At 64.0% G+C, this 57,671-nt stretch carries 47 protein-coding genes and 2 tRNA genes (1 of these 49 running past the window's edge); 24 read left to right on the top strand and 25 right to left on the bottom strand.

What is annotated here, in order from left to right; translation table 11 throughout:
* Positions 1-1,571: the 3' portion of a SulP family inorganic anion transporter gene (locus LG367_RS16945; protein ID WP_226470446.1), read on the top strand. Its footprint begins 118 nt before the window's first position; the window shows 1,571 of its 1,689 coding nt (coding positions 119-1,689); the start codon falls outside the window, past its left edge; its stop codon occupies positions 1,569-1,571.
* A gap of 28 nt (positions 1,572-1,599) precedes the next feature.
* Here the strand turns inward: LG367_RS16945 and LG367_RS16940 are convergent, their stop codons facing one another.
* Positions 1,600-3,183 carry an MFS transporter gene (locus tag LG367_RS16940; RefSeq protein ID WP_226470445.1) on the bottom strand — a complete coding sequence of 528 codons (1,584 nt, stop codon included), beginning with the start codon at positions 3,181-3,183 and terminating at the stop codon, positions 1,600-1,602.
* Between the two features lie 107 nt (positions 3,184-3,290).
* Here LG367_RS16940 and LG367_RS16935 point away from each other — a divergent pair, with 107 nt between their 5' ends.
* From LG367_RS16935 to LG367_RS16915, 5 genes are all read left to right on the top strand, one after another.
* On the top strand, positions 3,291-4,154 hold the full coding sequence (locus LG367_RS16935) for a LysR family transcriptional regulator (RefSeq protein WP_226470444.1): 864 nt from the start codon (positions 3,291-3,293) through the stop codon (positions 4,152-4,154).
* A complete protein-coding gene (thiD, locus tag LG367_RS16930; RefSeq protein ID WP_226470443.1) occupies positions 4,151-4,966 on the top strand; it encodes a bifunctional hydroxymethylpyrimidine kinase/phosphomethylpyrimidine kinase in 816 nt (271 codons plus the stop codon). Before LG367_RS16935 ends, thiD begins: the two co-directional genes overlap by 4 nt.
* A 5-nt stretch (positions 4,967-4,971) precedes the next feature.
* On the top strand, positions 4,972-5,823 hold the full coding sequence (locus tag LG367_RS16925) for an alpha/beta hydrolase family protein (RefSeq protein WP_226470442.1): 852 nt from the start codon (positions 4,972-4,974) through the stop codon (positions 5,821-5,823).
* A gap of 68 nt (positions 5,824-5,891) precedes the next feature.
* Positions 5,892-7,199 (top strand): nucleotide sugar dehydrogenase, encoded by a 1,308-nt coding sequence (locus LG367_RS16920; protein ID WP_319004032.1) that lies wholly within the window; start codon positions 5,892-5,894, stop codon positions 7,197-7,199.
* 219 nt (positions 7,200-7,418) lie between these two features.
* A complete protein-coding gene (locus LG367_RS16915) occupies positions 7,419-8,426 on the top strand; it encodes an NAD-dependent epimerase (RefSeq protein WP_226470441.1) in 1,008 nt (335 codons plus the stop codon).
* A gap of 104 nt (positions 8,427-8,530) precedes the next feature.
* Here the strand turns inward: LG367_RS16915 and LG367_RS16910 are convergent.
* From LG367_RS16910 to lexA, 8 genes are all read right to left on the bottom strand, one after another.
* Positions 8,531-8,607: transfer RNA gene (locus LG367_RS16910), tRNA-Arg, on the bottom strand.
* A 178-nt stretch (positions 8,608-8,785) separates the two neighbouring features.
* Positions 8,786-8,878, bottom strand: a tRNA-Ser gene (locus LG367_RS16905).
* A 62-nt stretch (positions 8,879-8,940) separates the two neighbouring features.
* Entirely contained in the window at positions 8,941-9,144 is a 204-nt protein-coding gene (gene csrA / locus LG367_RS16900) for a carbon storage regulator CsrA (RefSeq protein WP_226470440.1), read from the bottom strand.
* 147 nt (positions 9,145-9,291) lie between these two features.
* Positions 9,292-11,922 carry an alanine--tRNA ligase gene (alaS, locus tag LG367_RS16895; RefSeq protein ID WP_264179969.1) on the bottom strand — a complete coding sequence of 877 codons (2,631 nt, stop codon included), beginning with the start codon at positions 11,920-11,922 and terminating at the stop codon, positions 9,292-9,294.
* A gap of 277 nt (positions 11,923-12,199) precedes the next feature.
* Positions 12,200-12,694: a regulatory protein RecX gene (locus LG367_RS16890; protein ID WP_226470479.1), complete on the bottom strand. Its 495-nt coding sequence runs from the start codon at positions 12,692-12,694 to the stop codon at positions 12,200-12,202.
* 88 nt (positions 12,695-12,782) lie between these two features.
* On the bottom strand, positions 12,783-13,124 hold the full coding sequence (locus tag LG367_RS16885; protein WP_226470439.1) for a hypothetical protein: 342 nt from the start codon (positions 13,122-13,124) through the stop codon (positions 12,783-12,785).
* 93 nt (positions 13,125-13,217) lie between these two features.
* Entirely contained in the window at positions 13,218-14,252 is a 1,035-nt protein-coding gene (recA, locus tag LG367_RS16880; RefSeq protein WP_226470438.1) for a recombinase RecA, read from the bottom strand.
* A gap of 190 nt (positions 14,253-14,442) precedes the next feature.
* Positions 14,443-15,135, bottom strand: coding sequence for a transcriptional repressor LexA (lexA, locus tag LG367_RS16875; protein ID WP_226470437.1), 693 nt, complete (start codon positions 15,133-15,135; stop codon positions 14,443-14,445).
* Positions 15,136-15,225: 90 nt separating this feature from the next.
* On the opposite strand from lexA, the gene LG367_RS16870 reads away from it, so the two are divergent.
* A complete protein-coding gene (locus LG367_RS16870) occupies positions 15,226-16,173 on the top strand; it encodes a bifunctional helix-turn-helix transcriptional regulator/GNAT family N-acetyltransferase (protein ID WP_226470436.1) in 948 nt (315 codons plus the stop codon).
* On the opposite strand, the gene LG367_RS16865 is transcribed toward LG367_RS16870, so the two are convergent.
* Both LG367_RS16865 and LG367_RS16860 read right to left on the bottom strand, forming a co-directional pair.
* On the bottom strand, positions 16,170-16,667 hold the full coding sequence (locus LG367_RS16865; protein ID WP_226470435.1) for a CinA family protein: 498 nt from the start codon (positions 16,665-16,667) through the stop codon (positions 16,170-16,172). The genes LG367_RS16870 and LG367_RS16865 overlap by 4 nt on opposite strands.
* A 145-nt stretch (positions 16,668-16,812) precedes the next feature.
* Positions 16,813-19,248, bottom strand: coding sequence for a TonB-dependent receptor (locus LG367_RS16860; RefSeq protein ID WP_226470478.1), 2,436 nt, complete (start codon positions 19,246-19,248; stop codon positions 16,813-16,815).
* A 482-nt stretch (positions 19,249-19,730) separates the two neighbouring features.
* Between LG367_RS16860 and mutS the strand changes: the two genes are divergently transcribed.
* The 4 genes from mutS (at position 19,731) to katG (ending at position 26,515) form a co-directional block, all read left to right on the top strand.
* Positions 19,731-22,334 carry a DNA mismatch repair protein MutS gene (gene mutS, locus LG367_RS16855; RefSeq protein ID WP_226470477.1) on the top strand — a complete coding sequence of 868 codons (2,604 nt, stop codon included), beginning with the start codon at positions 19,731-19,733 and terminating at the stop codon, positions 22,332-22,334.
* Between the two features lie 58 nt (positions 22,335-22,392).
* Positions 22,393-23,091, top strand: a complete 699-nt coding sequence (locus tag LG367_RS16850) for a hypothetical protein (RefSeq protein WP_226470434.1) — start codon at positions 22,393-22,395, stop codon at positions 23,089-23,091.
* A gap of 142 nt (positions 23,092-23,233) precedes the next feature.
* On the top strand, positions 23,234-23,854 hold the full coding sequence (locus LG367_RS16845; protein ID WP_226470433.1) for a DUF937 domain-containing protein: 621 nt from the start codon (positions 23,234-23,236) through the stop codon (positions 23,852-23,854).
* Positions 23,855-24,337: 483 nt separating this feature from the next.
* Positions 24,338-26,515 (top strand): catalase/peroxidase HPI, encoded by a 2,178-nt coding sequence (gene katG, locus LG367_RS16840; RefSeq protein ID WP_226470432.1) that lies wholly within the window; start codon positions 24,338-24,340, stop codon positions 26,513-26,515.
* A gap of 64 nt (positions 26,516-26,579) precedes the next feature.
* Here katG and LG367_RS16835 read toward each other — a convergent pair whose 3' ends face one another.
* Together LG367_RS16835 and LG367_RS16830 are read right to left on the bottom strand one after the other, a co-directional pair.
* Complete coding sequence (locus LG367_RS16835) at positions 26,580-28,010, bottom strand: DHA2 family efflux MFS transporter permease subunit (protein WP_226470431.1); 1,431 nt, start codon at positions 28,008-28,010, stop codon at positions 26,580-26,582.
* Positions 28,011-28,025: 15 nt separating this feature from the next.
* Entirely contained in the window at positions 28,026-28,430 is a 405-nt protein-coding gene (locus tag LG367_RS16830; RefSeq protein ID WP_425490999.1) for an RNA-binding S4 domain-containing protein, read from the bottom strand.
* A gap of 447 nt (positions 28,431-28,877) precedes the next feature.
* On the opposite strand from LG367_RS16830, the gene LG367_RS16825 reads away from it, so the two are divergent.
* Positions 28,878-30,350, top strand: coding sequence for an MATE family efflux transporter (locus LG367_RS16825; RefSeq protein ID WP_226470430.1), 1,473 nt, complete (start codon positions 28,878-28,880; stop codon positions 30,348-30,350).
* A gap of 100 nt (positions 30,351-30,450) precedes the next feature.
* Complete coding sequence (locus LG367_RS16820; protein WP_226470429.1) at positions 30,451-30,825, top strand: GFA family protein; 375 nt, start codon at positions 30,451-30,453, stop codon at positions 30,823-30,825.
* Positions 30,826-31,021: 196 nt separating this feature from the next.
* Here the strand turns inward: LG367_RS16820 and LG367_RS16815 are convergent, their stop codons facing one another.
* Genes LG367_RS16815 through LG367_RS16805 form a run of 3 tightly spaced genes read right to left on the bottom strand, consistent with a single transcriptional unit; the run spans position 31,022 to position 34,676 of the window.
* Positions 31,022-31,747 carry a DUF6988 family protein gene (locus LG367_RS16815; RefSeq protein ID WP_226470428.1) on the bottom strand — a complete coding sequence of 242 codons (726 nt, stop codon included), beginning with the start codon at positions 31,745-31,747 and terminating at the stop codon, positions 31,022-31,024.
* A 59-nt stretch (positions 31,748-31,806) separates the two neighbouring features.
* A complete protein-coding gene (locus LG367_RS16810) occupies positions 31,807-34,260 on the bottom strand; it encodes a zeta toxin family protein (protein ID WP_226470427.1) in 2,454 nt (817 codons plus the stop codon).
* Positions 34,257-34,676 (bottom strand): hypothetical protein, encoded by a 420-nt coding sequence (locus LG367_RS16805; RefSeq protein WP_226470426.1) that lies wholly within the window; start codon positions 34,674-34,676, stop codon positions 34,257-34,259. The genes LG367_RS16810 and LG367_RS16805 overlap by 4 nt, the downstream gene beginning before the upstream one ends.
* 973 nt (positions 34,677-35,649) lie before the next feature.
* On the opposite strand from LG367_RS16805, the gene LG367_RS16800 reads away from it, so the two are divergent.
* Positions 35,650-36,693, top strand: a complete 1,044-nt coding sequence (locus tag LG367_RS16800) for an IS1595 family transposase (protein ID WP_226470425.1) — start codon at positions 35,650-35,652, stop codon at positions 36,691-36,693.
* 608 nt (positions 36,694-37,301) lie between these two features.
* On the opposite strand, the gene rplS is transcribed toward LG367_RS16800, so the two are convergent.
* The 7 genes from rplS to ffh form a co-directional block, all read right to left on the bottom strand.
* Positions 37,302-37,712 carry a 50S ribosomal protein L19 gene (gene rplS / locus LG367_RS16795; RefSeq protein ID WP_226470424.1) on the bottom strand — a complete coding sequence of 137 codons (411 nt, stop codon included), beginning with the start codon at positions 37,710-37,712 and terminating at the stop codon, positions 37,302-37,304.
* A 215-nt stretch (positions 37,713-37,927) separates the two neighbouring features.
* Complete coding sequence (gene trmD, locus LG367_RS16790) at positions 37,928-38,671, bottom strand: tRNA (guanosine(37)-N1)-methyltransferase TrmD (RefSeq protein WP_226470423.1); 744 nt, start codon at positions 38,669-38,671, stop codon at positions 37,928-37,930.
* A 79-nt stretch (positions 38,672-38,750) separates the two neighbouring features.
* Positions 38,751-39,245, bottom strand: a complete 495-nt coding sequence (gene rimM / locus LG367_RS16785) for a ribosome maturation factor RimM (protein ID WP_226470475.1) — start codon at positions 39,243-39,245, stop codon at positions 38,751-38,753.
* Positions 39,246-39,317: 72 nt separating this feature from the next.
* Positions 39,318-39,581: a 30S ribosomal protein S16 gene (rpsP, locus tag LG367_RS16780; protein WP_226470422.1), complete on the bottom strand. Its 264-nt coding sequence runs from the start codon at positions 39,579-39,581 to the stop codon at positions 39,318-39,320.
* Between the two features lie 101 nt (positions 39,582-39,682).
* Complete coding sequence (locus LG367_RS16775; RefSeq protein WP_226470421.1) at positions 39,683-40,480, bottom strand: aminotransferase class IV family protein; 798 nt, start codon at positions 40,478-40,480, stop codon at positions 39,683-39,685.
* Positions 40,481-40,597: 117 nt separating this feature from the next.
* The gene (locus tag LG367_RS16770) at positions 40,598-41,674 is read right to left on the bottom strand and encodes an NAD(P)H-dependent flavin oxidoreductase (protein WP_226470420.1); all 1,077 of its coding nucleotides are present in this window, start codon (positions 41,672-41,674) and stop codon (positions 40,598-40,600) included.
* A gap of 16 nt (positions 41,675-41,690) precedes the next feature.
* The gene (gene ffh / locus LG367_RS16765) at positions 41,691-43,055 is read right to left on the bottom strand and encodes a signal recognition particle protein (protein ID WP_226470419.1); all 1,365 of its coding nucleotides are present in this window, start codon (positions 43,053-43,055) and stop codon (positions 41,691-41,693) included.
* 127 nt (positions 43,056-43,182) lie between these two features.
* Between ffh and LG367_RS16760 the strand changes: the two genes are divergently transcribed.
* From LG367_RS16760 to LG367_RS16720, 9 genes are all read left to right on the top strand, one after another.
* Positions 43,183-43,587, top strand: a complete 405-nt coding sequence (locus tag LG367_RS16760) for a ketosteroid isomerase-related protein (RefSeq protein ID WP_226470418.1) — start codon at positions 43,183-43,185, stop codon at positions 43,585-43,587.
* 5 nt (positions 43,588-43,592) lie between these two features.
* Positions 43,593-44,207 carry a GNAT family N-acetyltransferase gene (locus LG367_RS16755; protein WP_226470417.1) on the top strand — a complete coding sequence of 205 codons (615 nt, stop codon included), beginning with the start codon at positions 43,593-43,595 and terminating at the stop codon, positions 44,205-44,207.
* On the top strand, positions 44,204-45,085 hold the full coding sequence (locus LG367_RS16750) for a carbon-nitrogen hydrolase family protein (RefSeq protein ID WP_226470416.1): 882 nt from the start codon (positions 44,204-44,206) through the stop codon (positions 45,083-45,085). Before LG367_RS16755 ends, LG367_RS16750 begins: the two co-directional genes overlap by 4 nt.
* A 109-nt stretch (positions 45,086-45,194) precedes the next feature.
* Complete coding sequence (locus LG367_RS16745) at positions 45,195-45,983, top strand: cytochrome C assembly family protein (RefSeq protein WP_226470415.1); 789 nt, start codon at positions 45,195-45,197, stop codon at positions 45,981-45,983.
* 105 nt (positions 45,984-46,088) lie between these two features.
* Entirely contained in the window at positions 46,089-47,567 is a 1,479-nt protein-coding gene (locus LG367_RS16740; protein ID WP_226470414.1) for an MBL fold metallo-hydrolase, read from the top strand.
* Between the two features lie 110 nt (positions 47,568-47,677).
* A complete protein-coding gene (locus LG367_RS16735; RefSeq protein WP_226470413.1) occupies positions 47,678-48,145 on the top strand; it encodes a MarR family winged helix-turn-helix transcriptional regulator in 468 nt (155 codons plus the stop codon).
* Between the two features lie 18 nt (positions 48,146-48,163).
* The gene (locus LG367_RS16730) at positions 48,164-49,651 is read left to right on the top strand and encodes an efflux transporter outer membrane subunit (protein WP_226470412.1); all 1,488 of its coding nucleotides are present in this window, start codon (positions 48,164-48,166) and stop codon (positions 49,649-49,651) included.
* Positions 49,648-50,862: an HlyD/EmrA/EmrK family protein gene (locus tag LG367_RS16725; protein ID WP_226470411.1), complete on the top strand. Its 1,215-nt coding sequence runs from the start codon at positions 49,648-49,650 to the stop codon at positions 50,860-50,862. The genes LG367_RS16730 and LG367_RS16725 overlap by 4 nt, the downstream gene beginning before the upstream one ends.
* Positions 50,863-50,922: 60 nt before the next feature.
* Positions 50,923-52,485 (top strand): DHA2 family efflux MFS transporter permease subunit, encoded by a 1,563-nt coding sequence (locus LG367_RS16720; protein ID WP_226470410.1) that lies wholly within the window; start codon positions 50,923-50,925, stop codon positions 52,483-52,485.
* A gap of 49 nt (positions 52,486-52,534) precedes the next feature.
* On the opposite strand, the gene LG367_RS16715 is transcribed toward LG367_RS16720, so the two are convergent.
* Entirely contained in the window at positions 52,535-54,949 is a 2,415-nt protein-coding gene (locus LG367_RS16715) for a Tle-like phospholipase domain-containing protein (protein WP_226470409.1), read from the bottom strand.
* A 102-nt stretch (positions 54,950-55,051) separates the two neighbouring features.
* Here LG367_RS16715 and LG367_RS16710 point away from each other — a divergent pair, with 102 nt between their 5' ends.
* On the top strand, positions 55,052-55,945 hold the full coding sequence (locus tag LG367_RS16710) for an ankyrin repeat domain-containing protein (RefSeq protein WP_226470408.1): 894 nt from the start codon (positions 55,052-55,054) through the stop codon (positions 55,943-55,945).
* Positions 55,946-55,966: 21 nt separating this feature from the next.
* Here the strand turns inward: LG367_RS16710 and radA are convergent, their stop codons facing one another.
* A complete protein-coding gene (radA, locus tag LG367_RS16705; protein ID WP_226470407.1) occupies positions 55,967-57,364 on the bottom strand; it encodes a DNA repair protein RadA in 1,398 nt (465 codons plus the stop codon).
* Between the last annotated feature and the right edge of the window lie 307 nt (positions 57,365-57,671).

The following is a 57,671-nucleotide window of genomic DNA, read 5'->3' as shown; positions in this document are numbered from 1 at the left end:
CCGTCGCGATCGTCGCCCTGCCGCTGGCGATGGCATTGGCGATCGCCAGCGGCACGACACCGGAGAAAGGGTTGTACACGGCGATCGTCGCCGGCTTCCTGATTTCCGCGCTCGGCGGATCGCGCGTGCAGATCGGCGGACCGACCGCAGCCTTCATTCCAGTCGTGTTCTCCGTCATCCAGAACTTCGGCTTCGGCGGCCTGATCCTGTGCACGCTGCTGGCGGGCCTGATGCTGATCGGCGCCGGACTGCTGCGCCTGGGCGCGCTGATGAAATACATGCCGCAGCCGGTGATCACCGGCTTCACCGCGGGCATCGCGGTGAGCATCTTCTCCAGCCAGATCAAGGATGCGCTCGGGCTGCGCATGGGCGGCGTGCCCGCGGAGTTCCTGCCACGCTGGACCGCCTACTTCCAGCACCTGCACACCGTGCAACCGGCAGCCGTGGCGCTGACCGTGATCGGATTGGTGCTGATCCTCGCGTTGCGGCGCTGGCGTCCCAACTGGCCCGGCTTCCTGCTCGCGCTGCTGGTCTGCACGCTGGTCACGACCGGGTTCGTGCTGCCCGCGGAAACCATCGGCAGCCGTTTCGGAGCACTGCCGTCCACCCTGCCCGTCTTCGACTTCCCGCACATCCCGTTCGAGCGCACGCGCGAGCTGTTGCCGGCTTCCTTCACGATCGCCTTCCTCGCCGGCGTCGAATCGCTGCTGTCGGCGGTGGTCGCCGACGGCATGACCGGCGGACACCATCGCTCCAACGCGGAACTGATCGCGCAGGGCGTGGCCAACTGCGGATCGGCGCTGTTCGGTGGCCTGCCCGCGACCGGGGCCATCGCGCGCACCGCCACCAACGTGCGCGCCGGCGGCCGTTCGCCGGTGTCGGGCATCCTGCACGCGGTGTTCCTGCTGGTGTTCATGCTGTTGCTGGCGCCACTGATGCGCTACATCCCGCTGGCCGGGCTCGCGGCGATCCTGTTGGTCGTCGCCTGGAACATCAGCGAAGTCGAAGCCTTCCGCCACACCATGTCCGCACCCAAAGGCGATCGCCTGGTATTGCTGCTGACCTTCTTCCTCACCGTGCTGGTCGATCTCACCGTGGCGATCGAAGCTGGACTCGTGGTGGCCGCTTTCGTTTTCATGTTCCGCATGGCCGAAGCGGTGGAAGTGAATGCCGGCACACGCCTACTGGACGAGAACGGTAGCGATGATGCCGAGACCGACCAGCGCGCGCTGCTGCCCAAGGGTGTCGAGGTCTTCCAGATCAACGGCCCACTGTTCTTCGGTGCCGCCAACCGGCTCGACAATCTGCTCGACCAGTTCATGTCGCCGCCGCGCGTCTTCATCCTGCGCATGCGGCTGGTGCCGATCATCGACGCCAGCGGCGTGCATGCGCTGAAGACGCTGGCGGAGCGATGCCATCGTCGCGGCATCGTGCTGATCATCTCCGGCCTGCAGGCGCAGCCGAAGCGCGTGATCGCCGGCATGCATCTCGACGAGCGTGAAGGCGAACTGCAATTCGCGCGGGACTATCCGCATGCGTTGCAATTGGCGGAATCCATCGTCGAGGCCTAGCCCGGCGGCGAGTCACGCGCCCATGGTGTCATCCACCGCTTTCCGAAGCACAGACAGCGGCCCGCGAATTGCAGGACGACACTTCGACGACTTGCCTGCGCGAAAAAATCACGGCACTGAGCGCGGCGATCACCCAGACGCCGATGCCGCCGTAGAGCATCACATTGCCGAACCCGTCGGTGAGCGCGGCACGGACGATGTCGCCGGAAGCATCCAGCGTCGCCAATCGCGGAAATTCCTGTCGCACGGCCGCAAGGTCTCCGCCCGCGAGCTGTTCGGTGATGGCACGCAATTGCGTCACATCGAACGCTGCACCAAATGCCCCTCGTAGGGAGGCATGTATGCCCGCCACCAGGATCGCGCCCATCACGGCGATGTTGATCGCAAGCGTGATCAACCTGGCGCTGATGTCCATGCCGGATGCCATGCCTGCACGGTTCGCCGGCACCGAGCCCGTAGTCATGTTGGTCGCGGGCGTGGTGGTCAGCCCCAGGCCGATGCCCGCCACGAGCGCGCCCGGCAGCACGGCCAGCCCGCTGTTCTGACCGAAGCCGCTGCCGAACTTCATCAACAGGAAACCCAGGCCGATCGCGAACAACCCTGCGGGAATCACGACACGCGCCTGGTACCGCATCAGCAGGTATTGCGCGATCGGCGGCATCACCAGATACGGCAGCGTGTACGCGAGCAGCAGCAGGCCGGTCGTGGTGTTGTCGTAACCGAGCGCCGCGGAGAAATACAGCGGCAGATAGATCATGAAAGGCCAGTAGCTGAAATTCATGCCCACGCAGCCGAGGATCGCGCCGGAGAAATCGCGAATCTTGAACACCGAGAAATCGAACATCGGATGCGGGTGGAATTTCTCCACCAGCACGAAGGCGACCAAGCTCACCAGCGTCACGGCGGCGACGCCGAGGATGATCGGACTGGAGAAACCGAGATCCGCGCCTTGCGTGATGGCGTAAGTGAGGCCGAGCACCGCCACGGTCAGCGTCAGGATGCCGAGCAGATCCAGCTTCCTGGCGTGCGGATCACGCGACTCTTGCACGGCCGCATAGGTCAGCGCGACGCCAAGCATCGCCAGCGGCACGTGCACCAGGAAGATCCAGCGCCAGTCGAGCACGGCGAGCACCGCGCCACCGATCGCCGGACCGAAGCCGAGGCCAATGCCGGAGACGACACCCCAGACCGCGAACGCACGGCCGCGCGCCCTCCCTTCCGGAAACTGGTGCGACAGCACGGCAATCGAACAGATCAAGATCGCGCCGCCGGCCATGCCCTGCAGGAAGCGGCCGATGATCAGCCAGTGCGTATCCGGCGCCAGCCCGCACAGCAGCGAGGTGAGGCCGAACGCGACGGTGCTCACGACGAACACGCGCCTGCGGCCGAAACGGTCGGCCAGCGTGCCGGTGGCCATCAGCACCGTGGTGCAGGCGATGGTGTAGGCATTCATGATCCACTGCAGCGCCTTGAAGTCGGCGCCGAGGACCTTCTCCAGCTCCGGCAGGATGATCGGCACGCTGGAGATCTCCAGACCGAACATCAGCCCGGCCAGGCAGATGGCGATCAGGGCGACGGTGTTGGACGAACGGGAATGCGCTACGGCGGACATCGGTTGGCGGCCAGTGAGGAACCCGAGCCATTCTCGGCACCGCCATCACATGAATCAAACGAATTAATTTCATTGTATTGAGTAATAATATTAATTAATCTGCCGCCATGAACTTCGATCCCACGCTGCTGCGTACCTTCGTCGCCGTCCAGGAATCCAAGGGATTCACCAAGGCGGCGGCGCGGCTACATCTCACGCAATCGGCGGTCAGCCACCAGATCCGGCGCCTGGAGGAACAGGTGGGCCGCCCGCTGCTCCACCGCACCACCCGCCGCCTGGCCCTGACCGAGGACGGCGAGGAATTCCTGCGCCACGCCGAGCAGATCCTGCATTCCTTCGACGCCCTCGCCCAGCGCTTCCGCACCTCGCCGATCTCCGGCTCCGTGCGCTTCGGCGTGCCGGAAAGCTACATGGGCGAACGCCTGCCGCAGGTGCTGTGCCAGTTCCGCCGCGCCTTCCCCGATGTGCGTCTGGAAGCGAGCGTCGCGGTGAATCTCGATCTGCATCGCATGGTGCTCGCGGGAGAACTCGATCTCGCGGTCGTTCCCGTGGTGGCCGGCACGATGGAGGGCATCGTGCTGCAGCGCGCGCCGTTGCATTGGGTCGCCACCGAGAACTTCGAATTGCCGCGCGAAGCCTCACTGCCCATCGCCTTCTCCGCGCCGCCCTGCATCTGCCGCATGCTGACCCTGGAAGCCTTGAACGCCACTCCGCTGCATTGGCATTCCGTGTTCACCTCGCCCAGCCTGGCCGATCTGCGCGCGGCGGCGCTGACCGGCCTCGCCATCGCGGCACTTTCGCCGCAGAACATGCAGCCCGGAATGAAAATCCTCGACGGGACATACGGCCTGCCGCCGTTGCCCGACCTCGACACATTCCTGATCTACGGCGAGGACGAACCGACGCCCGCCGTGCGCGAATTCGGGCGATTGATCCAACAGGAAGCGGCTGCCCTCAAAATGCGCGCATGACCGACCACCGACCGCCTTCCGTCCTGACCATCGCCGGTGCCGATTCCGGCGGCGGTGCCGGCATCCAGGCCGATCTCAAGACCTTCGCCGCGCATCGCATTCACGGGCTGTCGGCGATCGCCGCGCTGACCGCCCAGCACACGCGCGCCGTCACCGACGTGCATGTGCCGCCGATCGCCTTCCTGCGCGCGCAGATCGACGCCTGTTTCGATGATTTCGACATCCGCGCGGTCAAGCTGGGCATGCTGGCGACGGCGGAAGTGATCCACGCCGTCGCCGATGCGCTGCAGGCCTATCAGCCGCGGGCACAACATCATCTGCACGTCGTGCTCGATCCGGTGATGGTCGCCACCTCCGGCGCCAAGCTGCTCGCCGACGATGCGCTCGAAGCGATGCGGCAACGCCTGCTGCCGCTGGCGAGCATCGTCACGCCTAACATCCCCGAAGCGGAGCTGCTACTCGGCACCGCGATCACGAACGGCGAGGCGGCCGAATGCGCCACGTCCAGCCTGCGCGCGCTTGGCGCCCGCGCGGTGCTGCTCAAGGGCGGGCATCTCGACGAAGGCGCTTCCGTCATCGACCGCTACGACGACGGCGCCACGCGCGCGGCCTTCACGCATGCGCGCATGCGCATCGACGGCCACGGCACGGGCTGTACGCTAGCCTCCGCGATCGCGGCGAACCTGGGGCTCGGCTTGTCCCTCCCCGAAGCTTGCGCGCGTGCCACCGACTACGTGCACGGCGCACTGCTCGGCGGCTACAAGCCGGGACGCAGCGATATCGTCGTCCTCGATCATTTCCATAAGCTTTGAATCGCATGAACGACACCGCCACGCCCGAAGTCCTCGAACTGCCGCAGCAGGCGGAAGACGGCCACCGCTTCGCGCTGCTCGCGCGCATTCCGGCCAATCCGCAACGCAGCCTGCTCTGGCTGCCGGCGCTGGGCATCGCGGCGAAGCACTACATTCCGTTCGCCGAAGCGCTGGCGCGACGCGGCGTGGCCGTGTTCGTGCACGAATGGCGTGGTCTCGGCACCAGCAGCCTACGCGCGGGCCACGATTGCAACTGGGATTATCGCGACGTGCTCTACGGCGACCTTCCGCTCAGCGAAGCGGCGGTCGTGCAGACGCTCGGCACGACGCCGCGGATCATCGGCGGCCACAGCCTGGGCGGGCAGTTCGCCTGCATGCGCCTGGGCCTCGCGCCGCGCTACGCGCACACGCTGTGGCTGACCGCCAGCGCCGCGCCCTACTGGCGCGCCTATCCGATGCCGTATCGCCTGGGTCTGCCGCTGGCCTACCGCGCCGCGCCCTGGTACGCGGACCGGCACGGCTATCTGCCCGGCTACAAGTTCCGCTTCGCCGGCAACGAGGCGCGCGGCCTGATCCGCGACTGGGCGAGCACGGGATTGAGCGGCCGTTACGCCTTCCCCAACATCGCCGATGATCTGGAAGCCGCGATGGCGGCACGCGACGATGTCAGCGCCCGCGCCATCGTGATGGCCGACGATTGGCTGGCACCGGAGCCGCCGGTGCGTTTCCTGCTGTCGAAGCTGCCGCGCGCGCAGTTTGAACTGCACAAGCTCGGCGCCACCGAACTCGGCACGCGCGCCGATCATTTCGCCTGGATGAAGGCGCCAGAAGCGGTCGCCGCGTGGCTGTCCGCCTGAAGCTCCACGCTCCCATGACGGCCGGGAGGTGCCGGCCCGGATGCGATTTCGCGTAACCTTGAACGATCATGCCTGCCTCACTGCCCGTGCCCGCACCACTGCCCGCACAAGATGACATCCGCATCGCCGTGATCGGCCTCGGCTACGTCGGGCTTCCGCTCGCCGTCGCGTTCGGACGCAAATACGACACGCTCGGCTTCGACATCGACGCAGCCCGCATCGCCGAACTGCGCGAACACCGCGACCACACACTGGAAACCTCGGCGGAAGAATTGAAATCCGCCGCCAGACTGTCGCTCACCGACGACGCGACCGCGCTCACCGGCTGCAACGTCTTCATCGTCACCGTGCCCTCGCCGATCGACGAATACAAACGTCCCGACCTGCGCCCGCTGGAAGCCGCCAGCCGCAGCGCCGGTCGCGCGCTCGCGCGCGGCGACGTGGTGATCTACGAATCGACGGTGTATCCGGGCGCCACCGAAGAGATCTGCGTGCCGATCCTGGAACGCGAATCCGGCCTGAAGTTGAACTCGGATTTCTTCGTCGGCTACAGCCCCGAACGCATCAATCCCGGTGACAAGCGGCATCGGCTCGAAACCATCCTCAAGGTTACCTCCGGCTCGACGCCGGAAGCGGCCGACTTCGTCGATGCGCTGTACGCCGGCATCATCGAGGCCGGCACGCACAAGACCTCCAGCATCCGCGTCGCCGAAGCGGCGAAGGTGATCGAGAACACCCAGCGCGACGTCAACATCGCCCTGATCAACGAGCTGTCATTGATCTTCCAGCGCCTGGGCATCGACACGCACGAAGTGCTGGAAGCCGCCGGCACCAAGTGGAACTTCCTGCCGTTCCGCCCCGGCCTGGTCGGTGGCCATTGCATCGGCGTCGATCCCTACTACCTCACCCACAAGGCGCAGCAGATCGGCTACCAGCCCGAGATGATCCTGGCCGGACGCCGCATCAACGACAGCATGGGCCTGCATGTGGCCGAGCGCACGATCAAGCTGATGCAGCAGCGCGGCATCCAGACCGCCGGCGCGCGGGTACTGGTGCTGGGTCTTGCCTTCAAGGAAAACTGCACCGATCTGCGCAACACGCGCGTGATCGACATCGTCGACGAGTTGAAGAGCTACAGCGTCGACGTCGATGTGCATGATCCCTGGGTTGCGCCGGCACAGGCGCAGGCCGAGTACGGCCTGACGCTGGCCGACCGGCCGCAGACCGGCCGCTACGACGCCGTGGTCCTCGCCGTGGCGCACGACCAATTCATCGCGCTGGGCGCCGACGGCATCCGTGCCTTCGCCAAACCCGGCGCGGTGCTGTTCGACGTCAAGCACGCGCTGCCGCATGGCAGTGCCGATGCCTGTTTGTAGGTAACCTGTTTGTAGGCACGAGGACACTTTCGACGCAGGTTCTGCCCTCCGTCGTCACCCCAGCGCAAGCTGGGACCCATTTTGATCTTCATTACGAATGGCAACAGCAACATAGGCCCCGGCTTGCGCCGGGGTGACTGGTTTTTCTCGCATCAAGCCGAAGTCGATCTCCGACCCCGCAGGCTTACAATTCACACCAGCCTCCCCTCACCCATCGCCATGCGCATCCTGGTCACCGGCGCCGCCGGATTCATCGGTTCCAAGCTCAGCGAATGCCTGCTCGCGCGGGGCGACGAGGTATTGGGTTACGACAATCTCAACAGCTACTACGATCCGCAGCTCAAGCAGGCGCGCCTGGCGCGGCTGCAGCCGCACGCCGGTTTCCGTTTCGTGCAGGCGGCGCTGGAAGATCGCGCGGCGCTGGACCAGGCATTCGCCGACTTCCGCCCGCAACGCGTGGTCAATCTCGCCGCGCAGGCCGGCGTGCGCTACTCGCTGGAGAACCCGCGCGCCTACGTCGACAGCAACATCGTCGGCTTCCTCAACATCCTCGAAGCCTGCCGCTACGGCGGCGTCGAGCATCTGGTCTACGCCTCGTCGAGTTCCGTGTACGGCGCGAACCGCAAGCTGCCGTTCTCGGTGGAGGACAGCGTCGATCATCCGGTGAGCATGTACGCGGCCACCAAGAAGGCCAACGAACTGATGGCGCATACGTACAGCCATCTGTTCAACCTGCCGACCACGGGCCTGCGCTTCTTCACCGTTTATGGTCCGTGGGGACGGCCGGACATGGCGCTGTTCCTGTTCACGCGCAACATCCTGGCCGGGAAACCCATCGACGTTTTCAACCACGGCCGGCACACGCGCGACTTCACCTATATCGACGACATCGTCGAAGGCGTGATCCGCACGCTCGACCACGTGCCCGGCCCCGATCCGGACTACGACCCGAAGGCACCGACGCCGGCCAGTTCCAGCGCACCCTATCGCGTCTACAACATCGGCAACCATCAGCCGGTCGAACTGCTGCGCTACATCGAAGTACTGGAAGCCTGCCTGGGCCGCAAGGCGGAAAAGCAATTACTGCCGCTGCAGCCGGGCGACGTGCCCGACACCTATGCCGATGTCGAGGCGCTGCGGCGCGACACCGGCTATTCGCCGTCGACACCGATCGAGGTGGGCGTGGAGCGTTTCGTCGCCTGGTATCGCGACTTCTACAAGGTCTGATTCGTAAATCCGATATTGCGGATCAGAGCCGCAAAACAAAAAACCCGGCCGAGGCCGGGTTTTTCGTGGAAGGTCCCGCATGAGCGTGGACTGATCCTTAGTATTGGCGCGCCCGGAGAGATTCGAACTCCCGACCCCCAAGTTCGTAGCCTGGTGCTCTATCCAGCTGAGCTACGGGCGCATGGTTTGAAACGGTGTGAAGCAGAAGCGGAATTGTGCCGAACCAACGGCGCATTCGTCAATCTGTCGTTTTTGTGTCGAGGTGTCCGATGCCTTGGAGTGCATGGGACGCCTTGTGCGAAATCCGGATTACTCCGGTTTCGCGGCGAGCATCCCGGAACCTGGGTAGCTCGCCTAAGTGGCGGAGACTGAGGGATTCGAACCCTCGATGGAGCTTTTGACCCCATACTCCCTTAGCAGGGGAGCCCCTTCGGCCTCTCGGGCAAGTCTCCGGGTGTGCGGTACGCATGCCAGGAGCATGCGTCCGTGAAAACGCGTGCGGAAGGATACCGGTTCAGTCGGAGTGCGGCAAACCCTGGTGCGGGGTGCGCTCTTCGCCGCGCTGGATGCGCTCGTAGATCTCTTCACGGTGCACGGCCACGTCTTTCGGCGCAGTGATGCCGATACGGACCTGATTACCTTTTACGCCGAGCACCGTCACGGTGACCGTATCGCCGATCATCAGGGTCTCACCGACGCGGCGAGTCAAAATCAACATTGCTTGGAATCTCCATGGGTCGGCGAGAAACGTTCCCGCCAGACGGCTTTCGGACACGGGCAGCCGAAAAACGCTTGCAACAAACAGAAGATGTTACCGGTTGCTGACGGACCACAGCAAGCAAAAACCCGCCATTACGACCAAGGTTCAGGCGCGGTTCGCCCGAACCCAGTCCGGTACCTCGGCCAGTGCCTTGTTCAGGTCCTGTCCATCGGGTCCGCCACCTTGCGCAAGATCGGGTCGACCACCGCCCTTTCCGCCGATGCGCTTCGCGATGTGCGACAGCAGATCGCCCGCCTTGAACCGGCCCAGCGCGGCACCACTCACGCCCGCCACCAGGGCGACTTTGCCGTCTTCGGCACCGGCGAGCACGATCACGGCATCGCCAAGCTGCTGTTTCAAACGATCGACAGCATCGCGCAAAGCCTTGGCATCAAAGCCTTCCAGCCGAACGGCCAAAACCTTGATGCCTTCGACATCAACCGCCTCGGACGCGAGGTCGGCGGCGGCGCCGCTGGCCGCCTTGGCCTTGAGTGATTCCAATTCGCGTTCGAGTTTTTTCTGCTTGTCCAGCAAGGCGCGCAGCTTGTCGTTGACCTCGCCGGCGGTCCCGCCCAGAAGACGCGCGGCCTCGCCGAGCTGACGCTCCACGGTGGCGACGTACTCGAGTGCATCTTGTCCGGTCAGTGCCTCGACGCGGCGCACGCCGGCGGACACGCCGCCTTCGGACACCAGCTTCAACAGTCCGATCTGGCCGGTGCTGGCGACATGCGTGCCGCCGCAAAGTTCGACCGAGTCGCCCATCTTCACCACGCGTACACGCTCGCCGTACTTCTCGCCGAACAATGCCATCGCGCCGTAGTCCAGCGCTTCCTGCATGGCCATCTGGCGGATCTCGGCGGGATGGTCGGCGCGCACTTCGATATTGATGAGGCGCTCGATTTCCGCCAGTTCTTCATGCGTGACCGGCTGGAAGTGCGAGAAGTCGAAACGCAGGCGATCCGGCGCGACCAGCGAACCCTTCTGCTGGACATGCGTGCCGAGCACGCCGCGCAACGCGGCATGCAGCAGGTGCGTACCGGAATGGTTCAACACGGTGGCGCCGCGTCGGGCGGCATCGACCGAGGCGACGAGACGATCACCACGCTTCAGACTGCCTGCTTCGAGCCGGCCGACATGACCGTGATACTGGCCCGCGTACTTCTGTGTATCTGTGACGCGGAAGCGCACGCCCTGCTCGTCCAGTTCGCCGGTGTCGCCGACCTGACCGCCGGATTCGGCGTAGAACGGCGTGCGGTCGAGGAAAACCACGGCCTCTTCGCCGGCTTCGATCGCGTCGACCGGACGACCGTCGCGCAGCAGCGCGACGACTTCGAGACCGCCGACGGTGAGTGCGTCGTAGCCGAGGAATTCGGTTGGCTTGAGCTGCGCGACTAGATCGGCCGGCAGACCGGTGCCGGAGGAGAACTTGCCGGCTGCGCGCGCGGTTTCGCGCTGCTGCGCCATCGCGGCGTCGAAGCCGGCCGTGTCCACAGTCAGGCCGCGTTCGCGGGCGATGTCGGCGGTGAGGTCGAGCGGGAAGCCGTAGGTGTCGTAGAGACGGAACGCGTCAACGCCGGGGATCGTGTCGCCGCTACGCTTGGCGACTTCGTCGAAGATGCGCATGCCCGAGTCGAGTGTTTCGGCGAAGCGTTCTTCTTCGGCTTTCAGTGCGCGCTCGACCAGTTCGCGCTTGGCGCTCAATTCCGGATAGGCCTCGCCCATCAGCCCGTCGAGCGTGGCGACCAGCTTGTGGAAGAACGGCTCGCGCATGCCGAGCATCCAGCCGTGGCGCAATGCGCGGCGGATGATCCGGCGCAGCACGTAGCCACGGCCCTCGTTGGACGGCAGCACGCCGTCGACGATGAGGAACGAGCAGGCGCGGATATGATCGGCGATCACACGCAGCGATTTGTTCTCCAGGTCCTGCGTGCCGGTGAGTTCGGCCGCATGCTTGATCAATGCCTGGAACAGGTCGATCTCGTAGTTGCTGTGCACGTGCTGCAGCACCGCGGCCAGGCGCTCCAGGCCCATGCCGGTGTCGACGCACGGCGCCGGCAGCGGCACCAGGGTGCCGTCGGGCTGGCGGTCGAACTGCATGAAGACCAGATTCCAGATCTCGATGTAGCGGTCGCCGTCCTCGTCCGGCGAGCCGGGCGGACCGCCGGCGATGTGCGGGCCGTGGTCGTAGAAGATTTCCGTGCACGGACCACAGGGGCCGGTGTCGGCCATTTGCCAGAAGTTGTCGGAGGCGTACGGCGCGCCCTTGTTGTCGCCGATGCGGACGATGCGGTCGGCGGGCAGGCCGATCATGGTGTGCCAGAGGTCGTAGGCTTCGTCGTCGTTGTGGTAGACGGTGACGAGCAGGCGCTCCTTCGGCAGCTTCCAGATTTCGGTCAGCAGCTCCCAGGCCCAGGCGATGGCGTCCTTCTTGAAGTAGTCACCGAAGGACCAGTTGCCGAGCATCTCGAAGAAGGTGTGGTGGCGCGCGGTGTAGCCGACCGAATCGAGGTCGTTGTGCTTGCCGCCCGCGCGCAGGCAGCGCTGCACGTCGGCCGCACGCACGTAGCTGCGCTTCTCCGCACCGAGGAAGACGTCCTTGAACTGGACCATGCCGGAGTTGGTGAACAGCAGGGTCGGATCGTTGCCCGGCACCAGTGGTGCCGACGGGACGATGGTGTGGCCCTTCGTGCTGAAGAAATCGAGAAAATCCCGGCGGATGTCGGAGGTGGTCTTCATTAATGCGTGGATTCAGAGGAGCAGGCGCGGCCCCGCCCGCGATACCGACTAGATGTGGCCGCGGGGCGAAGGGACAACCCGGATTCAATAGGGTGAGGGCGCACATGCTAGCAGACGCCATAAAGGTCGAAAGCGCATCGTCAACGCGCCTGAGGTGCTGTGCGCCGGAACGCCCGGCCAAGCCGAACCGCGCTGACGGCGCGGGGAGGAGACAGGGGTATCCGCAGCTAGGAAAGGCTCGCCAGGGACGGCTGCTGGAACACTGCCGCAAAGACCCCTACTCCTCGATCTCCCCGCGAACCGCCCCTCGAATCTGCTCAGCCGCGAACCCCCGCCTTGCCAGAAAATCCGCGGCCTTGCGCCGCACGGCGGGGTCATCGACGGCGGCCGGGCCATAGCGGCGGCGGACGAGGTCGCGCGCTGTATCAGCCCAGCCGCCGTCGAGGTCTCCCAAGACGTGGCGAATCATTTCCTGGTCCAGCCCGTGGGTGGCCAGTTCCGCCCGAATCCGTATCGGCCCGTAGCCGGCACCGGCACGGGTACGGACCAACATCTCCGCGAAGCGGAGGTCGTCCTGCCAGCCATCCTTGGCCAGTCTGTCGATCGCCGCGGCGGCTTCACTCGCATCGATGCCTTGTGAAGCCAGCTTGCGGGTCAACTCCTTTCTTGAATGCTCGCGGCGGACCAGCATCCCCAAAGCACGTTGGGCCGGCGACCGCTCGGGCGGCCGCCGTGAAGTCCGATCGAACTCCGATTTCCGGTTCTTCACCATCACGTTCTTCACCGTCACGCCGAGTTTCCGCCCTGCTGATTTGTCACGAACCGATTTGTTACGAATCGTTCTGTTATGTGCTGATTTGTTACGTACCGACAAACCCCAGGGCAACCAATCCGAGGAAAAGCGAGCCGATGAAGGCGATACGCGACCTCCAGAGGATGGCCCACCATGTGGCCTTGGGATCACCGGCGCGGCGCAAAGCCGCGATGTACGGCCGGTAATCCATCGCCCCCTTCGACCAGAGCAGGACAGTGAACAGAAGACCGAGAATCGCGTACGGCGCGGGCAGCTTCAGTCCTACACAACCGAGCGCGAGACCGAATGTCGAGACGCCGACAATCTGGTTCGTGCGAACGATGTAGACCTCCACTTCCTCCCTTGCCGTTTCGCGAAGCCGGGCCAGCGTTTTCCCTTCGATACTCATCGACATCTCCTTGTCGTCCAACCACTGAACTGTTCAATGCCGGAAGCGTGCTGTCCAAAGCGTGCCCTGCTCCGACCGGAAGACGAAAGCCGATCAGGCTTCGTCTTCTTCCTCGACGGCTTCCCGCGGAGCTTCCTGCGGCACGAACTTCGCGCGCAGCTCGGCTTCCAGCCGGGCGGTGACCGCCGGATTCTCCTTGAGGTACTGACGTGCGTTTTCCTTGCCCTGCCCGATGCGCTCGTCACCGTAGCTGTACCAAGCGCCGGACTTCTCGACGAGCTTGGCGTCGACGCCCATGTCGATGAGCTCGCCTTCGCGGCTGATGCCTTCGCCGTAGAGAATCTCGGTGACGACCTGCTTGAACGGAGGCGCCATCTTGTTCTTGACGACCTTGATGCGGGTCTGGTTGCCGATGATTTCCTCGCCCTTCTTGATCGAACCGATGCGGCGGATGTCCAGGCGTACCGAAGCGTAGAACTTCAGGGCATTGCCGCCGGTGGTGGTTTCCGGGCTCTGGCCGGGCATCATGATGCCGATCTTCATGCGCAGCTGGTTGATGAAGATCACCAGGCAGTTGCTGCGCTTGATGTTGCCGGTGAGCTTGCGCAGGGCCTGGCTCATCAGACGCGCCTGCAGACCGGGCAGCTGGTCGCCCATCTCGCCTTCGATTTCCGCCTTCGGCGTGAGCGCGGCGACCGAGTCGACGACCACCATGTCGACCGCGTTGGAACGTACCAGCATGTCGGCGATTTCAAGCGCCTGCTCGCCGGTGTCGGGCTGCGAGACCAGCAGGTCGTCGACATTGACGCCGAGCTTCTGCGCGTAGGTGGGATCGAGCGCGTGTTCGGCGTCGATGAAGGCGGCGGTGCCACCGGCGCGCTGGCACTGGGCGATGGCCTGCAGCGTCAGCGTGGTCTTGCCGGAGGATTCCGGCCCGTAGATCTCGACGACGCGTCCCTTGGGCAGGCCGCCGATGCCCAGCGCGATGTCGAGCATCAGCGAACCGGTGCCGATGACCTCGGCGGCTTCGGCGACGCGGTCGCCCATGCGCATCACCGAGCCCTTGCCGAACTGCTTCTCGATCTGGGTCAGTGCGGCGGAAAGTGCGCGCTTCTTGTTCTCGTCCATTGTGGCGGTCCTCGTCATGTGTTTGGAATGTGGGATGCAGTGTGGTGGGCGCGTATCGCAAAGGCTGCGACTGTCGCGCTCCTTGCCAAAATTAGTGATGTCGATGGGAACGCGACATCGGAAGCCGGAGCCCGCGAGTGTCGGAAAATCCCGTTCCACGCCGTCGGCGATCGCAAGCCAAGCGCAGAACTCACCGGTTCGGCCTCACCAGCCCGCAGTACAGGCCTTCGATGGCGAAATCCTGTCCGGGCTGGACTTCGATCGGGGAATAGTCGGGATTGCGCGGCAGCAGGCGGATCTTTTGTTGACCAGCGGGGTCCTTGCCGATCTTCAGCAGCTTGACCGTGACTTCGTCGTCGATGCGCGCAATCACGACTTGGCCCGAGCGGGCGTCGCGGGTGCGATGCACGCCGATCAGGTCGCCGTCGAAGATGCCTTCGTCGCGCATCGAGTCGCCCTTCACCTTGAGCAGGTAGTCCGGTGCCGGCGAGAAGAAGGTGCGGTCCAGCAGCACCATCTGCTCGGAGCCGAGATCATGCTCATTAGGAGCATGGGCACCGATCGGCATGCCGGCCGCGACCTGTCCGAGCACCGGCAGTTGCAGCACATCCTCGTTCGCGGCCGGCGCCAGCGGCGGGCCCTGCTGCTGCAGGCTCTGCTGCGGCGCCTCGGGCATGCGCACGACGCGGATGCCGCGGGCGCGGCCCGGCATGCGCTCGATCGCGCCGGCCGCCTCGAGCGCCTCGAGGTGGTGCTGCGCCGCGCGCACGCCCTTGAACCCGAAGGCCTTGGCGATCTCGGTCTGCGACGGCGGCAGGCCATCGGCTTCGATGCGTTCGGCGATCAGGTCGAGGATCGCCTGCTGGGTGTCGGTGAGATTCATGGTTAGTAGTAATACTACTAACTCTCGACGCTAGCAAGCCTGCCTTGGTCGCTTTATATTTGACTAAGTCAACTAATTGGCGGTTCGACGATGACATCGCAACCGATGGATTCCCAGGTCGACGAAGTACGCGCCTTCAACCGTTTCTACACCCGCAGGATCGGCGTGCTGCAGGAGCACCTGCTGGACAGCCCCTACCCGCTCACGCATGCGCGCGTGCTGTTCGAACTCGCTCACCGGCAGCCGGTGACCGCGCGTGACATCGGCGACACCCTGGGCCTGGATGCCGGCTATCTCAGCCGCATCGTGCAGGGATTCGTCGCCGATGGGCTGATCGAACGCACGCAGTCGACGCGCGATGCCCGCAGTTTCGATCTGAAGCTCACGCCCGCGGGCGAAGCCGCGTTCGCGCAGCTCGACCACCATTCCCGCGAGACGACCGCATCGATGCTGTCGGAGTTGTCCGAACCCGCCCGCCGCTGTCTCTCACGCGCGTTGCGTGATACGCAGCGCGTGCTGTCGCCGCGATCCGAAGCGCCCCGCCTCGTCATCCGCACGCATGGCATCGGCGACATCGGCTGGGCGATCGAACGGCATGGCCGTCTCTATGCTGAGGAGTACGGCTGGAACGCCGAGTTCGAAGCGCTGGTCGCCACCTTGTTCGCGCGCTTCGCCAGTCAATATGACCCGGCGGCGGAACGTTGCTGGATCGCCGAACTGGATGGCGAGCGCGTCGGCTGCGTATTCGTGGTGCGCAACGAGAACGATCCCGCGGTCGCGCAACTGCGTTGCCTGCTGGTCGACCCGCTGGCGCGCGGGCATGGCGTCGGACGGCGCCTGGTCGAGGAATGCATCGACTTCGCACGCACCGTGGGCTATCGGAAGATGTTGCTATGGACGAACGACCTGTTGACAGCGGCACGCCGGATTTACGAAAGCCACGGCTTCGTGCTCGTCGAGGAGAATCGGCACCACAGCTTCGGCCATGACCTGGTCGGCCAGGTGTGGACGAAGGATCTCGTCCGGCCGGAACCTTAGGCGACCAGCGTCTCCAGCCCGCGCAACGCCGCCGCGACCGACTGCCGCCGCACTTCCTCGCGATCGCCGTCGAAGCGGAATACTTCCGCGCGCGCATAGCCGCCACGGCGCTTCCAGCCGATCCAGACCATACCGACCGGCTTGTCGGCGCTGCCACCGCCAGGCCCGGCGATGCCGGTGACCGCCACCGCGACGCTGGCGCCGGAATTCACCAGCGCGCCGGACACCATCTCCACCACCGTCTCGCGGCTGACGGCACCGAAGCTCTCCAGCGTCTGCGGCCGCACGCCGAGCAGGGCCTGCTTGGCCTCGTAGCTGTAGGCGACCATGCCGCAGTCGAACCAGTCGGACGATCCGGCGATGTCGGTGGCGGTCTTGGCGATCCAGCCGCCGGTGCAGCTTTCCGCGGCGACCAGGCGATCGTGCGCGGCACGCAGGCGCGAGCCGAGTGCCTCGGCCATGACGCGCAGTTCGGAATCGGTGGGGATGGACATCGGCGTTTCGTTGCGTGGGGAAGCGCGCGTTGTAGCCGATCTCGGCGCGAAAGTCTGCGTTCAAGCTGCACGAAAGGAAAACGGCCCGGCGCTTGCATGCCGGGCCGTCGTTCCATTCGACGATCGAATCGACGCTCGATTGCGATCAGTACTGCACGCGCAACGTCACGCCATACGTCCTGGGCGCGCCCAGGAAGGTGTTCCACGAACCGATTTGCAGGGGCGCGTCGAAGGCGACCTGCTTGTAGGTCTTATCACCCAGGTTCTGTCCCCACAGTTCCACCATCCAGCGCTGGTTCTTGGCACCGATGCCAAGCCGGGCGTTAACGAGGGCGTAGCCGCTCTGGATCTTCTCCGGGTCCAGATCGGAGCCGGTGTTGTGCTCGGACATGTACTTCGCGCCGACGTTGAAGCGTCCGATCAGATCACCGCCGAAATCCCACTGGTAAGTGGCCGACGCCGAGGCCGACCACAGCGGCGCGAAGCTGATGTGGCTGCCCGGCAGTCTCCACAAATCGGCATCCGGCAGCTTGTCCTTGCCGTAACGCGTATCGGCATAGGTCACGCCGCCTTGCAGCGACAGGCCCTTGATCGAGGTCGATTGCCAGTTCACCTCGGTGTCGATGCCCTTGGAGGTGACCTTGGGAATCGAACGCACCACGTAGCTGGTGCCGAGGAAGCTGTTGAGCTGGAAGTCGGTGAACTCCTGATAGAACAGCGTCGCGTTCAACAGCAGATTGCCGCCGAGCCAGGTGCTCTTGCCGCCGAGTTCATAGCTGTCGACGAACTCGCCCGGGAACGACGTGTCCGCATCCATCAGGATCAACGGCTGCCCCTGCAGCGGCGCGGTGATGCCGAGCGGATTGGGCGTGGATTCGCGGTCCAGGTTGTAACCACCGGCCTTGTAGCCGCGCGCGGCCGAGGCGTACGTCATCAGATGCTCGTTCCAGCGATAGGACGCCTTCAGCGTGCCCGACCATTCCTTTTCCTCGCGGCTCTGGTCGACCGTCTTGCCGTTGAAGACGTAGTTCTGCCAGGGCACGCAGATCATGCCGACGGCCACCTGCCCGACCGACAGCACTTCCTGCAACGTGAGCCCGCGCGCCAGCAAGGCGCCGAGCGCATTGCTCAACAGATGATCCTCGACCGCCTTGCAGGCCGCGCCGTTGTCGGGATTGACGTAATTGGAATGCAGATCCTTCTTCTCACGCGTGTAGCGCAGGCCCAGGGTGAAATCCAGCTTGTCGGTGGCATGCCAGGTGTTGTTGGTGAACAACGCCGCGGACTTGGCCTTCTGCTGGTGCCGATCGCGCGAACCGGCGCCCCCCGCGAAGGAGGTTCCGTAGGGCAAACCGGTCGCTTGCGAGAGAAACAGATTCGCATCGGTCATGTTGACCACGCTCGGACTGCCGGCGGCGGCCAGATCGTGCTGGAGACGGATCAGCGTCGCCTCGGAGAGGAAGTCCTCGTAGTTCACGCCGTACGAATAGCCTTCCCTGCGATCGAGATCCTCGTCCGAATAGAAGAACCCCACCATCCAGTCGATCTTGTCGGTCGAGCCGGTCAGGCGCAGTTCCTGGCTGAAGGTCTTGAAGTCACTGGAGGCACCGTCCTCGGTCGGCGCCTGATACAGGCCGTCACCCGCGGTGAAATCCAGATCACGTCCGTTGATGCTCTTCCAGTCGCGCAAGGCGGTGATCGAAGTCAGCGTGGCGCCGCGGAACCATGGCGTCGTCCAGTTGATTTCCGCCGAAACGCCCTTGTCCTTGATGTCCTGCTTGGTGCTGCGGTTGGCGTAGGCCAGATGGCGTTCCGGATCGGCCTCCAGGATCACGCCCTGCCCCGGCCCGCCGACGATGCGGTCGACGGCATCCGCGGTCGGGCCGCGAATGATGGTGACGCCCGCGCAGCAGTGCTCCTCGCGGCTGGTGTAGTCGCCGATGAAGTTGATGTCGAGGTTGTCGTTCGGTTCCAGCAGCAGCTGGCCGCGCAGCGAGTGGAAGTTCTGATCGACGTCGTCGGTTTCCTCGCGTGGTCCGTGCCCGGTGCGCACGTCGAGAAAACCATCGCGTTTGCGCTTCGCCGCGTAGATGCGGAACGCCGCGGTCTCGCTCAGCGCGTCGTTGTAGGCGCCGGAAACGCCGACCGCGCCGTAGTTGCCGATCGTGATCTCGCCTTCCGCGTTCTGCGTGTAGTTCGGCCGCCGCGTGATCACGTTGATCACGCCCGCCGACGTGTTCTTGCCGAACACCGTGCCCTGCGGGCCCTTCAACACCTCGATGCGCTCGATTTCGCCCAGATCACCGAAACCGACACCGACGCGCGGCCGGTACACGCCATCGATCACCACGCCGACCGCCGACTCCAGACCGGCATTGTCGCCATTGGTGCCGACACCACGGATGCGCGCGGTGGTCTGCGATTCGTTGGTGGTGGAACTCACATGCAATCCGGGGACCAGCAACTGCACGTCCTTGACATCGCGGACGCCGCTGTCGCGCAGGATCTGCTCGGGCAGCGCCGTCAGCATGATCGGGACGTCCTGCAGGACTTCTTCGCGTTTCTGTGCGGTCACCACCATCGTGTCCAACGTGGTGGCTTCTTTTTCGCGCTCGGGTGATTTTCCGCTTCTGCTTTCTTGTGCCCCCGCCTCTGACATCAGACTCGTCACGGCGAGAACAGCGAGTGTCAGCGCCCTGTGTTGCGGTCTTGCAGCGATCATGGTGTCCCCCTCAGGCCATCAGATTGCGTTGATTGGAAATAGCGTTCGATTGCTATCTATCGGTACTCCGTTGCTGGTCGACTACGTGCTGATACGGGCGTCCCCGAGCGCCTTCACGCGAAATTAACACCGTCTTCGCCGAGAGGCATTGTGCGTTGCGGCACGCGCGAGACCGCCGCTTGCGTCCGTGACCGGCTCCGGCTCGGTGAAGTTGTCGGCGACGTTGCCGGCATACCGGCTAGACTTCTCCTCCGCAGTCTTCTCCTCTGTTTCTTTCCGTGAGCCACCCCAACCCCCGCGCGGCCGGCCCAGACCCGGCCCTCTCCAGTCATACCCCGCTGATGCGCCAGTTCTTCGCCGCCAAGGCGGAGCATCCGGACGTGCTGCTGTTCTTCCGCATGGGTGACTTCTACGAGCTGTTCTACGACGACGCCCGCAAGGCGGCGCGCCTGCTCGACATCACGCTCACCCAGCGCGGCGCGTCCGCCGGGCAGCCGATCCCGATGGCGGGCGTGCCCTTCCACGCCGTCGAGGGCTATCTGGCGCGATTGGTGGCGCTGGGCGAGTCGGTGGCAATCTGCGAGCAGATCGGCGATCCGGCGGCGAGCAAGGGATTGGTCGAACGCAAGGTCGTCCGCATCGTCACGCCCGGCACGGTGACCGACGAAGCCCTGCTCAGCGAACGCCGCGACACGCTGCTGCTGGCGATCGCGCGCGGCAAGAACGGTTACGGCCTGGCCTGGGCGGACCTGGCCGGCGGCCGCTTCCTGGTCAACGAAGTCGGCAACGACGATGCGTTGGAAGCCGAACTCGCGCGCCTGGAGCCGGCCGAACTGCTGCTGCCCGACGAAGAAGGCTGGCCGGCCTTCCTCAACACGCGCACCGGCCTGCGCCGACGCGCGCCGTGGCTGTTCGACAGCGACAGCGGACGCCGTCAGCTGCTGCAGTTCTTCGGACTGCATGACCTGTCCGGTTTCGGCATTGAGGACAAGCCGCTCAGCATCGCCGCGGCCAGCGCCCTGCTCGGCTATGTCGAGGAAACGCAGAAGCAGCGCCTGCCGCATCTCACCGCGATCGCGGTGGAGTCCAGCGACGGCGCGATCGCCATGAACGCCGCCACGCGACGTCATCTCGAACTCGACACGCGCGTGGACGGCGACCAGAAGCACACGCTGCTCGGCGTGCTCGACACCACGGTCACGCCGATGGGCGGTCGCCAATTGCGACGCTGGCTGCATCGGCCGCTGCGCGATCGCGACCAGGTCGGCAGGCGCCATCACGCCGTCGCCAGCCTGATCGAGAGCGGCGTCGGCGAGACGCTGCGCGACACATTCCGCGCACTCGGCGACGTCGAACGCATCCTCTCGCGCATCGCCCTGCGCTCGGCGCGCCCGCGCGATCTGAGCACGCTGCGCGATGCGCTGGCGATGCTGCCGCAGTTGCGTGGATTGCTGCAGCCGTTGGATTCACCGCGCCTGCAGACGCTCGCCGCGGAAATGGGCGAACACGACGCGCAGGCCGCGCTGCTCACGCAGGCGCTGGTCGAACAGCCGCCGCTACTCGCCCGCGACGGCGGTGTCTTCGCCGAGGATTACGATGCCGAGCTCGACGAACTGCGCCGGCTGTCCAGCAACGCCGACCAGTTCCTGATCGATCTCGAACAACGCGAACGCGAGTCCAGCGGCATCCCGACACTGAAGGTCGGCTACAACCGCGTGCATGGTTATTACATCGAGATCAGCAAGGGCCAGGCCGCGCGCGCACCCACACACTACACGCGGCGGCAGACACTCACCGGTGCCGAGCGCTACATCACCGAGGAACTCAAAACGTTCGAGGACAAGGTGCTGTCCGCGCGCGAGCGCTCGCTGGCACGCGAACGCCTGCTCTACGAGCAGCTGCTCGACGGTTTAAACGAGGACCTGGAATCGCTCAAGCGCTGCGCCGCTGCGCTCAGCGAACTCGACGTACTGGCCTGCTTCGCCGAACGCGCGCAAACGCTGGACTGGTCGCAACCGCAACTGGTCGAGGATGCCTGCCTGCGCATCGAGCGAGGCCGTCATCCGGTGGTGGAAGCGGTGCGCGACGAGCCGTTCGAGCCGAACGACCTTTATTTGGGAGACGGGAGACGAGAGACGGGAGATGACGGAAACACGGCGTCGGCTTCCACGTCTCCCGTGCGCATGCTGATCATCACCGGCCCCAACATGGGCGGCAAGAGCACGTACATGCGCCAGAACGCGCTGATCGTGCTGCTCGCGCACATCGGCAGTTTCGTGCCGGCCTCGCGCGCGACGATCGGGCCGATCGATCGCATCCTCACCCGCATCGGTGCCGGCGACGATCTCGCGCGCGGCCAATCCACCTTCATGGTGGAAATGGCGGAGACGAGCTACATCCTGCACCACGCCACGCCGCAATCGCTGGTGCTGATGGACGAGATCGGCCGCGGCACCTCCACCTACGACGGTCTCGCGCTGGCCGAGGCCTGCGCGCGGCATCTGGCCTCGAACAACCGCTGCTACACGTTGTTCGCCACCCACTACTTCGAACTGACCGCGCTCGCCACGCAAGACAGCGGCATCGCCAACGTGCATCTCGACGCCGTCGAACATCACGATAAAAACGGAGGCGACACACTCGTCTTCATGCATGCGGTGAAGGATGGCCCGGCCGATCGCAGTTTCGGTCTGCAGGTCGCGGCGCTGGCGGGCCTGCCGAAGGCCGTGATTCGCGAAGCACGCGGACGCCTCGCGGAACTGGAACAACACACACGCGACACCGCACCGCTCTCACCGGCCACGCTCGACTCGCCACAACAATTCGGCCTGTTCGCACCCGTCTCGGCCGCGCTCGACGCGCTGGCCACGATCGAACCTGACGATCTGTCGCCCAAGCAGGCGCTGGAAGCACTGTATCGACTCAAGGCCCTGTCCCGTTCCTGACCTATGCCGTTCTGATCCGTATCATCACAACGCCACCGCATCCGAGGGGAGAGCATCGATGCAGTTGACCGCCAAACATTTCCGTATCGCCGGCGCAGGCCTGTGCGTCTTCATGGCCGCGCAGATCTTCCAGGCGTTGTGCGTCCTCGTCTGGTTTCCCGAAACCCAGACGGCCGCCGAGGATTTCGCCGTGCGCACCGGCTGGATGGACCGGACGCGTGCATTGGCGGTGCTGCTCAGCATCGCGGCACTGGCGGTGACGTATGCCGTATTCGCGCTGGATCGCTTCGCCAAGGCGCCCCTGGCCTCGCTGCTCGCCTTCACCTTCACCATGTTCTTCGTCGTGTTCGAATTCCTGCATCGCGGCCTGGACTTCGTGATGGTCAGCCAGCAATGGGCCAATGCCTATGCCACCGAACCCGCCTTGCACGGCGTTCTGGCCGAGCGGCATGCGTTCTGGGGAACGTTCACCAGCGCGATCTATTTCCCGCTGATGCTGTCGGGCCTGCTCGCCTGGATCTGTTTCGCGATCGCCACCTGGAATGCGGGTTCGGGCTGGATGCGGCTGGCGTCGATCGCCTTCACTCTCAACGCGCTGCGCACACTGGGGCGCCTGCTGGGCAACTACACCGGCATCGGCTGGTTCGACTTCCTGGACAGTTTCACGCTGTACCTGATCCTGGTGTTCGTGATCAACGGCATGCTGGCCATCTGGCTGTTCAAGCGCGCGACGGTTGCGGACAAAGTGCCGGCCTGAGCGTCGACAAGCCCGGTACGATCGGGGCGCCCTGACTGCCCAAACAGACCGCCAAACACCGGACTTCGAGCCGGACGCAAAACTAACAGTCACGCGCTACTATGCCGACCCGGTCACATTTTCCCCATAGGTGGAACCCGCCATGAGCAACAGCCTCGCCGAAGAACTTTTCCAGCAACTGCAAGGCGCGCCGCTGCAGCAACTGTCGCAGCAGTTGGGCGCCGGCCAGATGCAGACGACCAACGCCGTTGGCGCGGCATTGCCGCTGCTGCTCGGCGCGCTCGGCAAGAACGCATCCGAACCGTCGGGTGCCGAAGCCCTGTTCGGTGCATTGCAGAAAGATCATACCGGTCTCGACCTCGGCGGCGTGCTGGGCGCGGTGCTCGGCGGCGGTGCCGGCGGTAACAGGCAGACCGACGGTGCGGCGATCCTCGGCCACATCTTCGGCGGCAACCAGGGGCGCGCGGAAGCGAACCTGGGACAGGCCACCGGCCTCGGCAACGATCAGGCCGGACAACTGCTGAAGCTCCTGGCGCCGATCGTGCTCTCCTTCCTCGCCCAGCGCTTCCTCGGTGGACAAGGCAACAGTGCCGGCGCCAGCGGCCTGGGCGAAGCGCTCGGCCAGGAGCGCCAGCAGACCGCGCAGCAGGGCGGCCTCGGCGGCGGACTGCTCGGCGCGGTGCTCGACCAGGACGGTGACGGCCAGCTCGGCATCGGCGACCTGCTCAAGATCGGCGGCGGGCTGCTCGGCGGAAAGCGCTAATCCGATCACGGCATGGCGGTGGCAGATGCGTGCCGCCGCCATGCGCACCACGGTGATTGTCACGATTTCTGAAGGTTTTCATCCTTCGCGGAAGTTTCTCCGCTGACGCCGTCTATACGAAATCATCAACCAATAGACGGGTTCTATCGATCCCTTAGCATCATTCGATTTCTCCTTGTCACTGCTGTGGCGTAGCTTTGGTCGGGTACACAACCCATGCCGGAGCCAGCCCACCAGCCAGCCCAACGAAGACAAGCCCTACACACGTCCGATCAGACGCTGCGCATCAGCGGCAGCAATCCCATCAGCAGCGACACGACGCGCTGACGCCTGTCTGCACGATTCCATGTCGTTGCAGAACTATCGAGTGATCGAAAAGCCGGCGCATTTCGGACGAGTTCTTCAAGCACATTCATTCATCGGTACCCGGACTCCAAACCGGATCCGGCAGTTGCGTGCAAACGACCATAAGGAAAAAAACACATGTCATCCGCCGTAGCAAAGTGCCCCATCAAACATACGCCTGGCGCCGGTACGTCGAACCAGCACTGGTGGCCGAAACAATTGCCGATCGATCTTCTGCATCAGCATTCCTCCAAGTCCAATCCGCTCGGCGCGGACTTCAACTATGCCGAGGCGTTCAAGAGCCTCGACTACGCGGGGTTGAAGAAGGATCTCCACGCGCTGATGACCGATTCGCAAGAGTGGTGGCCGGCGGACTTCGGCCACTACGGCGGCCTGATGATCCGCATGGCCTGGCATAGCGCGGGCACCTATCGCATCGGCGACGGACGCGGCGGTGGCGGACGCGGCCAGCAGCGCTTCGCGCCGCTCAACTCCTGGCCCGACAACGCCAGCCTGGACAAAGCACGCCGACTGCTCTGGCCGATCAAGCAGAAATACGGCAACAAGATTTCCTGGGCCGATCTGATGATCCTGGCCGGCAACGTCGCGCTGGAATCGATGGGCTTCAAGACGCTCGGTTTCGGCGGCGGCCGCGAGGACACCTGGGAACCGGATCGTGACGTCTACTGGGGCGTCGAGACCACCTGGCTGGACGACAAGCGCTACTCCGGCGATCGCGAACTGGAAAATCCGCTCGCGGCCGTGCAGATGGGCCTGATCTACGTCAACCCGGAAGGGCCGAACGGCAATCCTGATCCGCTCGCCGCGGCCCGGGACATCCGCGAAACCTTCCGCCGCATGGCGATGAATGACGAAGAGACCGTCGCGTTGATCGCCGGTGGCCACAGCTTCGGCAAGACCCACGGCGCCGGCGATGCGTCTCTGGTAGGGCCGGAGCCGGAAGCCGCCGACATCGAACTGCAAGGCTTCGGCTGGAAGAACGGCAACGGTACGGGCGTGGGCGCCGACGCGATCACCGGCGGCCCCGAAGTCACCTGGAGCCAGACGCCGACGAAGTGGAGCAACTATTTCTTCGAGACCCTGTTCAAGTACGAGTGGGAGCTGACCAAGAGTCCGGCCGGCGCCCAGCAATGGCGCGCGAAGAACGCCGAACCGACGATTCCGGATGCCTTCGATGCGTCGAAGAAGCTCGTGCCGACGATGCTGACCACGGATCTCTCGCTGCGCTTCGATCCGGTCTACGAAAAGATCTCGCGCCGCTTCCTCGAGAATCCCGACCAGCTGGCCGATGCCTTCGCACGCGCGTGGTTCAAGCTCACGCATCGCGACATGGGCCCGCGTGCGCGCTATCTCGGCCCGGAAGTGCCGGCCGAGCAATTCGACTGGCAGGACCCGCTTCCCGCCGTCGATCATCCGCTGATCGACGAGAAGGACATCGCCGCGCTCAAGACCAAGGTGCTGGCCTCCGGCCTGCCGGTGTCGCAATTGGTGTCGACCGCCTGGGCGTCGGCATCCACTTTCCGCGGTTCCGACAAGCGCGGCGGTGCGAACGGTGCGCGCATTCGCCTCGCGCCGCAGAAGGATTGGGAAGTCAATCAGCCCGAGCAGCTGGCGAAAGTGCTGAAGACGCTCGAAGGCATCCAGAGCGAGTTCAACACCACGCAATCGAGCGGCAAGAAAATCTCGCTCGCCGACCTGATCGTGCTGGCCGGTGCCGCGGGTGTCGAGCAGGCCGCGAAGAACGCCGGCCTCAACATCACAGTGCCCTTCGCACCGGGCCGTGTGGATGCCACGCAGGATCAGACCGATGTGGAATCCTTCGAGGTGCTCGAACCGGTCGCCGATGGCTTCCGCAACTACCTCAAGACCCGCTACGCCGTGACGGCCGAGGAACTCCTGCTCGACCGTGCGCAATTGCTGACACTGACTGCACCCGAGCTGACGGTGCTCATCGGCGGCATGCGCGTGTTGAACACGAACTACGGCCAGACCCAGCACGGCGTTTTCACCAAGCAGCCGGAGTCGCTGACCAACGACTTCTTCGTCAACCTGCTCGACATGAGCACGGTGTGGACGCCGGCATCGGAGGCCAAGGATGTCTTCGAAGGGCGCGACCGCAAGACGGGAGACCTCAAGTGGACCGGCACGCGCGTCGACCTGGTCTTCGGTTCCAACTCCCTGCTTCGGGCACTGGCCGAGGTCTATGGAAGTTCGGACGCGCGGGAAAAGTTCGCTCGCGATTTCGTGGCGGCCTGGAACAAGGTGATGAACCTCGATCGCTTCGATCTTGCCTGATCGCTTCTGACTCGTGCTTCAAGGAAAACGCCGGCCATCTGGCCGGCGTTTTCTTTTGCGGACATCACGTCGCCGGCCGCTGTTCCACCTTCGGCTCGGTAATTTCCTTGCCCGCCTGCGCGCGACCCGACATTTCCGCGCCCGCATCGCGCGGCAACCGCCACATCATCCAGGCCGAACTGGCCGAGATCAGACCGACCACAACGAAGGCGACGTAGAAGTTGTGCACGTCGGTGGCGGGGCGCCCTCCCAGCAATCCGGCGAATTCCAGCACATAGCCACCGATCGCCACGCCCATGCTCAGAGACAGCTGCTGCATCATCCCGGACAGGCTGCTGGCCTGCCCCATCTGCTTCGAATCCACATCCGCGAAGCTGATCGCGTTCAAGCTGGTGAACTGCAACGAGCGGAAACAGCCGCTGATCAGCAACGTCGCGATGATGAAGACATGCGGCGTCTCCGGACGGAACAGGCCGAAGCAGCACAGCATCAGCGAAGCGATCACCGCGTTGGCCACCAGCACCTTGCGGAATCCGAAATGCCGCAACACGCTCGCCGCGATCGTCTTCATGAACATCGCGCCCAGCGCCGACACGAACGTCAGCAAGCCCGACTGCACCGCACTCAGTCCGAAGCCCAGCTGCAACATCAGCGGCAGCAAGAACGGAATCGCACCGATACCGATACGGAACAGCGAACCGCCGAGCACGCCGGCGCGATACGTCGACAACCGGAACAGGCCAAGATCGAGCAGCGGATGCGGATGCCGGTTCGCATGCCAGACATAGGCCAGCAGCGCCCCCACTCCGATCACCAGCGCGGCGATAGACAGCGGCATCGACACCAGATGACGGCCCAGCGTGGAAAAGCCGAACATCGCCAGCGCCAGGCCCAACCCGGTCAGCAGGAAACCGGTCCAGTCCAATGGAGGCGGCGATTCCTTGATATCGGGGATGAAGCGCTTCGCCAGCACGATCCCGAGCACGCCCATCGGGATGTTGATCAGGAAGATCCAGCGCCAGTCGAAATACGTAGTGATGAAACCACCGAGCGGCGGCCCGATCACCGGCCCGACCAGCGCGGGAATGGTCAGCCAGCTCAACGCCTGCACCAGTTCGCTCTTCGGCACCGTGCGCAACAGCACCAGACGGCCAACCGGCACCATCATCGCGCCGCCCATGCCCTGCAGGAAACGCGCCGCGACCAGGGTTTCGAGCGAGCTGCTGGCCGCGCAGCCGATCGAGCCGAGCAGGAACACGCCGATCGCCGCCATGAAGGTCGGCCGTGCGCCGAAGCGATCCGCGACCCAGCCGCTGATCGGAATGAACACCGCCAACGCCAGCAGATACGTCGTCAACGCCAGCTTGAGCGCGATCGGATCGGTCGACAGGTCGCGTGCGATCGCCGGCAGCGACGTCGAGATCACCGTCGAATCCATGTTCTCGATGAACAGCGCGCAGGCGACGATCAACGGGAGCAGGCGACCCTGCCTCATGCAGAAACCGCCTGCTCAGGTCGCATCGATGTCTCCCAGCGCGCGGATCAGCCGGCGCGCGCGTTTGTCGGGTTTGGTTTCCGGCGGCTTGTAGCCGGCGCGCGCCGCGCGCAACTCGGCACGTTTCGCCTCGCGCTCGGCGCGCGAGGCCTCCGATTCCCGATACAGGGTTTGCGCAACGCCGGCCGGCCCACGCGTATCACTCAGCGCCAGCGCCTCGATCGAGAACATCTCGTCCCCGCGCGCGATGCGCATCGCATCGCCCACGCGCACGCCGCGCGAAGGCTTCGCGCGCTGTCCATTCATTTCGACTTTGCCCGTCTCGATCGCCTGCTTGGCCAGACTGCGGGTCTTGAAAAAGCGCGCAGCCCAGAGCCAGATATCCAGTCTGACCTCAGCGACGCCCGAATCTATCTCCATCTTGCCCATCATGATACCGCAGCCGCCTTGAATCCGCGCGTACCGGCCGCGGGCTCACACGCTCCATCCTGGACCATCCGCGCTTAATATCACGCGCCGACCTCGCGCCCTGGTCGCGCGCCTCCGAACGCCTTCCCAGCCCGGTCCCTGCCATGTGCCATTTCGTCACCGCAGTGCTTCCGGCCGCCTCCGCGATCGACGCGATCGATACGATCGCGCAACGGCACGGCCGGCGGTTCAGTTCTTTCTCGATGCATCGCTTCGCCTGCTATCACGGCATACCGTCGTAGCGTCGGAATTGATCGATGCGACTCGTCTCAGCATGAACGAAGACGTGCTCTACCTGTTTCAACGTTGAATTACGGAGGACCCATCTCCGCCTCACGCGCGCGAGACGGCTCGACCGTCCGCCACTCCCCCCGCCCCAGCACAGGCCAAAGCGAACTGATGAAACCCCGCGACCTGACTCAAGGCCCCATCGGCTCCACCCTGTTCCTGTTCGCGCTGCCGATCCTCGTCGGCAACGTGCTGCAGTCCCTCAACGGTTCGGTCAACGCGATCTGGGCCGGACACTTTCTCGGCGAGCAGGCGCTGACCGCGACGGCCAACGCCAACAACATCATGTTCTTCCTGATCGGCGCGATCTTCGGTGTCGGCATGGCGGCGACCATCCTGGTCGGCCAGGCGATGGGCGCGAAGGACATCGCCCAGGCCAAGCGCGTGATCGGCACGAGCGCGACGTTCTTCTTCGCGGTGTCGATCGCGATCGCGCTGATCGGCATGCCGCTCGCGCGTCATGTCCTGGTCTGGATGCACACGCCGCATGACGCTCTGCCGATGGCCGAGGCCTATCTGCGCGTCATCTTCCTGGCCATGCCCTTTCTGTACATGTTTGCATTCCTGTCGGCGATCCTGCGTGGTGCCGGCGACACGCGCACGCCGTTCGCATTCCTGTTGCTCGTGGTGGCGCTCGACATCGTGTTCAATCCGCTGCTGATCTTCGGCATCGGTCCGTTCCCGGAAATGGGCATCGCCGGTTCGGCCACGGCCACGCTGATCGCGAACGCGGTCAGTCTGGCGGCGTTGATCCTGTGGCTGCGCCATCGCCGCCATCCGCTGTGGATCAGCCGTCACGAGAACGCCGTCTACAAGCCTGATCGGGCGATCCTGCGCGCGCTGATCGTCAAGGGCGTGCCGATGGGCATCCAGATGATCCTGATCTCGCTGTCGATGATCATGATGATCAGCATGGTCAACGCCTACGGCGTCGACACGACCTCGGCCTACGGCGCGGCCCTGCAGTTGTGGACCTACGTGCAGATGCCCGCGATGGCCATCGGTGCGGCCTGTTCGTCGATGGCGGCGCAGAACGTGGGTGCGCGGCAGTGGGCGCGCGTCAACGCCACCGCACGCACCGGCATCCTCTTCAACTTCCTGCTCACGGGCGCACTGATCCTGCCGATCGTGGCGTTCGACCACACCACGCTGTCCCTGTTCCTGCCGGACGGCAGCGTCGCGCTAGCGAACGCGCGTCACTTGAATCACATCGCGGTGTGGTCGTTCCTGTTCTTCGGCGTCACGTTCGTGGTGTCGGGAGTGGTGCGCGCCACCGGTGCGGTGTTGCCGCCGCTGTTGATCCTGGCCGGTGCGCTATGGGGCATCCGCGTTCCGTTCGCGTTGCTGCTGCAATCGCGATACGGCGCCGATGCGATCTGGTGGAGTTTCCCGGTCAGCTCGGTGTGCTCGATGCTGATGGCGCTGGCGTATTACAAATGGGGCGGCTGGCGCCAGGCGAGGATGATGGCGCCGGACAGCGAGAAAGTCGCGGTGCCGTCGGAAGTGCCGGCGCAACCGCCCTCGCCCGTGGCCGATCCGAGTCCGCATGCCGAAGCATCGAAAGAAGCGATCAAATCCGTCTAATCCGAAGCATTGCAAGTTCTCCGACGAGGTCATCATGGAACAGAAGTACAGCTGTGCAGCCTTATCGATTGATGGACATCAGGCAGGATAGGTAACAGCCATGAAGATCTTTTCAGGAAAATGCCTTTGCGGACAGGTGCGGATTTCCGTTCGCGGCGAACCCTTGCGCATCGGCGTATGCCACTGCACGGACTGCCGGCAAGAAAGCGGTTCGGCCTTCACCTTCTATGCGGTCTGGCCCGCCCATCAGTTTGAACACGCGGGCGAGACATCAGAATTCAACGGTCAACAATTTTGCCCCCGCTGTGGATCGCGGCTGTTCTCTGCCGATGATCGAGAGGCGGAAATCAAGCTCGGGATCCTGTCGGAAGCCCCCACCGCACTCGTGCCGAGCTATGAACTCTGGATCAAGCGCCGCGAGCCGTGGCTACGGCCGATCGAAGGAGCCGAGCAGTACGAGGAAAATCGAAAATAAGCGGAAGACGATGTCGCCACCACAACCGGCACGATCACAGGTATCAATACCAAACGTCTGAAACCGCTATTAGGGCGCATTTGCCAAAGTCAGGCTAAGAACTAAGCCTTGGCGTGCGGTGCCCTTTCATGTCCCACACTTGAAAGGGCATCTTTGTCTGCGCCGCGCAGATAGATCATTCGGCCTGTAATACCGCTCACCTTGGTATTTGTCGGCTATCCCAATCGTCCTTTAGCGTAATAACAGGCAGCTCAGCGGGCTGACCCTCGGGAGCCTGTTGGCCAGTCATAGCTTGTATTTCCAAGGCAAGCGAATCGCGCCGAGGGAACACATAAGCAGCTAATTCGGGAGCATCGTAGATGCGCGTGCATATCGCCGCCGCGAGATTCGCGAAATGATCTGCGATGATGACATGAGCTATAAGCTCCTCGGTGGACCAGTGTTCGGGAAGCTTGCGACGATAAAGCTGTAACACGCCTCCGTGCGTGTATTTATGAAGCCATGCTGCTGGACCTTTGTTCTTTAGGCCATCAGCCAAGGGGCCAATCGCCGGGAAAACTTTCCGTAATTCTGAAAGCGCACTGTCCAAGTCAGGCGTATCGTAAGTGGACTCCTCCCCTTCGCAAGCCCGGTGCAATCCCTGAACCCAGTGGTTGGGAGCACAGTACATCAACCAAAAAGCAATTGAGCCAGCCTCTAAGAGCGGGCGTAGCAGCGCGGCAGCTGATGCAGCGTGAAAGCCGCCATCGATCAACCGAACGACGCTGCTATGATGCTCTTGAGCCAAATCAACACAACTACGAGCTAGATCAAATCTAATTCTCGAAGGAACTGACTTAGGTATTAGCTTGTAGAGTATTTCGTGCTGCAGGCGCGATTCAGCGCATCTTGCACGTACGGCAATCAAGCGGTCGCTAGGCATCTTTCTGATTCCGGCTGCCCATCAAACATGATCCAGCTTGGCGAAATCGAACTCCCGGGTCATTGCTGCGCTACTTTTTGAACGTTGCGACTCTGGTCTTCGCCTCCTCGAGATAGCGTCTGCTGGCGCTCCTGCTCGGCTGTTTCCGATTGAGTTTTACGAATGTTTTCAACCTGCTGATACCTGTCCTCGGCAGGAACAGAAAGCGCCTCGGCCGTGGGCATGCTGGCACGATTCGCAGCCGGATCAGGCGAGGAACCTCCAACTCGATAAAGATGAACTATTTGCCCTCCCGCCAATTCGGACGTCGGCTTGTTGAATGCCACCTTGAGATCATCATCGGCCGTGAATTTCTTTTCAGCGGCTAGCGTGAGCATGCTCGCCGTAATGCGCTCGCTGTGTTGATCCCAAGACTTTCCAGCTTGCTGATCCAGGCCTTGAACGCCACTTTTGATCTTCTCATAAACAGCGTTTTCCGGATGATCTTGGTCTTCCGGGGAGCGGCGCTTGGGGGAAGAAATGCCTGATGGCAAAAGCGTGGGCACTTGAGGGTCGGGGCGCACCTCTACAGGCGCAAGTGTTTTAGGATTAAGATTCCTCTGTTGCTGTTCGTAGGTGGAATCCAACTCCTTCTTCTGAGTGCTGTTGGGATTGCTGTCCCAAATCATCCCATGGCTAGTCCATTGCCCGCCGGCATCCCGCTCATATTTTTCACCATCTGAGCCTATCAAGCGCCCTGGGTTCTTAGCAGCATCCTTGACCGCATCTGGAATGTCGCCGTGGCGCGACCAGCCATACTCATTGTAGGCAGCGGTGTAATTCGCAGCCATGGCGGCCGGAGTGCGCTCTGCGTTTTGTTTGATGATCGCCTGAGAGTCGCGTTCTAGCTCGGCCGCACGCTGCGGACTTGCGGTTTCAGTGTGGCTCTGTGGGGATCGGTCGATGTAGCCATCAACCACTAGCCGCGTCCACTGCTCTGAGTTTGGATTGCGGACCCACGGTATTTCATGGACGCTCCGAGCATCATGCTCGTTAGCAGGCAGCCTGTATGGATCGGTTGCTTTTGGAGGAGCCGATATAGCCAAGCTAACGGCCATATTGGAGGCTTTATAGTTCAACTCGTCGGCAAGCGCTGGCGATGCCTTTAGCGTTTCTGGCTTGTATACAGGCGCTCCGTCGCTGTAGCGCATCGCTTCCAGATCAAGCTCTTTTCCAGTTCGAATCCAGCCTTGCTCCGGATTCTTAGGGTTGAACGTCCAATTGTTACCGTCTTTGTCGGATTGATTGTTGATGCGATGTTGGTCAATCCACTCAGCCACCTTGTCGCCAGCCACGGCCCCGAGCACGCCGCCGACTGCGCCGCCAATAAGCGCACCAGGGCCGGTTTCCGAAGTGACCGCTGCTCCGGCGGCAGCTCCAAGGCCGACACCAGCCAAACCACCGACGTTGCGGCTGACGGCACCAACGATCTTAGATTCAGCGCCGAACGAATTTCCTTGTGCGTACAACTGCGAAGCATCTTTGTACGTGGAGGCCGCGTCATAGGCCATTGCACCGACGCCAAGGACACCGCCCACGCTACCCTTTATTAGATTTGGGCGGACACGTACCACGCTATCAAGTTCGGCCGACTTTCCAGCAAGGCCTGAGACATTCTCTACAACCTTTAACTCGCTGCGCTCCACAAGGAGTGCATCGGCGGTAGATGGCTGAATCTTTCGATTCTGCGCAAGGCTATCCGGCAAATCTTGATGCCACGCCTGTTGCTCTCGCCAACCCTGGCTGAGAGCCTTTGTGACCTTGGGATCTTGCAGTCGAGCTTCGCGTGCTTGCTCCAGAGCAGCGCCAGGAGTCATAGGGCTGGTGCGGCTGTCGTATAGCTGCGCGCCCTCGCGATTAAATATACGTACGGGAGTGTTTGTCTCGGCCTGTACGCGATCTAGATTCCCCGGAAGCGCCTCATATGCTTTTTTACGAAATTCTTCAGGGACATAGCGGCCATAACCATCGGCGTCTACGCCACCGCTGAAACGCTTTTCAACACCCAGCTCGCTCTCAATACGGTGTGCGGCCATGGCGCGCACTTCTACGTCATACCCGTTCTTTTTAAGCTTCTCGACCATGGTGGTTGCCATTCGCGCATCACCAAGTGTCGTATCGATGATGATGTTCTTGCGTTCATCGATAGCCAGGTCGCGCAAACTTGTGGTCAATTTGCCAGATACAGCTTGGGTGTCGGATGACCATGTGTAGGGATGTGCTTTTCGAAAATCCCGCACCTCCGGATCAAATTCACGAAGCCTATCCTGATCGATAGTTACAACGTCGCCGGACAGTTCCGCGCGAGCAGACCGAGCCAGCCCGCTTTTGCCTGCCCCGGATTGCCCTGCCAAGATGATTGCTTTGGGATTCTCGTGTGATTTGAGATCACCGATCCCACTCTGCGGAACAACTTCTTCTTCAAATATCCGAGCAATATCGTCCTTGCTAATTTCTCTCTTGGAAGGGCTCATTCGTAAGCCCCCTTGTTTTCTTGGAAATAACCCCAGAGATCATCAAGATTCTGATCGAAGCGAAGGAGCGCTCGCCCTACCGCAGCGCGCTTTGCTTTGGCTAGCTCTATGGCTGCGGCATCACTGCCAGTTTCAGCCATATCGATCTCATCTGCTGATTCAGCCATGAAGGCCCCGAGCCTACTCTCAAGCGCCCAGACAGCTTCGTCAAACGGTTGCAGCCTCGGTTTAGGTTCAGTGAATTGATCGAGCACTTCTTGCAGTCGCGCAATCAACTCCGGGTATGGATGCAAGATTTCACGTAGCGAAGCGGGCACAAGTGGCGGCGTTAGATTCGACATGGCGACTCTGGAATTTTTGAAAATTAGGAATTCAGAATGTTCGATCTGTTGTTGAAGCTTTTCTTCAAAAGACAAGGACCTTCGATCAGCCTAAACGTCGAATGGCGACAGCTCACCCTTCTAAAAAGGGGCATGCATGCTCATGCCATAGCGATGATCAGTCCGGCGAGGATTGCCCGTTGACCTAGAGAATTTACAGAATTGATCCGGGCGATCTCGCAAGCTCGCCGGAATGCCTTCGATCATGCATTTTTGCAACGCATGTCTTCCCCATCCCTTGCATCCGGTATTCGGCACTCTTAGCGAGAGATGACGATGTGTTGCCACCGCAAATTCCTTCTTCTTATCTGGCCGGCCACTCCTGGCAAGCAATTGGGCCTTTGGAATCGTAAGGCCGGAAGTTCGATCACATCCTACGTTCGCTCGGAGATCGGAGCAATGGAACGTGTCTGGCCTGATGCTGAATGACTTGAGATGAAAGCAGCCTTCACGCACAACCGCCTGCTCTGCGCAGAACTTGTCGTGCAATGCCCCTGATCACGTCCGAGCACAGATCGAAAACCAAACGCGAGAATATCCATCGCATCCGTGGTGACACGCAACCATCAATTTCCCCTATTCAGTTCAGACTTTGTCACCACGAAAAATCAATGACTTACGTTTGAAATCCAGCTCGTATCATGTTTAGATCGGGGTCCCTAAATTTCCCAGGAATTCCTATCGCCTAGCCGCCACACGTCTTAGCCCCGACGGGGCTTTTTTCTTAGGGCTAGAAAGCACGAAGCCCGCACCCCCTGCCAGGGGTACGGGCTCCAAATTGGCAAGCAGTAGAGACTGCCTCGCTATAGTGCCTTCCCACCCTCCCAAAAGTCAACGTGCCCCTCACCAGGCGCGAACGGGCGGGTACGCCCTTTCCATCTCAATCCGGAACGTCAGTTGGGCATGCATGCCCCGCCATTTGGCGCCGGCCAACTAGAGAAAGGTTATGGCTCAACATTTTTTAAGTAGTTCAACCTATAGAGACTTCACAATCGACATGATTTACGGGATGTCAGACAAAGACATCCATGATCTGTTCTGCCGTTTGCGTTGGGGTAGTCAGACGCATCAGGCCTGTCCAGGCTGCGGCGCATGGGATAACCACTATGTTCTTCCCAATCGCCAGCAATGGCGATGCAAAGCCTGTAGGCGGCAATTTTCGGTCACGTCGGCAACGATGTTCGCCAGTCACAAGAAATCGCTGCGCACCATCGCTATTCTTGCTTTCTACTTTGTAACTAGCGTGAAGGGCGTCGCAGGAGTCCATCTCTGCCGGCTTAGTAACTACTCCAACAAGGGGGCCAACATCATGATCGGAAAATTCCGTGAGGCCTTGATGCGTAGTCAGGACTTGCGGCCGTTGGCAGGAACGGTCCACATCGATGGCGGATACTTTGGAGGAAAACCTAGGAAACCTAATCGGAGAGGAAGGCGCAACAATCAACTGATCGCAGATCGCATTTCCGGAAACGCAACTGGCCGAAGGAAGCCATGGCATGCCACGGGGACCACTCGCTCGAACTGGGAAAGGAGAGTAAAGGACAGGCGCGTTGTGATGACACTCCGTGAGACAGGAGACATTGGTAAAGGTGCTGTACGAAGCATATCCGTCGTAGCTCTCGCCGAAAGCGGCCCGGTTGTGACCGAGCTGATTCGTCGTTACGTCAGCCCATGTGCAACGATCATGACGGATGAAAACACAGCTTATGCCATGGTCTCAGCCACGAACGACCATTTCACAGTCAATCATCAAGTGGAATGGTCCACGCCTGAGGGCGTCAACGAGAATCAGGCTGAATCTTATTTCAGCAGGTTGCGCCGATGGGAATATGGCATCGGTCATGGCATCCGCAAAACCTACTTGGCTGACTTGTCCTGCGAAATGGCGTGGCGTGAAGACGTGCGTCGTCGCACAATTGGTCAGAAATTTGAGGAACTGCTGACGAAGGGGCTAACGACGGGCTACTCCCGCTGGTGGCGCGGATACTACCAAGGTAAGCATCGGGGCACAGAAATCCTCATGAACGAGGGTCTCGATCAGGCAACGTCATAAGTCGGCAGCGCCCAATAGCCTTCTCTCGATGTTCTTGCTCCATGCTGCCGGACAACCCGTCCGGCAGCATGGAGATTTTTAAGGCGGCGCCGAACGCACAATCGCACCTGTGCTTGGTTAGCAGCATCGACTTCGAGCCCAGCGTTAATTACGACATGGGCCATGACCTCTGACGTTGAACGCCATCGGCCCTTTGCGTGCCGCAAGCATGTCATGATGCGGCGCGTTAGGTGCCCTGGCGGCAACAGCCGGAGCTCTTTTTGAGTCCCAATCGCCGCGATAGTGTCCGGGTCTAGACCGACTTCATGCATCCCTAGCGCGCGATCGATTGCCCGTAGGTCTTTCCGTAGTTCTCGGATGCGATTGTCCAGATCGCCAGCGAACAAACGAGCGGTTTTAGCGTCATTTCCATAGCGGGCAATGGTCCCGGCCAGCCGCGCCCGTTTGTTTACAAGCCATTTCAGGGAAGGAGGGGTTTTGGTCTGCATAGAAGCAGCCTACGCCCCTCCTACCCTTCATTCATTTGGCAGGTGCGCCCTAATAGCGTCTGAAACGCGAAAGGCCGCCTCTGGGCGGCCTTTCGTGCGATGTCGCGTCGCGCGAGTGGATTACTCGGCGGCGGCTTCGGCGGCAGCGGCGGCCTTCGCCTTGGCGTGGGCGGCCAGGTCTTCCTTGATGCGCGCCTTCTTGCCTTCCAGGCCACGCAGGTAGTACAGCTTGCCGGAGCGCACGTCGCCGCGGCGCTTGACCTGCACCGAGTCGATAGCGGCGCTGTGGGTCTGGAAGACGCGCTCGACGCCGTAGCCGTGCGAAATCTTGCGCACGGTGAAAGCGGAGTTCAGACCCGCGTTCTTCTTGCCGATGACAACGCCTTCGTAGGCCTGCACGCGTTCGCGGTTGCCTTCCTTCACTTTGACGTTGACGACGACGGTATCGCCGGGACCGAAGTCCGGGAGCTTGCGCTGCACCTGTTCGGTTTCGAAGCTCTGCAGCAGGGTGTGGATCGACGGCTTGTTCATGGCACGAGTCCGGGTTGTAATTGCCTGTTGGAGTGGTTGTTGCGCGAGTGCACGTGGACCCGCGTCATGGCTTGGGTGGAGCGAAGCCGGGCATTATAGCGATATTTTTCTTTTCAGGGCAATCAGTTACCTGCGATTGGCCCGGGTTCGCGCCGCCGATCCGCCGGCGGATCGGCCGGCTTGCAGCCCGGATACTCCGATTGCCCCGATCCGGCCTATTTGGAACCGTTTCCGGCCCTGAACGCCTCCAACAGGCGGCGGTCGGCCGGCGACAGTGCGCCCTCGTCCAGCAGATCCGGTCGTCGTGCCCAGGTCCGGCTCAGGGCCTGCTGCCGGCGCCAACGGGCGATTTCGGCATGGTTGCCGGACAAGAGCACCTCCGGGACGTCGCCCAGAGCATGCTCCACTGGCCGTGTGTAGTGCGGGCAGTCCAGCAGGCCGTCCTCGAAACTGTCCTGGGCGGCCGATTCGGCGTCGCTGAGGGCGCCGTCCTGCAGCCGCGCCACGGCGTCGACGATCACAGCCGCCGCCAGCTCGCCGCCGGAGAGGACGTAGTCGCCGATGGAGATTTCTTCGTCCACCTCGGCCGCGATCAGGCGCTCGTCGACCCCTTCGTAGCGGCCGCACAGCAGCAGCAGGCGTTCGCGCCCGGCCAGCTCGTGCACCTTGGCTTGCGTGAGAGGCGTCCCTTGCGGGCTGAGGTAGATCGTCTTCACCGGCCGCGGATCGGCCGCACGCGCTGCCTGCAATGCAGCTCGCAGCGGATCGATCATCATCACCATGCCGGGACCGCCGCCGAAGGGACGGTCGTCGACGCGGCGGTAGTTGCCCTCGGCGTAGTCGCGCGGATTCCAGCCGTGCAACACGAGCAGACTGCGCTCCTGCGCGCGTCCGACCACGCCATGGCTGGCGAGCTGTGCGACGAATTCGGGGAACAGGCTGACGATGTCGATGCGCATCGGAAGTGGGATGCTCAGGTGGAGACAAGGATAGGACGCGAATGCCGCACGGCTAGTCTCTCACTCCTTCCCCGCCCCTTCAGAAGTCGGCATCCCAATCGACGGTGACGACGCCGGCCTCGAAATCTACCGACACGACGTAGTCCGGTTCGACGAAGGGAATCATGCGCTCGCGCTCGCCCCTCGCCACCAGAACGTCGTTGACGCCGGTGGAAAACAGGTGCGAGACGACGCCGAAATCGACACCTTCGGTGTTGACGACGCGCAGACCTTCGAGATCGACCCAGTAGTATTCGCCGGGTTTCGGCGGCGGCAGGACGGAACGCGGCGCCCACACTTCGGTGCCGCGCATGGCTTCCGCCGCGTCGCGATCCTCCACGTCCGGGAAGACGGCGACCAATCCCTTCGCGGTCTCGCGCCCGCGCGCGCCGGCGAGCTCGCGCTCGCGGCCCTGCGCGTCGCGCAAGGTCCAGGGCTGATAACGAAAGATGCTGCGCGGCGGTTCGGTGAAGGATTCGAGCTTGATTTCGCCGCGCACGCCGAACGCGCCGTGGATCCTGCCCAACAGCACCATGCCCGACAAGGCCGGGCGTGTTTCGGAGGTCATGACACTGATCGCGGCCACGACGCGCGCGGCCGCAAAGGATCAGGCTGCGGTGGCAGCCGCGGCCTTGGCCGCTTCCTTGTACAGGTTGCGAACCTTATCGGTCAGCTGCGCGCCCTGCCCGACCCAATGGTCGACGCGGGCGACGTCCAGCACGACGCGCTGTTCGTTACCGGAGGCAACGGGGTTGTAGTAACCCACGCGCTCGATGTTGCGACCGTCGCGCGCGCTGCGCTGGTCGGTGACGATGATGTGGTAGAAGGGGCGCTTCTTCGCGCCGCCACGGGTGAGGCGGATCTTGACCATAACGGTATTTCTTCCTGTGTTGCCCAGTCGCCAGGACGGCGAGGTAAGCCGGAAATTATAAGCCACTCACCCGGTGATGGGAAACCAGCCCGGCCGGCCGGTCAGATCGGCTCCCAGGGCCTGGTCGCCAGGGCTTCGGCCAGCCGTCCAGGCAGCTCCGGGCCGGTGTCGAGCGGGACGCCGTCGATGGCGGCCAGGGCGTGGATGCCGCGGGAATAGCTGGCAAACGCTGCCTGGAAGCCCGGCAGGTCGGCCAGGACCACCTCTCGCCGGACCTGCTCCACCCCCAGATCCCGCAGCCCGGCTTCCACCAACTGCTCCATGATCCCCCGCAGCGCCGGGGCCTGCGGCCAGACCACCCGGGCACCGTCCCAGAAACCGATATTCCAGATCGAGCCCTCGCTGATCCGCCCCTCCGCATCGACGAACAGCGCATCGTCGTAGCCGTCGAGCCGGGCCTGCCGCCTGAAATGGAACAAGGGGAACGTGCCGGCGTGCTTGATCTGTGGCAGGACGCGTTCGTGGCGGTAGGTTTTCACGCGCAGCGGCGAGGTGGTCGCCGTGGATGGCGGCCCCAGGGCGATCAGCACGTCGATGTTGCTCACGCGACCGGGATCGTCGATATCGAAATCGCGAGAGAACACCGTGATCCTCGCCGAGCAGTCATTCGCGTTCGCGGCTTCGAGAACATGACGCAAATCCGCAGTGACACGGCCTGGATCGAGTTCCATCGCGAAAAGTTCGCGCGTGCCCGCCTGCAGTCGTTGCAGATGCAGCTGCAATCCCTGCACCGCCCCGCCCCGTATCTGCATGACGGTGAAGTGGTTGTAGTTGCGCAGCGCCAGCGCGCGCAAATCTTCCGTCGTGGCGGGATGGCCGTTGCAGAACACGAGAGACATATCAGCCTGCCGAAGTTTCAAAGGCGTTGAAGAACTCGTCATCCCGGCCTTCGCCGGAATGACGGGCGTTGGATTGTCCAGAGATTCCTATCAGACAACGAAGAAAAGAATCCGCGATCATTTCGACGGCAATAGCGCTTCCGCCTCATTCCACCAACGCTCGATGCATTCCGCCGCCGGCAATGCCGGCGCCAGCCATGCCGACTGCCCGGCCCACGCCTGCATGCGCGAGACGTCGTTCGACTTCGCCGCGGCCTCGCGCATCGCGGCGGTCAAGCCACGCTGCACCGGATAGGCGGCAGGACGCGGAGCGTCCTCGCTCGCCGCGGCGCGCACGTAATCCGTCGCCAGCGAGCGGCCGAGGCGTCCGGAGAATGCGCGCGTCGGCCAGGTATCCTCCGGCTCCGCCGCCGCGATGGCATCGGCCCAGCTCGACGCGATGCCCGCTTCCGGCGTGCGCAGGAAACCAGTGCCGATCTGCACCGCGCTCGCGCCCAGCGTCAGCGCCGCTGCGATGCCACGGCCATCGGCGATGCCGCCAGCTGCGATCACCGGAACGCGCACGCGATCGACGATGCGCGGCAGCAATGCGAACAGACCGGTCGCCTGTCGCTCGGCGTTGGCGGCGTCGAACGCACCACGATGTCCGCCCGCCTCGAAACTCTGCGCCACGATGACGTCGGCACCGGCGGCTTCCGCCTGCAATGCTTCCGACAACGTGGTCGCGGCGGCGAACCAGGCGATGCCGGCGGCCTTGGCGCGCGCGACGACATCGGGCGGGAACACGCCCATGATCGAGGAGATGGCGGCCGGTCGCGCTTCCAGTGTCGCATCGCACTGTGCGGCGAAATCGTGGAGCTTCGCATCGCCGGCGTTCTCCGCGACCGCGGGTCCCCATTGACCGAGGAATCCGCGCACCGCCGTCTCCGCTTCGGCGTCACGAACGGGTGGCGGATCCGGAATCCACAGATTGATCTGGCAAGGCCCGTCGCTTCGCGCGCGAAAATCGTGCATCCATGCCGTGATCTGCGCGGGCGTCAGCATCAAGGCGCCGAGCGCTGCCATTCCACCGGCGTTGGCGACCGCGATCGACAGTGCCGTCTGCGGCGTTCCCGCCATCGGTCCCAGCAGGATTGGCGTGCGCAGGCCGAAGCGTTCGCAGAATGCGGTTGCGCGGGCGCGCGGCGAAGTCATCGCGGCTATGAACGTCTCAGCGGAACGGCATTCCACCGCCGCCCATCATCCCGCGCATGCCGCGCAGCATGCCCTTCATGCCGCCGCGGCCGAGCTTGCCCATCATCTTCTCCATCTGCATGTACTGCTTCATCAGACGGTTGACGTCGGCCGGCGTGGTGCCGGAGCCCTTGGCGATGCGCGCGCGGCGCGAGCCGTTGAGCAGCGCGGGATTGCGGCGTTCTTTCTTCGTCATCGAATTGATGATGGCGATCAGGCGCGGCACTTCCTTGCCGGTGACCTGGTTCTTCACCGCGTCGGGGATCTGTCCGATGCCCGGCAGCTTGTCCATCAGTCCGGAGAGGCCGCCCATGTTCTGCATCTGTTCGAGCTGGTCGCGCATGTCGTTCAAATCGAACTTCTTGCCCTTGGCGACCTTCTCGGCGAGTTTCTGCGCCTTGTCCTTGTCGACCTGCTGCTCGACCTGCTCCACCAGCGACAGCACGTCGCCCATGTCGAGGATGCGGCTGGCGACACGGTCGGGATGGAACACGTCGAGGCCGTCGGGCTTTTCGCCCACGCCGATGAACTTGATCGGCTTGCCGGTGACGTAGCGCACCGACAGCGCCGCGCCGCCGCGCGCATCGCCGTCGGTCTTGGTGAGCACCACGCCGGTCAGCGGAAGCGCTTCGGAGAACGCCTTGGCGGTGTTGGCCGCGTCCTGGCCGGTCATCGAGTCGACGACGAACAGGGTTTCGACCGGCTTCACCGCGGCATGCAGCGCCTTGATCTCGGCCATCATCGCTTCGTCGATGGCGAGGCGGCCGGCGGTGTCGACGATCAGCACGTCGGCGAAGGATTTGCGCGCGTCGTCGATGGCGGCGCGGACGATGGCTTCCGGTTTCTGATCGGCGCTGGACGGGAAGAACGCGACGTCGACTTGCTGGGCCAGCGTCTTCAGCTGCTCGATCGCGGCCGGACGGTAGACGTCGGCCGACACCACCATCACCTTCTTCTTGCGCTTTTCCTTCAGGTGCTTGGCGAGCTTGGCGACGGTGGTGGTCTTGCCCGCGCCCTGCAGGCCGGCCATCAGGATCACGGCCGGCGCCGGCACATTGAGGTTGAGGTCGCTCGCCGCCGAACCCATCACGGTGGTCAGCTCGTCGCGCACCACCTTGATCAGGGCCTGGCCGGGCGTGAGCGACTTCAGCACTTCCTGGCCGACCGCGCGCACCTTGATGCGCTCGATCAGCGCCTGCACCACCGGCAGGGCAACGTCGGCCTCCAGCAGCGCAATGCGGACCTCGCGCGTGGCTTCGCGGATGTTGTCCTCGGTGAGGCGGCCGCGGCCGCGCAGGCGTTCGATGGTGCCGGAGAGGCGCTGAGTGAGGGATTCGAACATGAGAGAGAAGGAAAGAAACGATCCACAAGTATACCGGGCGGCCGTGCCTCGCCCCGCCGAGACGTATCGCCCGGAATCCGACCCGCCTCTCGCTATATACTCCCCCCTACTATCCAGGGAGCCGACCGTGAGCGCCACTTCAGAGTTGATCCACCGCTATTACGATGCCTTCAACCGCGCCGACTGGGACGCCATGCTCGCCTTGCTCGACGACGGCGTCGCACATGATCTCAATCAGGGCGAGCGCGAGATCGGCATCGACGCCTTCCGTGCGTTCCTCGGCCGCATGGACCGCAGCTACGCGGAACAGTTGCGTGACATCGTGGTACTGGTTTCGACCGATGGCACGCGCGCCGGAGCCGAGTATGTCGTGCACGGCACCTACAAAGTCAGCGACGAAGGCCTCCCGCCCGCGAAGGGCCAGCGTTACGTGCTGCCCGGCGGCGCCTTTTTCGACATCCGCGACGGCAAGATCGCGCGCGTCACCAACTACTACAATCTGCAGGATTGGATCGCGCAGGTATCCGCGTAATTCCCATGGTCGGTTCCAGCACACCACTCATCGAGTGTTTCCGCGGATCGGAAGTCGGCGCGTATCTGAAAGCGGTCGCGAAGCTGCGCATCTCCGTCTTTCGGACGTTTCCCTATCTCTACGATGGCGATCAGGCCTACGAAGAAAAATATCTGGCGACGTATGCGCAGTCGCCGGACAGCGTGTTCGTGATCGCATTCGACGGCTACGACGTGATCGGCGCTTCGACCGGCATTCCGCTGGACCACGACGGCGAAGTGTTCCAGCGGCCCTTCGTGGAACGCGGGATAGCGCCCGAGGATGTGTTCTACTTCGGTGAATCCGTCCTATTGCCGCAATATCGCGGACTTGGAATCGGCCATCGCTTCTTCGACGAGCGCGAATCGCATGCGCGGGCGCTCGGCCGCTTCCGCTGGACCGCATTCGCCGCCGTCGACCGCGCCAAGGACGATCCACGCCGGCCCGGCAATCACCGCGACAACGACATGTTCTGGCTCAAGCGCGGCTACCAGCGCCGACCCGGCATGACCATGCACCTGTCCTGGCGTGAAATCGGCGAAAGCGACGAGAGCGAGAAGCCGCTGACCTTCTGGCTGCGGCCGCTGGAGCCGGCAGCATGAAGATCGCCGTCGCCAAATATCCGATCGGAGCGCCGCGCGATTTCGAAGCCTTCGCGGCCAAGCAGATGCAACTGCTCGAGGCCGCCGCCGCGCAAGGCGCGGAACTGGCCGTGCTGCCGGAATATCTGGCACTGGAACTGGGCGCGAGCTTCGGCGACGACGTGCGTGGCGATTTGCATGCCTCTCTCGCCGCGTTGCAACCCTTGCACGCACGATGGCTGGAACTGTTCACAGGCCTCGCCTCGCGACTGCGCCTGCATGTGCAGGCAGGCAGCTTCCTGCTCGCGGCCGGCGACGGCCGGTATCGCAATCGCGCCTACTGGTTCACGCCGGAGGGCCGGCATGGCTTCCAGGACAAACTGCAACTCACCGGCTTCGAAAAGCAGGCCGGCGTGATCGAAGGCGGCGACGCGCTGAAGGTGTTCGAGTTCGGCCCGGTCCGCGCCGGCATTTCGGTCTGCTACGACAGCGAGTTCCCGCTGCCGGTGCGCGCGCAATGCGAAGCCGGCGCGCGCCTGATCGCGGTGCCGAGCTGCACCGACACGGAGGCCGGCGCCACACGCGTGCGCGTGGGCTGCCTGGCGCGGGCGCTGGAGAACCGTTGCTTCGTCGCGCAATCGGTCACCGCCGGCATGGCCGAATGGAGTCCCGCGCTGGATGTGAACACCGGAGAAGCCGCCGTGTACGCGCCGATGGATCGCGGGTTGCCCGCCGACGGTGTACTGGCACAGACGCATGGCGATCAGGTCTGGGCCTACGCCGAACTCGATTTCGCCGCGCTCGACGCCTCGTGCGCCAACGCGCAGGTGGCCAACGATGGCGACTGGGCCGGGCAGCTGAAACCCGGGTTGCGCAAGGCGAAGGTCGAGGCGTTCTAGCCAAAGGGGAGCGGCGCTTGGTCATCCGGGATGAATGGACGTCGCAACTTGTCTTGCGGCCTCCATCGGCCGGCTCCCGACTTTCCTCGCCGTGTGCGACACTGAGCAGATGACAATCGTTCTCATCGCCGTCGTCGCCTATTTGCTTGCGGCCCTGTTGCTGGTGCGCGGCGTTGCCCGCGGCGGGGAGAAGCGTTCGTGGTTGTGGCTGTTGCCGGCCGTGCTGGCCGCTGGCCTGCACGGCGTGTATCACCTGCTGGTATGGCGCAACGCCGGCGGCACGGACCTGCATTTCTTCTCGGCGCTGTCGCTGGTCACGCTCGGCATGTCGCTGCTGACCTTGCTGGTCGGCGCGCGCGGCAGCACCGCGGCGCTGGGCGTGGTGGTGTTCCCGATCGCCGCCATCATGCTGACCGGTTATGCCTGGTACGGGCACCATTTCGCCGAAGGGCTCGACTGGCGCCTGCAGCTGCACGCCTGGTGCGCGCTGCTCGCCTACGCCACGCTGGCGATCGCCGCGCTGCTGGCAATCATGCTGTGGGTGCAGGAGCGTGCCTTGCGCCGGCGCGAATTCCACGGCTGGCTGCGCGCGCTGCCGCCGCTCACCGAACTGGAAATGCTGCTGTTCCGCACCATCGCCGTCGGCTTCGTGCTGCTGACCGCGACGCTGCTGACCGGTCTGTTGTTCGTCCAGGACCTCTTCGCCCAGCACCTGATCCACAAGACCGTGCTGAGCGTGCTGTCGTGGCTGGCCTTCGGCGCGCTGCTGTTCGGCCGCTGGCGCTACGGTTGGCGCGGCGCGGTGGCGGTGCGCTGGACGCTCGCGGCCATGATCCTGCTGGTGCTGGCGTTCTTCGGCAGCAAGTTCGTGCTGGAAGTGGTACTGCGCCGGACCTGACCGGCCACCCCCTCTCGCACGGATTGCGGAAACTACGACTTCGCGCACGTCGCGGCCCGCGGGCGAGCCCGCAACATGCCGCACTCGGAATCACAGGGGAAAGGGATGACACGCACCAACATGACCACTCTCCGCGCGCTAGCGCTGTTCGGGCTGCTCGCCCTCACGCCGTTCGCTACCGTTCTCCTGACCACGGATGCCTCCGCCGCTGGCGCGCCGCCCAATCCGGCCAAGGCCACGCTCGAACTGGCGAAGAAGCAGTTCGCACTACCGCCGGGCGCGGCGATGGAATTGAGCATGCGCGGCAGCACCTCCCGGCCCGAGCAGGCGCGCGACGCGGCGGCCGCGTTCGCCGATGTCCCTTCCGATCAATCGGTCGTGCTCACCGAGGACGGCCGCTTCCGCCTGAAGACACGCACGCTCTATCCGGGATCGATCGTGTTCTCCTTCCTCACCGTAGGTTCGCCGCAAGGTTCGTCCACCATCGACGAACTGCAATGGCGCGATGGCACCGAGATCTCGAAGGAGGATGCCGCCAGCGCACGCAAGGATTACGCGGACCTGCTGTTCCTCTCCCCCGCGCTGCTGTTGCGCGATGCGTTGAACCGGAAACCCGTGAGCAAGCCGGCCGCCCGCAACGCGGAACCCGGTGCCACGCAACGCATCGAGGTGAGCTTCAAGGACGCCGCCGGCCGCCCGACCACGCTGACGCTGGATACCGCCAGCGGCCGCATCGAGTCGGCGACGTCGGGCACGCGCCGCTTCACCTACGTCGGCTATCAGAAGCAGAAAACCCTGCTGCAACCCACCCGCATCACCCAATACGACGGGGACAGGGTCGCGACGCGCTGGAACGACGTGACCACGCTCCTCATGCCCGCGCCTTCCCCGGAGGTCTTCAACCTGCCCGATGGCTATACCGAAGCCGCGGACCGCAGCCCCTTGCGCGCCACCGATCTTGGCGAAGGTGCCTATCGCATCGACGGTGCGCCCTCGGGTTACCACACCGGTTTCGTGGTGGGCGATCGCGCCATCGCGGTCTTCGACGCGCCGGTCAGCGTCGAGGAAGCCGAACAGGTCAAGGCCGTGATCGAGAAGGCCGCGCCCGGCAAGCGCATCGCCTATGTCGTGGTGTCGCATCCGCATGGCGATCATGTGGCCGGGCTGCGCGCCTATCTCAAGGACGGCATCGAGGTCGTCACCGGCCCAGGTGCCGGTGTGGCGCTGAAGCGCCAGCTGAGCGCAAGCGCGCAACTCAAATTGCGCGAGGTGAACAACACGGATGAACTCGACCTCGGCGGACGCACGCTGAAGCTTTACGCGATCAACAGCACCCACGCCTCGAGCATGCTGGTCGCCTACGCGCCCGCCTCCCGCACCGTGTTCCAGGGCGATCTGTTCTATCTGCCCGAAGTCGGTCCGGTCCCGCCCGCCTTCGACGGCGCCGGGGAGTTGTCGACACTGATCACCGCCAGCCAGGGGCTGTTCGTCGAGCGCATCGTCGGCGTGCACGGGCGCACCGGCACCCTCGACGATCTCAACCAAAGCCTGGCGTTGCGCAAGGGCGGAGGATTCGCCCGCTAAACGTCCGGGCGGGCAAACCCAACCTGAATGGGATGCTGCAATGCGGCATTCCATTGTTGGAACAATATTTGCGTTGACAAATATTGCACGCAGTATCAACATGCCGCGCCATGACGATCCCCCCCTGCCCAGTCGCCTCGACCCACTCGGGCCCCACCCTTGGCCTGCTGATCCGCCAGCTGCGCGACGGCATCTGGGAACGGATGGAGCACGAGCTCGCCCTCGCCGGCCATCCGTTGACCTTCAGCCAGTACGTGACGATCAAGAAGCTGGCGATGTCCACCAACATCAGCGTCACCGACCTGGCCCGCACCGCCGAGCTGAATCCAGGAGCCATGACCCGCCTGCTGGACAAGCTCGAGGCCAAGGGCCTGGTCACGCGCGTCGCCGATCCGGCCGATCGTCGCGCCCTCCACATCCACCTCACCGAGGCTGGGCTGAACATCTGGCGCGATATCAAGCAATGCGGTGAGCGCGTGCTCGAATTCGCCCTCACCGGCCTTTCCCGCGACGAACGCGATCAGCTGATGCATCTGCTCGAACGCGTCCGCCACAACCTTTCCCCCACGGGTGATTGAACTCAGGTGATTGAACTCATGCCCAGACATCTCGCGCTCTCTCCCTGGCGTCCAGCGGTCACCGCGCTGGCGGCCGCATTGTTCCTCGCCGGCTGCGCCAGCACGCACGGGCTCGCGCCCGAAGGCAAGCTGACGCAGGCCGACAGCCTGCAGACCTCGCGCAGCCTCGACGGCTTCAGCTTCAGCGATGCCGCCTTCCCCACCCAGGACTGGTGGACCGCGCTTGGCGATCCGCAGCTCGACACGCTGATCCGCGAAGCGCTCCAGGACAGCCCGTCCTTGGCCGCCGCCGACGCCCGTCTGCGCCAGGCGCAGGCGCAGGCCAACCTGGCCAATGCCGAACGCAAGCCCACGCTCAGCGGCAGTGCCCAGTATTCGGGCGTGCAACTGCCGGAAACCCTGGTAGAGCCACCGATGGGTGGTGAGTACATGGGCAGCACGGTGCTGATGCTCAACTTCAAATGGCCGGTCGATCTGTGGGGCGGCAAGCGCGCGCAGTACGAAGCCGAAGTCGGTGAAGCGCGCGCCACGCAAATCGATGCGCAGGCCGCGCGCCTCACGCTGTCCTCCAACGTCGCCCGCGCCTACATCTCGCTGGCGCAGGCGTTCGATGCACTCGATGTCGCCGATCGCGAAAGCAAGCGCGCTTCGCACTTGTACGATCTCAGCCAGCAACGCGTGAAGGCCGGGCTCGACAATCAGTTGCAGCTGCGTCAGGCCGAAACTTCAATCGCGTCCGCCAAGCAGCAGGCACAGGCCGCGCAGCAGCAGATCGATGCCGTGCGCAATGCGCTCGCCGCGCTGCTCGGCAAGGGACCGGATCGCGGGCTCGACATCGCCCGCCCGCAACTCTTGCAGGCGCCAACGCCCGCCGTGCCCAAGGTGCTGCCCAGCGAACTGCTCGGCCATCGCGCCGACGTCGTCGCCGCGCGCTGGCGCGTGGAATCGGCCAGCCGTGGCATCGACGCGGCCAAGGCTTCGTTCAAGCCGAGCATCAACCTCAACACGATCGTCGGCCTGGCTTCGTCCGGCCTCTCCGATCTTTTCAGCAGCGACGCCCTGCTCGGCCTCGGCGGCCCCGCCATCAGCCTGCCGATCTTCGACGGCGGCCGACTGCGCGGCAATCTGGCCAAGAGCGACGCGCAGTACGACCTCGCCGTCGCCAACTACAACCAGACGCTGGTGAGCGCGCTGCACGAAGTCACCGACGCGGTGCAGAGCGCGCGTTCGCTCGACAACCAGATCGTCGCCGCGACGCAGGCGCGCGATGCCGCGCAGGCGGCATGGAAGCTCGCCGATAGCCGCTACCGCGCCGGCATCGGCACGCAGCTCGATGTGCTGTCGGCGCAGCGTCCGCTGCTGCAGCTGGACCAGCAGGTCGCCACGCTGCGCGCGCAGCGCTACGCCACGACAGTCGATCTCGACCGTGCTCTCGGCGGCGGCCTCGTGCTCGCCGCGCCCGAATCGTCTTCTACTCAAGATATTGCGAAGGCCTCCACGCCATGACCACCGAACCCAATCCCCAAGCTTCCGCACCCGCCGCCGCGCCGGCCGCGCCGAAGAACAGCAAGCGCCGTCGCGCCCTGCTGATCCTCGCCATCGTCGTGATCGCGGCCGGACTCGGCTGGCTCGCCTACTACTTCTTCATCGCCCGCTGGCATCAGGACACCGACGACGCCTACGTCCAGGGCAACATCGTCAGCATCGTGCCGCAGACCTCGGGCACCGTGATCAGCATCGATTCCGACGACGGCATGAAGGTCGAGGCCGGTCAGCCGCTCGTGCATCTCGACCCGAACGATGCGCAGGTCGCCTACGACCAGTCCATCGCCAATCTCGCCAACACCGTGCGTCAGGTGCGTGGCCTGTACAGCACGGTCGATGCCGGCCAGGCCGATCTGCAGGCACGGCAAGTCGCGGTGGAACAGGCGCGCGCCGACGTGAAGCGCCGCGAAGGCCTCGTCGCCAGCGGTGCGGTTTCACGTGAGGAGCTCGCGCATGCGCGCGACCTGCTCGCCTCCGCCGAAGCGGGACTGTCGTCCTCGCGTGGACAACTCTCGCGCAGCCGCGCCCTCGTCGACGCCACCACGCTCAGCAAGCAGCCGCAGGTGGAAGCCGCGGCCTCACAGCTGCGTCAAGCCTATTTGAACCTGCAACGCTCCGCGATCGTCGCACCGGTCTCCGGCTACATCGCCAAGCGGCAAGTGCAGCTCGGCCAGCGCGTGCAGCCCGGCACCTCGCTGATGACGATCGTGCCGCTGGAGCAGGTGTGGGTGGAAGCCAACTTCAAGGAAACGCAGCTCGGCAAGATGCGCATCGGCCAGCCGGTCGAACTGCATGCCGATCTGTACGGCGACGACGTCACCTATGAAGGCAAGGTCGCCAGCCTGGGCCTCGGCACGGGCAGTGCGTTCTCGCTGCTGCCGGCGCAGAACGCCAGTGGCAACTGGATCAAGATCGTGCAGCGCGTGCCGGTGCGCATCGAGATCGAACCGAAGCAATTGGCCGAACATCCGCTGCGCATCGGCCTGAGCATGAGCGTCGACGTGTCGATCAGCGACCAGAGCGGCCCTGTGCTCGCTGCCGCGAAGCAATCCGCGAAGCCATTGTTCGCCACGCAGGCCTACGCCAAGCAGCTCGCCGACGCCAATGCCGTGATCACTCAGATCATCGAGCAGAACCTGCCGACGCGTGGCAGCGCCGCCGGTTCGCGCTGATTCGGTTCTGATCACTGTGCCCTGATCGCTTCGCCCTGATCACTTCGTACTGCGACCGCCATGTCCACAACCGCTTCCGCTGCCGCGCCCGCCCCCCAGGTCGCGTTCCGCCCGCCGAACATGGCGCTGACCACGATCGGTCTGGCGTTGGCGTCGTTCATGCAGGTGCTCGACCTCACCATCGCCAACGTCTCGTTGCCGACTATCGCCGGCAACCTCGGCGCCAGCGCCGACCAGGCGACGTGGGTGGTGACCTCGTTCGCGGTCAGCAATGCCATCGCGCTGCCGCTGACCGGCTACTTCACGCGTCGCTTCGGCGAACTGAAACTGTTCGTCTGGGCGACGCTCGCCTTCTCGATCGCATCACTGCTGTGCGGCCTGGCCGAAAGCATGGGCATGCTGGTGGTGGCACGCGCGCTGCAGGGCTTCGTCGCCGGCCCGATGTATCCGGTGACGCAGGCGCTGCTGATCTCGCTCTATCCACCGCATAAACGAGGACAAGCCATCGCGCTCCTGGCGATGGTGACGGTGGTGGCGCCGATCGCGGGCCCGATCCTCGGCGGCTGGATCACCGACAACTACAGCTGGGAATGGATCTTCTTCATCAACATTCCCATCGGCATCTTCGCCAGCACCGTGGTCGCAACGCAGTTGCGCGGCCGCCCGGAAGTGCTGGAAAAACCGAAGATGGACTATGCCGGCCTGATCTCGCTGATCATCGGTGTCGGCGCGCTGCAGGTCCTGCTCGACCTCGGCAACGACGACGACTGGTTCAACTCCACCCGGATAGTGATACTGGCGATCGTGTCGGTGATCGCACTGACATTCTTCGTGATCTGGGAACTCACCGAGAAGGACCCGATCGTCAACCTGCGACTGTTCCGGCACCGCAACTTCGCCAGCGGTACCGCGGCGATGGTGGTCGCGTATTCGGCCTTCTTCGCGGTCGGCCTGCTGGTGCCGCTGTGGTTGCAGCGCAATCTCGGCTACACCGCGATCTGGGCCGGTTTCGCCACGGCACCGCTCGGCATCCTGCCGGTGCTGCTGACACCTTTGGTCGGCAAGTACGCCATGCGTTTCGATTTGCGGATCCTTGCCACCTTCGCGTTCATCGTGATGGCGGCGACCAGTTTCATGCGCAGCTACTTCAATCTTGACGTGGATTTCCAGCACGTCGCGGAAGTCCAGCTGCTGCAAGGCCTGGGCGTGGCGTTGTTCTTCATGCCGGTGCTGACGATCCTGCTGTCCGACCTGGAACCGCGCGAGATCGCCGCAGGCTCCGGCCTCGCCACATTCGTGCGAACACTTGGCGGCAGCTTCTCGGCATCGCTGACGACATGGGCGTGGAACAACCGCACCACCATTCATCACGCGCAACTCACCGAGCACATCAGCGCCTACGATCCCTCGATGCAGGAAACCGTGGCGGCCTTCGGCCGCGGCGATCTGCAGCGCGGCGCGTTCATGCTCGATCGCATGATCACCCAGCAGGCGACCCAAATCGGCTTCAACGAGATCTTCCACCTACTCGGCATCATCTTCCTGGTGGTGATCGTGTTCGTCTGGATCGCGAAGCCGCCGTTCGTGGCGAAGGCCGCCGGTGCGGCGGCCGGCGGGCACTGAGCGACGCGAGCGGATACGAAAAGGGCCGGTTTCCCGGCCCTTTTCATTGTCAGCCCATGCTGCGCGGAGCGATGCGTTCGCGTTCGGGCTCCGGCGCCGCCACGGTCTGCGCGAGCGTCTGCTCGCGCGTGCGCGTGGCATCGATCTCGGCCACGCGCTGCGTGCTCTCGGCCAGCGGCGTGCTCATCGCGACGGTGGTGTCGACACTGACGCGGCGGTGCCCAGGATCATCCAGCGCGCCCTGCACTGCGAATGTGAGCTTGCCATCGCGACTGGGCACGACATGCGAGGCTTCGTTCAGGCCGAGGCGCGTCATCTCCACCGTGAGCGCGCCCGCCAATTGCTTGCTGTGCTCGTCGGACTGACGATTGAAGCTCGCATCCAGCCGATGCACGCCATCGCTGGCGCTGCGGAACGTGGCATGGCGCGGATGGCTCGGGTCGTCCAGCAACGCGGCGCGATCGCCACGCTGGTGCGAGCGCATCCGCTCCAGGGCCTCCGCTTCGAGCTGGCGCGTGCGGTAATCCATGCTCGGCAGCACGGTCTCCTGCATGAGATGGCGCTGCACCGCTTCACCGGCGGCGCCTTGTGCGTTGCCGAAGAAAATGCCGCTCTCGATGATGTTGCGAATGCCCGAAGGCGTGCTCGGATTGTGCGTGGCAACGGCACCTACCACGGTGCCCACCAGCGTGCCGCCCGCGGCACCCACCGTTGGGGCCATCGCGGTGGTGCGTTGCACGCGATCGCCAATCGCATCGAAGCCGGCGTTCACTGCATCGCCGGCACGGTTCGCCTCGCGACGGAAACCGGTACCGGCTTCGGCAGCACCGCGTTCGATCACCGTGGCGCCTTGTCCGGCCACCGTTCGGATGTCCTGCGCGGTATTGCGTGCGGAGGTGATTTCCGCGCCGGCCTGTTGCATCTGCGCCTGGCAGTACAGCGCGGTTTCGCGATCGCGTCCGTCGGCAAGGTCACGCAAGGATGGCACCCAGTTGCCGACGCCACGCAACAGCAGATTGGTGGTGGCGTTGCTCCAACGCGCGGCTTCGCATTGCGCCATGTCGACGCCGGCGGCGAGATTGCCGCCAACCAGTCGCACCTGCGCCGCCAGTTCGCCACCGGCGCGCACCTGCATGCCGGTGAGCTGACCGACGGTCTGTATCCCCGTCTGCCCCACTATGCCGGTGACCTGCAAGCCGGCCCGATGGCCGTCACCTAGAAGATCGAGCCCGCGCCCGGTCAGATCGCCGGCGGTGGCAACGCCTTCGCCAAGCGTGCGACCGGCACGCGCGCCGCTCATCGCGACGGAGGCGACATCCAGCAACGGCCTGCCGAACTGCGCGACTTCGCTCAGCGCCATTTCCCGCGGACGATCGACCAGCCGATCGCCCTGCCATGTCATCGGCGTGAGCAACGGCTGCGCGTGACCGGCCGCTACGGGCATGTTGCGCAGGCCCTGCTGTCCGGCCGGACTGGCGAGTTGCGTCACCAGATCGGCGGCTTCTCGCCGCGCGGTCTCGCTGTACGGCAATTGCTGGCGCAACTGACTGTCGAGCAGTTCACGCGCGCCCGGCAGCTGCGTCAGCGCGGCGGCCTGACTGGCGACATCGTTGAGCTGCTGCCGGCGCATGGCATCCATGCGCTGCACGCCCGTCTGCGCATCGGTCAGTACTTCGCCGGCCACTTGATATGCGGTGATGGAGCGCCCGGTGTCGTGTACGGCACCGCCATGCTGCTGCACGTACCGCTGCGCCGTGTCCGGATGCAGGCCGGCGGCATTGAAGGTGATGGTCGGTGCGCCGGTCACTGCCGAGGCGGCCGAGGCGAGGCCGCCGCCGAGGGAGTGGCCGGTGATTTCGAAATCCCTGCCTAGGCCACCACGATCTAGCGCCTTGGCAAGGGACATGGCGCGGTTGTAGTAGTCGGTCTCCAACCCCAGGCCCTGGCGGCCGTTGGTCACCCAGTCCTGCGTCTCGGAGTGGCGCACCACCGTCTGCCCGTTTTCGTTGGCGACTACTGGTCCGTTCGAGCCTTTGAACGCCAATACCGGCCGCGCGTCCCTACCCATGACATTGGGATCGGGAATGTAGATCTCGGCGCGGAACGTCGAATCGTTGGGCTGCAGCATGTCCCTGATGAAGCGGTCATCGAGGGGCATGCCGTAGCGCTCACGCAAGAGTTCCGGATGTTCGCTGGCCCGCAGCCAGCCGACCGGGGGCGCGCCGCGATGCTCGGCGGAGTCGTAGACGTCGGTCGCAAGGCCGCCCATCTCGCGGGCATGGTATTGCCGTTGCAGGGCGTCGGCGTGTTGGGTCAGGGCTGGGTCGCGATGGACCCTCGCCTGCTCGCGGAACTGGTCGACGAAATCGCTCTGCTGCTTCAGCAGCTGCGCCTTCTCTTCGGGAGTACGCGGTGCTGGCGACCCCACCAGCATGTCATCGGTCGGTCCGTTCGGTCCTGTCACTGCGGCTCCTTCCCCTGGGCAGCGTCATGCCAAAACTGGCATCCGGTAGCATCCCTGTCAATGGCTGGTACATTTGGCCCCAGCCGATCGTAGGGATGCGGGATGACAGTCAACGACCTCCGACGCCTCGCCTTTGCATTGCTGTTGGCCCCCCTGGTGGCCTGTTCAGCCCAGCCGGCGGCGGCGCCGCCCGCCAAAGGCGGATGGAACGCGGCCGCGGACTTCGAGGGGCCCGCGCAGCCTCTGATACGTGCGGTCGAGAAGCGGCGTGCCGACGAAATCCGGCGGCTGATCCGTCAGGGAGGCATCAATCCCGATCAAACCTTCACCGCCAACGGCATGCCACTGGTGGCCTGGCCGATCCTCGCACGCGACCTGGAAGGCTTGCGACTGCTACTGGAGGCCGGGGCCGATCCCAACGCGCGCCGGTACCAGACCGACGGCAGGCCGCGCAACAACGCCATGGTCCTCGCCGCTGGCGAAGACGATCCACGTTACCTACGCATGCTGCTCGACCACGGCGGCGATCCCAATGCCCTCAACAGCAACTACGAGCCGCTGACTTACGTCGCCTTCCTGCGCAATCGCTGGGAGAACGTGCAATTGCTGGTGCAGCGTGGTGCACGTATCGACCAAAGTCTGTCCGGCGCCGCCGGTTCCGACATCAACCTCGGTTTCGACACTGTGATGGGCTGGTACTCGGGACTGGGTGATTTCGACAAGGTCTACTGGCTGCTGGAACAAGGCGGCGACCCGACGCTGCTGCTGAAGAAACCACCCGGCAAGCAATGGGACTCCCAGCGTGGACGCATGCCTATCCTGGAAGACATCTTCTGGCTGCCCGTGCAGCCCCGCATGCTCGAATGGCAACGCAAGTGCCAGCAATTCGTGCTGGACAAGGGCTGGAAGCGGCCGCCGCTGCCTGATTTCCTGCGGGAAAGCCGCCGCGATCTCGGCTTGCCTGTCGACGAGAAGGACGCTCCGCCGAAGCCGTGAGAGTCCTCGGCGGACGATGCCTCAATTCGCCGCCGACAATGCGTCGGACAACCGTTCCGCAACGATGATCTCCATGCCCTTGTAGCTCCCCGCCTTCGGCGCATTCGCCTTCGGCACGATCGCGCGCTTGAAGCCGTGCGTGGCCGCTTCCCTCAAGCGCTCCTCGCCGTTCGGCACCGGCCGGATCTCGCCGCTCAATCCAATTTCGCCGAAAGCAATCGTCTTCTCCTGCAACGGACGATCACGCAGCGACGACAACACCGCCAGCAGCACCGGCAGGTCGGCCGCGGTTTCCTGCACACGGATGCCACCGACGACGTTGACGAACACGTCCTGGTCGCCGACGACGATGCCACCGTGACGATGCAGTACCGCCAGCAACATCGCCAGGCGATTCTGCTCGAGGCCGACCGCGACGCGGCGTGGATTCGACAGCGGCGAGGCATCCACCAGCGCCTGCACTTCCACCAACAATGGCCGCGTGCCCTCGCGCGTGACCATCACGCAACTCCCAGGCTGCTGCGCACTGGCGCCGGAGAGGAAGATCGCGGAAGGGTTGGGAACTTCGCGCAATCCCTTCTCGCCCATCGCGAATACGCCCAGCTCGTTCACCGCGCCGAAGCGGTTCTTGAAGGCGCGCAGCACGCGGAAGCGGCTGCCACTGTCGCCTTCGAAATACAGCACCGCATCGACCATGTGCTCGAGCACACGCGGGCCGGCGATGCCGCCTTCCTTGGTGACGTGCCCGACCAGGAACACGGCCGTGCCGGTTTCCTTCGCATAGCGCACCAGTCGTGCGGCGGATTCGCGCACCTGGCTGACCGAACCGGGCGCGGCGGTCAGCACTTCCGTCCACAGCGTCTGCACCGAGTCGGCGACGATCAGCTTCGGACGCAATGCGGAGGCCTGTTCGAGAATGCGCTCGATGCCGGTCTCGGCCAGTGCGTTCAATCCATCGAGCGGCAGACCGAGCCGTACCGCGCGCCCGGCGACCTGCGCCAGGGATTCCTCGCCAGTGACGTACAGTCCCGGCAGCACGCCCGCCATCTGCGCCAATGCCTGCAACAACAGCGTCGACTTGCCGATGCCGGGATCGCCACCCACCAGCACCACCGCACCCTCGACCAGACCACCACCGAGCACGCGATCGAATTCGCCGATGCCGGTGGAAACCCGCGCATCTTCACTGTGGCGGACATCCTTCAACGCCGTCACCTTGGGCGCGTCGACCTTCCCGGCCCAGCTGGAACGGCGCGCGGCCGGTGAGGTCGTCGCGGAGCCGAGCGCGATTTCGCTCAACGAATTCCAGGCGCCGCATTCGCCGCACTGCCCTTGCCATTTGCTGTATTCGGCGCCGCACTCGCCGCAGACATAGGCGGTGCGGGTTTTGCCGGCGGATTTGCTCGTGGGCTTGCTCATCAGGCAGGAGGCGCTTGTTCTGGGAATGGGAAACGAACGGCACTGTAACGGCAACGCGTCGCTCAGCGCGAGACGCGCCCCTCGTTCAGACTGCGCGAATATCGCGCTGCGCCATCTTCAGGTTCAGCTGCGACGCAAGTCGCCGACGCCCTGCACCGCGATCACGAAACACGCATTCCGCGAGGCAGCGTGCGATGCATTGACGACGCAATGTCATCGCCGCCGCCTAGACTTCCGGCTCCCCCAAACAAGCAGGTCATCCCCTTATGTGCGGCATCGTTGGTGCGATCGCAAATCGCGATGTGGT

Origin of the sequence: Luteimonas panaciterrae (assembly GCF_020511115.1) — a bacterium.
Lineage (GTDB): Bacteria > Pseudomonadota > Gammaproteobacteria > Xanthomonadales > Xanthomonadaceae > Luteimonas > Luteimonas panaciterrae.
The sequence above is the reverse complement of the archived record's forward strand: the minus strand, read 5'-3'. Positions and strand labels throughout refer to the sequence as shown.

Coding starts and splice junctions, on each gene's coding strand:
- LG367_RS16725 (WP_226470411.1), top strand. CDS start 49,648: ATGACCACCGAACCCAATCCCCAAGCTTCCGCACCCGCCGCCGCGCCG.
- ffh (WP_226470419.1), bottom strand. CDS start 43,055: ATGTTCGAATCCCTCACTCAGCGCCTCTCCGGCACCATCGAACGCCTG.
- LG367_RS16845 (WP_226470433.1), top strand. CDS start 23,234: ATGAGCAACAGCCTCGCCGAAGAACTTTTCCAGCAACTGCAAGGCGCG.
- LG367_RS16800 (WP_226470425.1), top strand. CDS start 35,650: ATGTCAGACAAAGACATCCATGATCTGTTCTGCCGTTTGCGTTGGGGT.
- LG367_RS16770 (WP_226470420.1), bottom strand. CDS start 41,674: ATGACTTCGCCGCGCGCCCGCGCAACCGCATTCTGCGAACGCTTCGGC.
- LG367_RS16890 (WP_226470479.1), bottom strand. CDS start 12,694: ATGGTGAAGAACCGGAAATCGGAGTTCGATCGGACTTCACGGCGGCCG.
- LG367_RS16750 (WP_226470416.1), top strand. CDS start 44,204: ATGAAGATCGCCGTCGCCAAATATCCGATCGGAGCGCCGCGCGATTTC.
- LG367_RS16935 (WP_226470444.1), top strand. CDS start 3,291: ATGAACTTCGATCCCACGCTGCTGCGTACCTTCGTCGCCGTCCAGGAA.
- LG367_RS16745 (WP_226470415.1), top strand. CDS start 45,195: ATGACAATCGTTCTCATCGCCGTCGTCGCCTATTTGCTTGCGGCCCTG.
- radA (WP_226470407.1), bottom strand. CDS start 57,364: ATGAGCAAGCCCACGAGCAAATCCGCCGGCAAAACCCGCACCGCCTAT.
- LG367_RS16915 (WP_226470441.1), top strand. CDS start 7,419: ATGCGCATCCTGGTCACCGGCGCCGCCGGATTCATCGGTTCCAAGCTC.
- LG367_RS16735 (WP_226470413.1), top strand. CDS start 47,678: ATGACGATCCCCCCCTGCCCAGTCGCCTCGACCCACTCGGGCCCCACC.
- LG367_RS16850 (WP_226470434.1), top strand. CDS start 22,393: ATGCAGTTGACCGCCAAACATTTCCGTATCGCCGGCGCAGGCCTGTGC.
- LG367_RS16830 (WP_425490999.1), bottom strand. CDS start 28,430: ATGGAGATAGATTCGGGCGTCGCTGAGGTCAGACTGGATATCTGGCTC.
- LG367_RS16775 (WP_226470421.1), bottom strand. CDS start 40,480: ATGTCTCTCGTGTTCTGCAACGGCCATCCCGCCACGACGGAAGATTTG.
- katG (WP_226470432.1), top strand. CDS start 24,338: ATGTCATCCGCCGTAGCAAAGTGCCCCATCAAACATACGCCTGGCGCC.
- rimM (WP_226470475.1), bottom strand. CDS start 39,245: ATGGTGCTGTTGGGCAGGATCCACGGCGCGTTCGGCGTGCGCGGCGAA.
- LG367_RS16870 (WP_226470436.1), top strand. CDS start 15,226: ATGACATCGCAACCGATGGATTCCCAGGTCGACGAAGTACGCGCCTTC.
- LG367_RS16835 (WP_226470431.1), bottom strand. CDS start 28,010: ATGAGGCAGGGTCGCCTGCTCCCGTTGATCGTCGCCTGCGCGCTGTTC.
- LG367_RS16885 (WP_226470439.1), bottom strand. CDS start 13,124: ATGAGTATCGAAGGGAAAACGCTGGCCCGGCTTCGCGAAACGGCAAGG.
- LG367_RS16810 (WP_226470427.1), bottom strand. CDS start 34,260: ATGAGCCCTTCCAAGAGAGAAATTAGCAAGGACGATATTGCTCGGATA.
- LG367_RS16825 (WP_226470430.1), top strand. CDS start 28,878: ATGAAACCCCGCGACCTGACTCAAGGCCCCATCGGCTCCACCCTGTTC.
- LG367_RS16920 (WP_319004032.1), top strand. CDS start 5,892: ATGCCTGCCTCACTGCCCGTGCCCGCACCACTGCCCGCACAAGATGAC.
- rplS (WP_226470424.1), bottom strand. CDS start 37,712: ATGAACAAGCCGTCGATCCACACCCTGCTGCAGAGCTTCGAAACCGAA.
- thiD (WP_226470443.1), top strand. CDS start 4,151: ATGACCGACCACCGACCGCCTTCCGTCCTGACCATCGCCGGTGCCGAT.
- LG367_RS16730 (WP_226470412.1), top strand. CDS start 48,164: ATGCCCAGACATCTCGCGCTCTCTCCCTGGCGTCCAGCGGTCACCGCG.
- LG367_RS16860 (WP_226470478.1), bottom strand. CDS start 19,248: ATGGTGGTGACCGCACAGAAACGCGAAGAAGTCCTGCAGGACGTCCCG.
- LG367_RS16865 (WP_226470435.1), bottom strand. CDS start 16,667: ATGTCCATCCCCACCGATTCCGAACTGCGCGTCATGGCCGAGGCACTC.
- recA (WP_226470438.1), bottom strand. CDS start 14,252: ATGGACGAGAACAAGAAGCGCGCACTTTCCGCCGCACTGACCCAGATC.
- alaS (WP_264179969.1), bottom strand. CDS start 11,922: ATGAAGACCACCTCCGACATCCGCCGGGATTTTCTCGATTTCTTCAGC.
- lexA (WP_226470437.1), bottom strand. CDS start 15,135: ATGAATCTCACCGACACCCAGCAGGCGATCCTCGACCTGATCGCCGAA.
- LG367_RS16720 (WP_226470410.1), top strand. CDS start 50,923: ATGTCCACAACCGCTTCCGCTGCCGCGCCCGCCCCCCAGGTCGCGTTC.
- LG367_RS16820 (WP_226470429.1), top strand. CDS start 30,451: ATGAAGATCTTTTCAGGAAAATGCCTTTGCGGACAGGTGCGGATTTCC.
- LG367_RS16710 (WP_226470408.1), top strand. CDS start 55,052: ATGACAGTCAACGACCTCCGACGCCTCGCCTTTGCATTGCTGTTGGCC.
- rpsP (WP_226470422.1), bottom strand. CDS start 39,581: ATGGTCAAGATCCGCCTCACCCGTGGCGGCGCGAAGAAGCGCCCCTTC.
- LG367_RS16740 (WP_226470414.1), top strand. CDS start 46,089: ATGACACGCACCAACATGACCACTCTCCGCGCGCTAGCGCTGTTCGGG.
- LG367_RS16925 (WP_226470442.1), top strand. CDS start 4,972: ATGAACGACACCGCCACGCCCGAAGTCCTCGAACTGCCGCAGCAGGCG.
- trmD (WP_226470423.1), bottom strand. CDS start 38,671: ATGCGCATCGACATCGTCAGCCTGTTCCCCGAATTCGTCGCACAGCTC.
- csrA (WP_226470440.1), bottom strand. CDS start 9,144: ATGTTGATTTTGACTCGCCGCGTCGGTGAGACCCTGATGATCGGCGAT.
- mutS (WP_226470477.1), top strand. CDS start 19,731: ATGCGCCAGTTCTTCGCCGCCAAGGCGGAGCATCCGGACGTGCTGCTG.
- LG367_RS16755 (WP_226470417.1), top strand. CDS start 43,593: ATGGTCGGTTCCAGCACACCACTCATCGAGTGTTTCCGCGGATCGGAA.
- LG367_RS16940 (WP_226470445.1), bottom strand. CDS start 3,183: ATGTCCGCCGTAGCGCATTCCCGTTCGTCCAACACCGTCGCCCTGATC.
- LG367_RS16815 (WP_226470428.1), bottom strand. CDS start 31,747: ATGCCTAGCGACCGCTTGATTGCCGTACGTGCAAGATGCGCTGAATCG.